Annotated in this window: 46 protein-coding genes and 1 riboswitch; of the genes, 10 read left to right on the top strand and 36 right to left on the bottom strand. The window is 45.3% G+C overall.

Translation table 11 applies throughout. The annotated features are described in order from the left end of the window. Positions 1 to 247: 247 nt before the first annotated feature. The 16 genes from tssH to tagH form a co-directional block, all read right to left on the bottom strand. Positions 248 to 2,860, bottom strand: coding sequence for a type VI secretion system ATPase TssH (tssH, locus tag ORJ00_RS11245; protein ID WP_306139885.1), 2,613 nt, complete (start codon positions 2,858 to 2,860; stop codon positions 248 to 250). Positions 2,861 to 2,880: 20 nt separating this feature from the next. Further along, on the bottom strand, positions 2,881 to 3,885 hold the full coding sequence (tssG, locus tag ORJ00_RS11240; protein WP_306139884.1) for a type VI secretion system baseplate subunit TssG: 1,005 nt from the start codon (positions 3,883 to 3,885) through the stop codon (positions 2,881 to 2,883). Further along, positions 3,882 to 5,714 carry a type VI secretion system baseplate subunit TssF gene (gene tssF / locus ORJ00_RS11235; RefSeq protein WP_306126646.1) on the bottom strand — a complete coding sequence of 611 codons (1,833 nt, stop codon included), beginning with the start codon at positions 5,712 to 5,714 and terminating at the stop codon, positions 3,882 to 3,884. Before tssF ends, tssG begins: the two co-directional genes overlap by 4 nt. After that, complete coding sequence (gene tssE, locus ORJ00_RS11230) at positions 5,711 to 6,202, bottom strand: type VI secretion system baseplate subunit TssE (protein ID WP_205310515.1); 492 nt, start codon at positions 6,200 to 6,202, stop codon at positions 5,711 to 5,713. The genes tssF and tssE overlap by 4 nt, the downstream gene beginning before the upstream one ends. A 20-nt stretch (positions 6,203 to 6,222) precedes the next feature. Next, complete coding sequence (locus ORJ00_RS11225; protein WP_305973549.1) at positions 6,223 to 7,023, bottom strand: type VI secretion system accessory protein TagJ; 801 nt, start codon at positions 7,021 to 7,023, stop codon at positions 6,223 to 6,225. A gap of 8 nt (positions 7,024 to 7,031) precedes the next feature. Then, positions 7,032 to 8,585 (bottom strand): type VI secretion system contractile sheath large subunit, encoded by a 1,554-nt coding sequence (tssC, locus tag ORJ00_RS11220; RefSeq protein ID WP_305973551.1) that lies wholly within the window; start codon positions 8,583 to 8,585, stop codon positions 7,032 to 7,034. Positions 8,586 to 8,668: 83 nt separating this feature from the next. Beyond that, on the bottom strand, positions 8,669 to 10,162 hold the full coding sequence (gene tssC, locus ORJ00_RS11215) for a type VI secretion system contractile sheath large subunit (protein WP_205310518.1): 1,494 nt from the start codon (positions 10,160 to 10,162) through the stop codon (positions 8,669 to 8,671). Position 10,163: 1 nt separating this feature from the next. Next, positions 10,164 to 10,664: a type VI secretion system contractile sheath small subunit gene (tssB, locus tag ORJ00_RS11210; protein WP_205310519.1), complete on the bottom strand. Its 501-nt coding sequence runs from the start codon at positions 10,662 to 10,664 to the stop codon at positions 10,164 to 10,166. Between the two features lie 60 nt (positions 10,665 to 10,724). After that, positions 10,725 to 11,819, bottom strand: a complete 1,095-nt coding sequence (tssA, locus tag ORJ00_RS11205; RefSeq protein WP_306126643.1) for a type VI secretion system protein TssA — start codon at positions 11,817 to 11,819, stop codon at positions 10,725 to 10,727. 83 nt (positions 11,820 to 11,902) lie between these two features. Next, entirely contained in the window at positions 11,903 to 12,670 is a 768-nt protein-coding gene (locus tag ORJ00_RS11200; RefSeq protein WP_305973555.1) for a PP2C family protein-serine/threonine phosphatase, read from the bottom strand. Continuing rightward, the gene (gene tagF / locus ORJ00_RS11195) at positions 12,667 to 13,368 is read right to left on the bottom strand and encodes a type VI secretion system-associated protein TagF (RefSeq protein ID WP_305973557.1); all 702 of its coding nucleotides are present in this window, start codon (positions 13,366 to 13,368) and stop codon (positions 12,667 to 12,669) included. The genes ORJ00_RS11200 and tagF overlap by 4 nt, the downstream gene beginning before the upstream one ends. Positions 13,369 to 13,379: 11 nt before the next feature. Beyond that, entirely contained in the window at positions 13,380 to 16,928 is a 3,549-nt protein-coding gene (tssM, locus tag ORJ00_RS11190; RefSeq protein ID WP_306139883.1) for a type VI secretion system membrane subunit TssM, read from the bottom strand. A gap of 15 nt (positions 16,929 to 16,943) precedes the next feature. Further along, positions 16,944 to 18,254 carry a type VI secretion system protein TssL, long form gene (gene tssL / locus ORJ00_RS11185; protein ID WP_306126640.1) on the bottom strand — a complete coding sequence of 437 codons (1,311 nt, stop codon included), beginning with the start codon at positions 18,252 to 18,254 and terminating at the stop codon, positions 16,944 to 16,946. 40 nt (positions 18,255 to 18,294) lie between these two features. Next, positions 18,295 to 19,623, bottom strand: a complete 1,329-nt coding sequence (gene tssK, locus ORJ00_RS11180) for a type VI secretion system baseplate subunit TssK (protein ID WP_306139882.1) — start codon at positions 19,621 to 19,623, stop codon at positions 18,295 to 18,297. A 29-nt stretch (positions 19,624 to 19,652) separates the two neighbouring features. Next, positions 19,653 to 20,135: a type VI secretion system lipoprotein TssJ gene (gene tssJ / locus ORJ00_RS11175; RefSeq protein ID WP_305973564.1), complete on the bottom strand. Its 483-nt coding sequence runs from the start codon at positions 20,133 to 20,135 to the stop codon at positions 19,653 to 19,655. A gap of 47 nt (positions 20,136 to 20,182) precedes the next feature. Next, positions 20,183 to 21,511, bottom strand: a complete 1,329-nt coding sequence (gene tagH, locus ORJ00_RS11170) for a type VI secretion system-associated FHA domain protein TagH (protein WP_306139881.1) — start codon at positions 21,509 to 21,511, stop codon at positions 20,183 to 20,185. A gap of 176 nt (positions 21,512 to 21,687) precedes the next feature. On the opposite strand from tagH, the gene ORJ00_RS11165 reads away from it, so the two are divergent. Further along, a complete protein-coding gene (locus ORJ00_RS11165; protein ID WP_306139880.1) occupies positions 21,688 to 23,700 on the top strand; it encodes a serine/threonine-protein kinase in 2,013 nt (670 codons plus the stop codon). 1 nt (position 23,701) lies between these two features. On the opposite strand, the gene ORJ00_RS11160 is transcribed toward ORJ00_RS11165, so the two are convergent. The 5 genes from ORJ00_RS11160 to ORJ00_RS11140 all read right to left on the bottom strand — a co-directional run bounded on the left by ORJ00_RS11160 (position 23,702) and on the right by ORJ00_RS11140 (position 27,613). After that, complete coding sequence (locus tag ORJ00_RS11160; RefSeq protein WP_305973570.1) at positions 23,702 to 24,517, bottom strand: cobalamin-binding protein; 816 nt, start codon at positions 24,515 to 24,517, stop codon at positions 23,702 to 23,704. Continuing rightward, entirely contained in the window at positions 24,514 to 25,119 is a 606-nt protein-coding gene (gene cobO, locus ORJ00_RS11155; RefSeq protein ID WP_027670620.1) for a cob(I)yrinic acid a,c-diamide adenosyltransferase, read from the bottom strand. The genes ORJ00_RS11160 and cobO overlap by 4 nt, the downstream gene beginning before the upstream one ends. Before the next feature lie 9 nt (positions 25,120 to 25,128). Next, positions 25,129 to 26,121 (bottom strand): FecCD family ABC transporter permease, encoded by a 993-nt coding sequence (locus ORJ00_RS11150; RefSeq protein WP_306139879.1) that lies wholly within the window; start codon positions 26,119 to 26,121, stop codon positions 25,129 to 25,131. Continuing rightward, entirely contained in the window at positions 26,121 to 26,894 is a 774-nt protein-coding gene (locus tag ORJ00_RS11145) for an ABC transporter ATP-binding protein (RefSeq protein ID WP_037054023.1), read from the bottom strand. Before ORJ00_RS11145 ends, ORJ00_RS11150 begins: the two co-directional genes overlap by 1 nt. A gap of 72 nt (positions 26,895 to 26,966) precedes the next feature. After that, a riboswitch (cobalamin riboswitch) is annotated at positions 26,967 to 27,147 on the bottom strand. A gap of 73 nt (positions 27,148 to 27,220) precedes the next feature. Continuing rightward, positions 27,221 to 27,613, bottom strand: coding sequence for a hypothetical protein (locus ORJ00_RS11140; protein WP_027670618.1), 393 nt, complete (start codon positions 27,611 to 27,613; stop codon positions 27,221 to 27,223). A gap of 194 nt (positions 27,614 to 27,807) precedes the next feature. Between ORJ00_RS11140 and ORJ00_RS11135 the strand changes: the two genes are divergently transcribed. After that, entirely contained in the window at positions 27,808 to 28,803 is a 996-nt protein-coding gene (locus tag ORJ00_RS11135) for an extracellular catalytic domain type 2 short-chain-length polyhydroxyalkanoate depolymerase (protein ID WP_306139878.1), read from the top strand. Here the strand turns inward: ORJ00_RS11135 and ORJ00_RS11130 are convergent. Then, positions 28,800 to 29,555: a MipA/OmpV family protein gene (locus tag ORJ00_RS11130; protein ID WP_306139877.1), complete on the bottom strand. Its 756-nt coding sequence runs from the start codon at positions 29,553 to 29,555 to the stop codon at positions 28,800 to 28,802. The two genes, ORJ00_RS11135 and ORJ00_RS11130, sit on opposite strands and share 4 nt — an antisense overlap. A gap of 165 nt (positions 29,556 to 29,720) precedes the next feature. Continuing rightward, a complete protein-coding gene (locus ORJ00_RS11125) occupies positions 29,721 to 30,998 on the bottom strand; it encodes an MgtC/SapB family protein (RefSeq protein ID WP_306126634.1) in 1,278 nt (425 codons plus the stop codon). Positions 30,999 to 31,149: 151 nt separating this feature from the next. On the opposite strand from ORJ00_RS11125, the gene ORJ00_RS11120 reads away from it, so the two are divergent. After that, entirely contained in the window at positions 31,150 to 31,701 is a 552-nt protein-coding gene (locus ORJ00_RS11120; RefSeq protein WP_306139876.1) for a YaeQ family protein, read from the top strand. 6 nt (positions 31,702 to 31,707) lie between these two features. Here ORJ00_RS11120 and ORJ00_RS11115 read toward each other — a convergent pair whose 3' ends face one another. The 4 genes from ORJ00_RS11115 to apbC all read right to left on the bottom strand — a co-directional run bounded on the left by ORJ00_RS11115 (position 31,708) and on the right by apbC (position 35,029). Next, a complete protein-coding gene (locus ORJ00_RS11115; protein ID WP_306139875.1) occupies positions 31,708 to 32,283 on the bottom strand; it encodes a glutathione S-transferase family protein in 576 nt (191 codons plus the stop codon). Continuing rightward, entirely contained in the window at positions 32,280 to 33,203 is a 924-nt protein-coding gene (locus tag ORJ00_RS11110) for a DMT family transporter (RefSeq protein ID WP_306139874.1), read from the bottom strand. The genes ORJ00_RS11115 and ORJ00_RS11110 overlap by 4 nt, the downstream gene beginning before the upstream one ends. A 169-nt stretch (positions 33,204 to 33,372) precedes the next feature. Further along, entirely contained in the window at positions 33,373 to 33,963 is a 591-nt protein-coding gene (dcd, locus tag ORJ00_RS11105) for a dCTP deaminase (protein ID WP_027672488.1), read from the bottom strand. A gap of 1 nt (position 33,964) precedes the next feature. After that, a complete protein-coding gene (gene apbC, locus ORJ00_RS11100) occupies positions 33,965 to 35,029 on the bottom strand; it encodes an iron-sulfur cluster carrier protein ApbC (RefSeq protein WP_306139873.1) in 1,065 nt (354 codons plus the stop codon). A gap of 131 nt (positions 35,030 to 35,160) precedes the next feature. Between apbC and metG the strand changes: the two genes are divergently transcribed. Both metG and ORJ00_RS11090 read left to right on the top strand, forming a co-directional pair. After that, a complete protein-coding gene (metG, locus tag ORJ00_RS11095; RefSeq protein WP_306139872.1) occupies positions 35,161 to 37,218 on the top strand; it encodes a methionine--tRNA ligase in 2,058 nt (685 codons plus the stop codon). A 45-nt stretch (positions 37,219 to 37,263) separates the two neighbouring features. After that, positions 37,264 to 38,670, top strand: coding sequence for an MFS transporter (locus ORJ00_RS11090; RefSeq protein WP_306139871.1), 1,407 nt, complete (start codon positions 37,264 to 37,266; stop codon positions 38,668 to 38,670). Positions 38,671 to 38,688: 18 nt separating this feature from the next. Here ORJ00_RS11090 and ORJ00_RS11085 read toward each other — a convergent pair whose 3' ends face one another. Both ORJ00_RS11085 and ORJ00_RS11080 read right to left on the bottom strand, forming a co-directional pair. Further along, positions 38,689 to 40,158 carry a hypothetical protein gene (locus tag ORJ00_RS11085; protein WP_306139870.1) on the bottom strand — a complete coding sequence of 490 codons (1,470 nt, stop codon included), beginning with the start codon at positions 40,156 to 40,158 and terminating at the stop codon, positions 38,689 to 38,691. An 80-nt stretch (positions 40,159 to 40,238) separates the two neighbouring features. Next, on the bottom strand, positions 40,239 to 41,234 hold the full coding sequence (locus ORJ00_RS11080; protein ID WP_306126630.1) for an NAD(P)H-quinone oxidoreductase: 996 nt from the start codon (positions 41,232 to 41,234) through the stop codon (positions 40,239 to 40,241). Between the two features lie 132 nt (positions 41,235 to 41,366). Here ORJ00_RS11080 and ORJ00_RS11075 point away from each other — a divergent pair, with 132 nt between their 5' ends. Together ORJ00_RS11075 and ORJ00_RS11070 are read left to right on the top strand one after the other, a co-directional pair. Beyond that, the gene (locus tag ORJ00_RS11075) at positions 41,367 to 42,581 is read left to right on the top strand and encodes a class I SAM-dependent rRNA methyltransferase (protein WP_051219982.1); all 1,215 of its coding nucleotides are present in this window, start codon (positions 41,367 to 41,369) and stop codon (positions 42,579 to 42,581) included. An 84-nt stretch (positions 42,582 to 42,665) separates the two neighbouring features. Beyond that, entirely contained in the window at positions 42,666 to 43,235 is a 570-nt protein-coding gene (locus tag ORJ00_RS11070) for a YceI family protein (RefSeq protein ID WP_306126629.1), read from the top strand. Positions 43,236 to 43,302: 67 nt separating this feature from the next. On the opposite strand, the gene ORJ00_RS11065 is transcribed toward ORJ00_RS11070, so the two are convergent. The 4 genes from ORJ00_RS11065 to ORJ00_RS11050 all read right to left on the bottom strand — a co-directional run bounded on the left by ORJ00_RS11065 (position 43,303) and on the right by ORJ00_RS11050 (position 49,158). Then, a complete protein-coding gene (locus tag ORJ00_RS11065; RefSeq protein WP_027672458.1) occupies positions 43,303 to 43,602 on the bottom strand; it encodes a PilZ domain-containing protein in 300 nt (99 codons plus the stop codon). A gap of 103 nt (positions 43,603 to 43,705) precedes the next feature. Then, entirely contained in the window at positions 43,706 to 47,623 is a 3,918-nt protein-coding gene (hrpA, locus tag ORJ00_RS11060) for an ATP-dependent RNA helicase HrpA (RefSeq protein WP_370304644.1), read from the bottom strand. A gap of 37 nt (positions 47,624 to 47,660) precedes the next feature. After that, complete coding sequence (locus ORJ00_RS11055; RefSeq protein ID WP_027672460.1) at positions 47,661 to 48,080, bottom strand: CBS domain-containing protein; 420 nt, start codon at positions 48,078 to 48,080, stop codon at positions 47,661 to 47,663. Between the two features lie 76 nt (positions 48,081 to 48,156). Then, on the bottom strand, positions 48,157 to 49,158 hold the full coding sequence (locus ORJ00_RS11050; RefSeq protein ID WP_027672461.1) for an isoaspartyl peptidase/L-asparaginase family protein: 1,002 nt from the start codon (positions 49,156 to 49,158) through the stop codon (positions 48,157 to 48,159). A gap of 156 nt (positions 49,159 to 49,314) precedes the next feature. On the opposite strand from ORJ00_RS11050, the gene ORJ00_RS11045 reads away from it, so the two are divergent. Continuing rightward, on the top strand, positions 49,315 to 50,490 hold the full coding sequence (locus ORJ00_RS11045) for a tetratricopeptide repeat protein (RefSeq protein ID WP_306139867.1): 1,176 nt from the start codon (positions 49,315 to 49,317) through the stop codon (positions 50,488 to 50,490). A gap of 3 nt (positions 50,491 to 50,493) precedes the next feature. On the opposite strand, the gene ORJ00_RS11040 is transcribed toward ORJ00_RS11045, so the two are convergent. The 3 genes from ORJ00_RS11040 to ORJ00_RS11030 are packed head-to-tail and all read right to left on the bottom strand — an operon-like array spanning position 50,494 to position 54,931. After that, positions 50,494 to 51,513, bottom strand: a complete 1,020-nt coding sequence (locus ORJ00_RS11040) for a malonyl CoA-ACP transacylase (RefSeq protein WP_306139866.1) — start codon at positions 51,511 to 51,513, stop codon at positions 50,494 to 50,496. Next, positions 51,510 to 53,720, bottom strand: a complete 2,211-nt coding sequence (locus ORJ00_RS11035) for a dehydrogenase E1 component subunit alpha/beta (RefSeq protein ID WP_306139865.1) — start codon at positions 53,718 to 53,720, stop codon at positions 51,510 to 51,512. Before ORJ00_RS11035 ends, ORJ00_RS11040 begins: the two co-directional genes overlap by 4 nt. Before the next feature lie 29 nt (positions 53,721 to 53,749). Further along, positions 53,750 to 54,931 (bottom strand): acyl-CoA dehydrogenase, encoded by a 1,182-nt coding sequence (locus tag ORJ00_RS11030; RefSeq protein WP_306139864.1) that lies wholly within the window; start codon positions 54,929 to 54,931, stop codon positions 53,750 to 53,752. 108 nt (positions 54,932 to 55,039) lie between these two features. On the opposite strand from ORJ00_RS11030, the gene ORJ00_RS11025 reads away from it, so the two are divergent. Together ORJ00_RS11025 and sbcB are read left to right on the top strand one after the other, a co-directional pair. After that, complete coding sequence (locus ORJ00_RS11025; RefSeq protein ID WP_306139863.1) at positions 55,040 to 55,885, top strand: LysR family transcriptional regulator; 846 nt, start codon at positions 55,040 to 55,042, stop codon at positions 55,883 to 55,885. 83 nt (positions 55,886 to 55,968) lie between these two features. Continuing rightward, entirely contained in the window at positions 55,969 to 57,405 is a 1,437-nt protein-coding gene (gene sbcB, locus ORJ00_RS11020; RefSeq protein ID WP_306139862.1) for an exodeoxyribonuclease I, read from the top strand. The last annotated feature ends 266 nt before the right edge of the window (positions 57,406 to 57,671 follow it).

Below are 57,671 nucleotides of genomic sequence, written 5' to 3'. Positions count from 1 at the left end.
ATAGATAGCCTGGGTCACTGTTACACCCGGACAAAACGTTAAAATTTACCAACTTACTTATATAATAATCGCAATGTATTAATTCCGTGTTACCAGATAAGCAAACTAAACTTGCCAGTAAGTTTTAAACTTTACAAATTATATCGACAATACAATTATTGGCAACGCCAAATTAACTTTTTTGAATGATATTTTTTACTTCATTATACTGCCAACGTCCTTTTGCTGGATTGTTGGCAGTAAACACTTAATTAACGCTGTAGATAAAAGCGCCGTTTTCTACTTGCAAATTAATGGCGCTAACGGCTTGTTGTTGCGCCACCCGCTGCAGAATGCGAATAGAAAGCTCTGGCAATAACTGGTTTTGCAAAATGTTGTGAATCGTTCTGGCGCCCGCACCCGCATCCTGACACTGGCTAACAATAAGATCAGTCACCTCAGCATTAAAACTAAACGTTGCCCGATAGTGCTGATTCAAGCGCTTTTCAATACGCTTTAACTGTAGTGCGGTGATTAACGCCAACTTGTCACTATCAAGTGGCAAGTAGGGGATTAAATTCAATCGGCCTAAAAATGCAGGTTTGAATACGGTGAGTAAATCGTCTTTCAACGCTTTAGCTAAACCCTCCGTTGTCGGCGCGGTATCAGGGTCCTCAAACAAACGCATGGTGGTATCCGTACCAACGTTAGAGGTCATAATGATGATGGTGTTTTTAAAATCTATATCCCGGCCTTCACCATCTTTAATCGTGCCTTTATCAAATACCTGATAGAAAATATCCTGCACGCCGGGATGCGCTTTTTCCATTTCGTCTAATAAAATGACACTGTAAGGTTTACGACGCACCGCTTCGGTTAACACACCTCCCTCGCCATAACCTACATAGCCTGGAGGAGAGCCCAACAGCAATGACACCTTATGCTCTTCTTTAAACTCTGACATATTGATGACAGTTAATTGCTCTTCGCTACCATACACCTGTTCCGCCAGTGCTAAAGCAGTCTCAGTTTTACCTACGCCGCTGGGCCCGGTAAGCAGAAAAATGCCATTAGGTTTATTTTCATCAGCCAACTGGGCACGCGATGTTTGTACCGTGCGGGCGATAAGCTCCAGCGCATGATCCTGCCCAACCACTCGCTGCTGCAAATAGGTATTCAGCGCCAGCATGGTATTAATTTCATCCGCTTGCATTTTACCCAGTGGAATACCCGTCCAATCAGATACCACCTCGGCAACCAGCTCTTCCGTTACCTGCCAGTGCACCATTGGCTCGCTAATCGCAGCAAATGACGCTTTAATTTCCAACAAGCGTTGTAGTAAAGGCGAGTCTTGCCCTTGCGGCTCTGCGGTAAGTTGCTGTGCTAATTCGCGTGCTTCAGCCACCAGAGCTTTTTGTTCCTGCCAAGCCTGGTTCGTCTGTAGCAATTGTTGTTCAGTTTGTTCGGCTTTTTCCTGCAACGCCGCTAAGGCTTCACTATGATCTGACCCTAAACACTGCTCACGTTGTAGTACCGTAATTTCTTGTTGTAATTGCGCGGCCTTGCGCTGCAAGTCTTCTAAAGGGCCAGGTATCGCATCCTGACTCATTGCCACACGTGCGCAAGCCGTATCTAATAAACCCACAGCTTTGTCTGGTAGTTGACGGCCATTAATATAACGGTGCGATAAATTCACCGCCGCCTGTAAGGCTAAATCGGTAATAGAAACACCATGGTGTTGCTCCATAACAGGCAGTAAGCCCCGCATCATGATGGCAGCAAGAGCCGGTGTAGGCTCCTCAACTTTTACTACCTGAAAACGTCTGGCCAGCGCGGCATCTTTTTCAAAGTATTTTTTGTATTCTGCCCAGGTGGTTGCAGCAATCGTTCGCAGCTCTCCGCGCGCCAGTGCGGGTTTTAACAAATTAGCCGCATCATTTTGCCCTGCCTGCCCACCGCTACCTATCATGGTATGAGCTTCGTCGATAAACAAAATGACTGGCGTTGCAGAACTATTAACTTCCTTAATGACATTTTTAAGCCGGTTTTCAAACTCACCTTTCATACCGGCACCCGCTTGCAGTAGAGCTAAGTCCAACACCCGCAAACTGATATTTTTAAGTTTTTCCGGTACCTCTCCAGCGGCAATTTTTAAGGCCAAACCTTCAACAACTGCCGTTTTACCTACTCCAGCTTCACCGGTGAGAATAGGGTTGTTTTGCCGACGACGGGTTAAGATGTCTATCATCTGCCGAATTTCATAATCCCGGCCTACTATGGGGTCTATTTTCCCCGCCCGGGCTTGCGCGGTCAGGTCGGTAGTAAATTGATCCAGTGACGGTGTTTTCGTAGACGATAATTTGCCCACGCTTGCGGCCGCACCTTGCTGATCAGGGCTTTGCTGTTCAGCACTTTGTTTTACCAATACCGGCCAGACGCGTAACAACTCAGCGGCATCTAACTTGTCCAAAGAAGGGATCCGGCGAAGTAACAACGCCGCCATGCTGTCATCTTTTAGTAATGTATACAGCACATAAGCAGAGCGAATTTGCTGATCTGAAAACTCAATAGTCGTACTTAGCCAACTCGTTCTTAACAAATTAATTAACTGAACAGATATTGTTGGTAAGGCATTATTACCGGTTTTCATCATCTCCAGCGCTTGCTGAAGTTGTTGTTTAACCGTGTCGATATTGATGTCAAAACTGCGTAATAACAACTGTATGTCACCATCGCCTTGCTCCAGCATCGCATCCAACCAGTGTTCAATTTCAACACTATAATGCGATCTAGACTGACACCGCGCTGTCGCACTTTCTAACGACTGCCGGCTGGCGGGATTAAGCTTTTCAACCAGATTTTTTAATGTGGTAGTAGACATAATTGCTTCCTGTGCATGAACTAAGACCGGCCTAGCTGATAGCTCAGCCGGGTCATCTGATGTTGTTTTGAGGTTCGAACCGCCAAGCTGCCACTGTGCCCCAGGCTTAGCTGTGAACTACTTAAACGGGCAACCGGGAAATCCTGATGTTGCCCAACCAAGGTGATCCGGACTTTTAATGCCGCGGGCAGGTACTCCGCCAACAAGGCGGTAATTTGACGATGTTGATAACTGCCAGGCAATAGTTGCTGTGCTTTCTCTGGCGGAGCGGTAATTTCCAGCTCGATAGCGGAACTGACATCCCACACCTTACTACCCAACATGGCTGACTGCCCCAGGCCGGCATTTTGGCCCTTAGGTAAAAATTTCATTGCAAGGCGGCTTTGCTCGTCAGACGCCAACGTTAGCCAGCGACCTTGCAAGGGATTAAGTGCTACCTTAGTGTTTAGTAATTCAGTCAATATTTGTATCAATTGCTGACTACTTCGGTTGTATTGACTAAAAGCGCCGGCATAATAAAGCCCTATAGAGCTGTTAGCGCCAGAAATTGTTTTTAACACGCTGCTAAAGCTATCTTGCTCAAACGCAGACATTTCGTACTGACAGGCAAAGCGATATTTTTCCCAAGCCCGGTAATACAATGAGATTAAGCGATGATTAAACAAATCAAAGAAGTCTCGCATGGTTTTATCGCGCTGCTTTAGCCGTTGCAACACCATTTCAGTGTAATGCTGTGGCATCACGCCGCTGGGACCTGTTAACCCCATAAAACTAACATGCATGGCAACCGCACAGGGCTCTGTTTCTGGCGCATCAGCCTGACGTTTTTCTACCTTTGATATAGGTTGACCAGGAAAACCCAGATGCTGGACACTCTTAAAACGAATAAGCTCTTTTTTTGGGAAACCATCACGACCAATGCCCTGCCAACGTTTTTGCTCTGCGCTGAATTGACGCTCAAGCGAATACACCGCATGATAAAAATCAAAGCCCGTTGCGTCCTCGGTTAACTGCTTTAGGTTCACAACAGTACCTTAGTACCTGAGCGCGCAGGCCAACGGTGATACACCTGTTCATGTTCTTTGAGCTTAATAGATAATCGGGTATAGCTGTTTACCGCAGCATACTGAGCAAAAAACATATCCAGAATATTGGCAAAAAAGTAAATACTACTGCCAGCATAGGATGACTGGGTGAACTCAAGTAAAATTTCACTACCACTGCAAACGGCTGTACGCCCTTGCTGGTTAACTCTGGCAGTACCGCTTTTAATGTCTAAGCCACAAATGCCATCTATTAATGCCTTAGATTCTGGTGTACAGCGAAAATCATATAATTGCAGGGTTTCTTTCAAACGAATAAGTGCATCCTGACCGGTGAAGTGATTTAACGTCAAATGATTCACTAGCTGCCAACGACTGGCTTCCTGCAACGCGGGTCGCACACTGGGTGTTGGTGCCATTAAACAACGCACTTCTTTGATAACATCAGCGTGCTTTCTAATTAAAAAACGTGGCTCACCGCCACCAAAAGGTAAATAGCCTGGCAAATTTCGGTTGCTGCAAAGCGCCCTAACCTGTACCACCCAATCTTTTGAAGTTTCAGAAGAATTAACACCCTGAAACTTACGATCGACAACAGACAAATACATTTCGGTGCCAGTTTCTGAATAGCCTCCAGCCCAGTCAGCGAACTCGCGACGACTATGCCAAAACATATCCTGTTGCTGCAGATAGTCTGGATGTCCCTGGCTATAGTAGGGATTTAACGTAACCTCATTCCCGAACGGGTCAAACGCCTGAACCTTTTCAATACGGATAACTTCACACACGTCCGCATCCATATAGCGTGGGACTAAGCGATATTCATACTGTGAGGCATCTAAATTTACCGGTTCAAGTTTTTGGCTAAACAGATTGATCACCGGGGTACAACCCAGCAGCATACTGTCGGCTGTTATATGGCGTTCAAGCTCATCAGCCCCCTCGGCCAAATAAAAATACAGGTCAAACTTATCTTCAACTCCTGGCCATGCCGGGTTAAGTTGCTGTAGCTCAACAAACAAAAACTTTTCCGGGAACAAAAACTGCTCAATAAGTAACCTGTAACCGGTAAAACTACGTTGGCTATAGGGCACAACTTGATGTTCATCGGCAAAACCAACGGCCTGTAACTGACTTACTGAAATAAACTGCATTGCCTCAGGTTGGCCTGTAGGGGCAATACCAACTGCCAGTAATTTACTCAGCAACAGCTCATACAGTTTATATACATGATGACGCTGGCCATTTAGATAGAACCGCAACGATGACAACTCCAGCTCGTGCATTGCCGTATTATCAAACTCACAGGCTATGCTGAGTTTTAACAGTGCTTTGGCGTTTGTCTGTACCGGGGGTTTAGGCGCATGAAATGGCGCGTTTTTAAACTCCGCCGTTACTACATCCAATGGCCAGATCTCAGTGTTGTAGCAAGCCTGAAAGGTACACGGTTTTAACCCGTCAGTGCGCGTTTCAAACTCGGTGCCACGCGCAACCGTTATGCCGGAATTCGATAAATTTTGGCTAGTCAGTTTTAATACCGACGTAGACGGTATAGGTGCTTGATAATCCGGATACAATTGGCCTAATAAGGCATCAGTTAATTCAGGAAAGCTGTCGTCCAGTTTTTGCCTTATCTGCGCTGTTAGCAACGCAACGCCTTCAATTAAACGCGATACATGTGGGTCTTCAACGTTTTCCTCACTCAGGCGTAAACGCCCTGCGATCTTGGGATATTGATCTGCAAACTCAGCGCCCATTCGCCGGATATAGGTCAGTTCACGATTGTAATACTTCAATAACTCATCATTCATGCCTGATAATCCCTAATAGTCAGTCCCAAATGCACCGGCTCAACTTCAGAATCAAACATAATGTGTTCTGGCTCCGGATCAGCATACAACAACGCCTGAATACGCAACCTTAGCAGCCGCTCCATGTCATGCTCTTGTTCTGGTACTGATACTTCTACGTCAACAAAACGTGGTTCAAACCGTCGAATAGTTTGCTCAACCGCACGGCATAGCTGCAAACGGCCTTCATCTGAATCAACTACCATGACGGAGAAGTCCGGAAGACCATAATTCAGCAAGCTTTGTGGTAACTCAGCGTAACTTTCTGGCCAGGTATGCCACTGCACCCGACTGTTTAATAAATTTTCCAGGTCTCGGCGTACACTTTGGCGTAATGCTTTTAAATCAAAGCCTCGCCTGCTCCTACCGCTGTCTTTCTGTCCCGGTGCGTCATCAATAAGACGATCGAGTAAAGACTGCTGCAATGGTTGTTTATGATGTACTTTCACCAGAGACTCCAGGCGCTAACTTAAGCGTCAACCACTTCATTTACGGCTGACAACTGCTGTATATCGGACAGAGCCAACGCTTGCTCTCCCGTTAACAACATCTTTTGTCCAATGCCGGTTACCAGCAGCTCATCATGTTGTTGCCAGTCGGTATCTTTACCTAAACGTTCAGATATCTTCACGCTATCGGCGTAGGTCATTGGCACAAACACCTCACCTTGCGGGCCATCTTTAATAACAATTTCAGCCCGACGCCATACGGTGTCTAACAGCGATTCAGGTCGTTTTAGCTGTAAACTGTCAATTTCCGTAAACTTCGCTAAATAGAAATGGCCATCAGTACCAAATAACTCCAAATAGCCGCCAAGACTGTCATCCAGGTCACGAATGTCAGAAACGTGCTGCGAGTTTATTTCAACCTCGGCTTTAACTCGCAAGCTTTCTAACGTAGTAGCTGCATTCACCGCGGCGTCTTTATCTTGTTCTTTCAATGCCAGTCGAAGGGATAACTGCGCTTCGAACATGGCATCAGGCTCAGCAAACAAGGTTGCGGTTAAGCCGCCTTGATAAAAATCCTGTCGGGCTGAAGCAGCGCGAATAAGCTGACGTAGATTTACTGCACCCACTAAAAAGTCAGGATGTTGTCGTACCATCATATCTAACTGCTGATCTGCCTTTTCTAATGCGCCCTGAATACACAGTAATTCTATGTAAAGTGCCCTAACATCAGCATTTGCAGGGTCGTCTCGTAACAACTGAATAGCCATTTCAGTGGCTTGGCTCAGTTCACCTTGTTTTATCAATGTTTGTAACTGTTTCACTGTTAACCTCACGCCGTTGCGACTTGTTTAGGTGATAACTCTGCAACCAGTTTTACTGTCGTAATCATTTGATCTAACTGAAAATGTGGTTGAAGTTGAATAATAGAATAATAGCGACCTGGCTCACCGCGCTTTTCTCTAACCTGGATGCGGGCTTCCCGAAGCGGATGCCGTGCCCGTACATCGTTAGACGCGTCCGTTGAGGCAGTGGTGTAGTTGTGTAACCAACGTTGTAACTCTTGTTCGCATTGTTCTGCCGAGTGGTAGCCACCCACTTTGTCGCGGCCAATAACTTTGATGTAATGCGCAAAACGGGCGACGCACAAAATATACTGCAGCATCGCAGACAAACGCGCGTTTACCGTCGACAGGCGATCGTCGTATTGCTTTGCTTGTTGCACCGAGGCATTGTTGTAAAAGGCAAAAAAATCGCTGTATGGCACCACCGACAGCGGGACGAAACCATTATCTGACAACTCGGCTTCAAACCGGTGCCCTACCAGTAAATTGACTGAAGGTTTATTGTTTGCCTGATACTTGTCAGTTTCATAACGACTGACTGGCAGGTTACTTACCAGGCCGAAGTTATGTTGCCCAGATTTCATACCTCTTATTTGAGCAAACCACCCCGACTCGCTGTATGCCCTAACCAAAACGGCAGCAAACGCGAATGCGGCGTTACCCCACAAATAGTCTTGTTCTGGGTGTGCAAGTTGTTCTTTGAAGACAAAACTCTCGGTGCGGGAACCATCGTCTTTATATGGACTGCGCATCAATACCTGCGGTAGTACCACACCTAAAAAGCGTGCATCTTCCATTGCACGCAATGCCCGCCATTTCACGTATTCTGGTTGTTTAAACTGGCTGGCAATATCAGACACTAGTCCCAGCTCAGAAAAATGATCAACACCAAAAAGTGATGGATGTGCTCCACATATAAAAGGCGCAAAAGCTGCCGCAGCAGTACGGGCAACTTCTTTTAACGTATCAAGGTCATGCGTAAGCTGACCCGGACGAATTTTATGGCTAATTTGATAATCACCAATTAACACACCAAAGGGTTCCCCGCCTGGCATATCAAATTCGTTGTCATAAATGAGTTTGAAAAAATCGCTTTGGTCGAAATCGATAGCTCGGTTGATATCTTTACTCAGTTCTGCCCAGCTAAGAGATAACAACTTAACTTTAACCTTCTGTTCGCGGTCATGCAGTTCTGTTTGCTCAGTCAAATACAGCACGCCGCGCCAACTGGCTTCTAGCTGTTGAAATTGTGCGTGATGAATAATGTCATTTAATTGCACTGAAATAAGTCGGTCGATATCCGCAATTGCCCGGCATAGCATGGCACTGACCAGTGTGCTACTGCGCGCTTTTGTGCAAGCAACATGCTCTAGCCAGTATAAGATAGCCGTTAATGGGTCAGACTCGCGTAAAAATCGAGCCAGTACGCCGTTACGTTCAACTCTGGTGTAGGCAGGTTGATCAAACTCACGCTGTGACGATCCTTCACTGGATGAATCTTTAAAAACATCCAGAGGAACAAACTTTACTGCGTCTGCCATGACATTCTCATTTGCTTACCTGCTATCGACAACACCGAAGTTGCTGGCTAAGCGGGGAACAGCTTAGCCAGCAATCAATGATGTTAACCACCAATTTCAGGAATTTTTGCGACCAAGCGTAGCGAGGTAGACAACTCTTCCAATTGCAGCCAAGGACGTAACCAAGCAACCGCATTGTAAGAACCCGGGCGTCCCGGTATTTCGCGAACCTGTACTTTGGCATCAGCTAGTGGATAACGTGCACGCACTTCTTGACCACTGCCTTCAGACGCGTTGACATAACTAAGGATCCAGCGATTTAACCAAACCTCTACGTCTTCTGCTTCCATAAAGCTACCAATCTTGTCACGCGCTAATACTTTTAAGTAATGAGCAAAACGAGATGTCGCCATTAAATATGGTAAACGTGCTGAAATTGCCGCATTTGCCGTTGCTTCAGGCGTGTCATATTTTTTCGGCTTCTGCGTGGTTTGAGCACCAAAAAATACCGCGTAATCCGTATTTTTGTAGTGACAAAGCGGCAAAAAGCCCATTTTGCCAAGCTCAGCTTCGCGGCGATCGGTAATACCAATCTCAGTAGGACATTTTAAGTCTGGATCACCATCATCACTCATAAAGATATGGCTTGGTAATCCTTCAACCTTACCACCACCTTCAGCACCCCGTATCGCAGTACAGAAACCATACTGGGCAAATGCATTAGTTAATTTAGTGCCCATAACGTAGGCTGCATTCATCCAGCAGTAGTCTTTATGATTTGGCGTTTTCGCCACACCTTTTTGATCGTCCAGCTCGAATTCTTCATAGCCAAATTCTTCAATTGGCGCCGTTGCAGCACCATAAGGTAAACGTGCCAATACACGTGGCATGGTCAGCGTCACAAAACGGGAGTCGTCGCTGTCGCGAAATGAGCGCCATTTTGTATACTCTAAAGATTCAAAGATTTTTTCTAAATCACGCGGTTTAGATAACTCTGTCCACTCATCAAAACCAAACAATGCCGGTGATGATGCAGATAAAAACGGACAGAAACCGGCCGCGGCAACATTCGACATATAGGTTAATGTCTCAATATCTTCCGGATGATTAGTGAATTCATAGTCACCGATAATCGCGCCATAAGGTTCACCACCCGGAGTACCAAATTCAGATTCATATACCTTTTTGAAGGTCTGGCTTTGGTCAAATTCAACCGCTTTGCTTAAATCCTTATACAGCTCTTTTTTACTCATGCTGATCATACGGATTTTAAGCGAGGCACTGGTTTCTGAGTTCATGACTAAATGGTTTAAACCGCGCCAGCTGCCTTCTAACTTCTGGAACTGCTGCGTGTGCATAATGGCCGCTAGCTGGTCAGAGATCAGTTTATCCAAACGATTAATCGCTTCGTTGAACGTCACTGTCAGGTTTTTATTCCAGCTCACCGTGCCGCTAAGTGCTTCTTCTGTTAGCGTGCGCAACAACTCTTCTGCGCGGCTCGCATCAGTTTGTTTAGTTGCACCAATAGCCATGTCCAGTAACGAGCTGGTCGCAGCCTCAGCACTGTCATGCTGTTCTAATAAAGCGTCCGTACTCATACTATTTATCCTCTATGCTCAGATCTTGTGCCATTTTCTGCAGATCTTCATTGTTGTTCAGCACCCGCTCAAGAATATTTTCTAGCTCTTCTGACCGGTCAATTTTTGTCATTAAATCGCGTAACTTATTACGCGTTGACATTAACTTATCCAGCGGTTCTACCTGTTTAACAATGGATGCTGGCTCAAAATCCTGCATCGACTTAAATTGCAGTTCTACACTGAATTCACTGCCATCACCTGATAACTTGTTATCAACTTTGAAATTCAGTTTTGGATTCATGCGCTTTAGCACTTCGTCAAAATTGTCACGATCAATTTGCACAAAACGACGATCTTTGAGTGGCTTCAGCGCTTCCGTATTTTGGCCGGCGAAGTCACCCATAACACCCACAACAAACGGCAGCTCTTTTTTTACCGCAGCTCCCTCTGTCTCAACGTCATAGGTAATGTGCACACGGGGCTTACGCACCCGGGACAACTTGCTATGTATACTTTCCATTGACTTTCTCCTGTTACTCAGCTGTTAGTTTTTTCATTTCATACCGGTTAACACCAGGTATTACTTTTGTTGCGGGATGCCCGCCAGCCGGAAGTAATGGTTACGGCTGTTATTATCGTCAATAAGCTCTTGCAGTAATTCAGGCAGGCTAAGCCCGCTCCAATGAACGACTTGCTCAAGCGCATAAGAAATCGGTGAATGAGGTTCTGTCTTGCGAAAAAATTCTGCGGCCTGCTTTAGGCTATTTAAAACTTGCTCTCGAGATTGCACTTGCTTACGCACTGGATCAGCGCCTTCGCCTTGTACTTCTTCCATCTCATCATTATGCAGTGCTTCTTCTTCAACCAGGGACGCCAGTTTTTCTGCACCAAGATAATTAACTGCATCAAGACATTTTTGCAGTGTCTTACTAATTGCACTGGTTGGTTGCGGCTCGCCATCCATGGCTGAATCCATGGCTTGTGACAGCAAATTAAACTCAGATATGGCAAGCTCTATTTGCTGTATAAGCTGTTTGTAAAAGCCAGCTGATGTTTCACTAACCGCATTTTTAATTTGTTCAAGACTTGCAATACCGGCATCAGCTTTTTGCTTCTGCCTTTTTTCGTCTTTACGGGAAATATCGGCTGCGCGTTCAAATTGCCAACAGGCATACTGGCCAAAGTTTGTAACATCTGTTAATGGAATACTGAGAATTGGCGTAATTAAAGCACCATCGCCTTCATAACCATTAAGCCCAATAAGCGGTGCAATCCGAGATTCCATGCCATCTTCATCGGGTAACGGATAAAGGTCTTGCCAAAAATGCTCTATTAGCAAACGAGTGGCTTTAAAACCTACAGCTAAACCAGAAAAACCGTGGGTACGGCACAGTGCTTCAATTAACCATGCTGAGTACTCAAGATCTTTTACTTCAGCACAAAGTATCTCAGGAATTTTTTCACTTAAAGGGCGCCAGTCGAGTGCTAAGGCTTGAAAATCTTCATCTTCGGCCAGTAAAGCACGCTCATTAGCTCTTGCCTGACCACGAATATCCTTAAGTTGGTAGTACTGTGATGTTGGTGAGATGTCTGAGCGCGGATCTATGCCTGCAGGTGCCGTTTCGCCAACCGCATTAATTAACTTTTCAAAATCAATTAATTCACTGTAATCCATCACAAAACCAATTTGAGATACCAATAAGTGAATTATGTTACTTTATTGTTTTATTGATGGCAACAGTGAAGTCACTATTTGCATCATTTAAGATATAAAGGAATTGTTTTATCTTTTTCGTTAATTAAATCGTCATTGAGATCAACTTTTATTACTATACAAGTTACATTATCCCGTGCACCAGCTACTAATGTAGAGTGCAACAGTGCTCTGTTGGCTTCAGCTATATTGCTGTGCGACAAATACTGACAAATCTCGGCATCCGATAATTCTTTATTTAGGCCATCACTGCACAACAGGAATATATCGCCCGGCTGCCAGACCCCGCTGACAATATCAATAGTTAAATACGGATCAACGCCAACGGCTCGTGTGATCACATTTGCCAACTCATGTTGTTCTGCTTCCTCGCTGTTAAGCAGTCCTTGTTCAACCATTTCATTAACCTGACTGTGATCTCGCGTGACCTGCTTAAGCACGTTATGTCGAAGTAAATAACCCCGACTATCACCGGCCCACATAAAGTGGTAATGCACTTTGTCGATAAACAGCGCAACAACAGTAGAGCCAGCCATATGTCCATCTAAGTGCTGTGCGCTATAAGCACACAGCTCTGTATTGGCTTGATGCAAGGCGTCGGTTATCAACTCTACAGATACCTGCTCTGAACGCTGCACAGCAACTTTAAGGGTATCAACTACTAACTGACTGGCAATATCACCAGCAGCGTGCCCTCCCATACCATCTGCAACTAACCAGACCCCACTGTCTGGCATATCCAGGCAAGCATCTTCATTGAGTTTACGCACTAAGCCCTTGTGAGTTTGCGCATGGGATACAAGTTTTCTCATTCTTTTGCTGCTCCACTGCAGTTAATATCCGCTGCCTGCCAATTCCAGCGATCCCAATTTCCATCAAGCATGGCGGCATACTGACTTACCTGAGGTAAACCACTACTTATTAACGTACAAGGGGTGACATGTTCTGAACCATCAGTCCACCACACACAGTACCGGCCAAATTGTTGACGATAGCTATGATGTAACAGCATTTCAGCATCAAGTTCGCTGTTGCTTTGTAACTTCCATGCTGGCCGTCCTTGCGCTGCGCTCATCTGGTTTGTGTTAACAGCCGGACTTTGCGGCCACGGCATATCAGTTTGTTGTAATGTGGCTAACCAGCTATCAAACTCAAATTCATCATCTAGTGTAAGCAAAATTTGCTGCTGTATTTCGGTAGTCCATTGTGACTGCATTCTTGCCTGTACCGGATTACATGACTGGGCACACGCCAGCGTAAATGGGAAATGGCGTCCAACCTGGTCTACGCTTGGCATCATGCTGCCTACTATGGACTCTTTGCCACATACTCCAGCAGACAAAGCAAAGTGCCAGATAGGGCTGGTCAGATAAATATCTAACCAATCCTGACCGAGCTGTTCACGACTCACCGCCATAACGGCTTGTAACCACTCGTTCCACGAGTCGATAAAACCTGCCGACAAGCCCTGAGCAAGAAAGTCACCTCTACTGGGGATCTTGCCGCACATTCCAATTTCATTTATAAACTTGCCGGACAACTGAACGTCTCCAATGCGTTATTCCAAAAAGGATTGTTTACAGTGTCAGGTACTAACTCTACCCGGGCTTTATTTCCTTGCACCGCCAGATGCAAAATGCGGTCAGTACGGGTTTGTGGCCGGCTCTGCGCCAATTGGTCTAGTAACCGAAACCAAGACCATTCACCTTTTTCAGTGATATTTGATGAAAGACCTGAATTGGCTGGTGTAAACACCAGCCTTGTTTCTAACTTATTTCTATCGCCAGGCCAGAAAAATTGCTTCGAACGTGTCGGGCCATGACGGTAAGAAAGCTCCTGTCCATCTAATTCCACCAGCAAATGTGTAATATGCCGATCCAAATAAACCGGCTTAAGGCTGAAACCAACTTTCAGTTTCTGACTGCCGTCTTCAAAAAACGCTGACCTGATTTGTGCTGCACGCTGAAAGGTTTGCAGTACGCTTTGATCAAGACCAATGTCTTTCTTAAAAGTCCAGTTAGATCGACTCGTATTTACAAACGACTGAAGATATTCTTTAAAAAAGCTGTCTAAAGTGCCGTCATAACCAAAAAATCTTTCGAAATCTCGCAGCTTAATGTCTTTATCACTGCGGCGGTTTAATGGATAGCGGCCAGAAAGTGCTTGTTTATACTCAGCTAAAACCGTGCCTTGCCATGCTTCATTGATAAATTGACGACTGCCTTTTGCAAACAGCTCGCTGGTATTAACCGATAGCTCACCCAGCCAGTCTGAAAATGGTGCAGGAATATCACTTTTCAGCCGGCGTAATGCGACGCTTAGCTCATTCCCCCCCTCACCGTTTAACTGGTTTACATATGCCTGCCTTGCCATACCACCAGGGATATACAAGCGCTCTAAATAGTCATGATACATACCACTGGTTTGAGCAATTTGTTCAAGCTTCGCTTCGCTGATGTTTAACAAATCAGTAAATGCCCGCTCGACATATTTACCCGGTAATTGCTCACTTAATGCCGACATATCATCAGGCAATAAGCGCGTTATACGTGTGGTTTGGCTGGAAAACTGTGTTTGAGCCACCTTACCGGCAACATCTTTTGCCATATTTGCTTGAGCAGACTCAGGTAAGCTAGTCAGGCGGACATTTTGTTGTACAGCCCGGATGATATTCTGTACCGGTTGTTCCGGCCCGGACAGCACCTTAGTAACAAAAACACCCTGTTCAACATTCGTGACCTTACTAATAGTGATATCGTCCAACAACTCCTGCCATAAGTACGCATAATCGCGTAAATATTTTTCGGTTACTTTGTCAGATAACGTACTGTCGGTTGAAACAACACCATCGTCATTTTGTTCACCGTAAACCCAGCCTTCCTCCATCAAGCTTTTGATGATCCGACGCTTTTCTACATTAAACAGGCCATGAAACCCTTTGTAGGTGTACAGACCCGGTATGCCTTGCTGCAATGGCAAACCACTTTTTCGCTGTACCACTTTTACGCCGTCAGTGCCTAAGACATCAATAAGACGAAAATCTGGGATATGGCTTTTAACCAATTCAGTACGTATACGCTGATAAGCCCGTTCTGCCAGTGGCACGGTTAATAATAACTCTCTTGCTGCAATAACTGCCGACTCATCGTATTGCGCGCCTTTTACACCACTCTCAAGTAACGCTTGCAGGTGATTTTGTAATGATAAGCGCAGCGGCAAATTCACCTCTGATGGAAACTGCCTCTCTACATACAGCGCAAACCAAGAGCTAACTTGCTCTATATCAAACTGCTCTGGTTGAAATAACATTAAATAGGTTTTAAGCGTTTCGTACAGATAATCCCGGTGCTGAGCATTTAGTTGCATTTCTGCGGTAAGGCTTTGTAGCAAATAAGGTACAAAACTATGGTATAAGCCATACTCATAGGCTGTTTTAGCTGCCTGACCAAGCTTGTCACCTTGGTATAGACCCAGATTTTTCGGACCATCGGTCGGTAATACGCCAGAATAGCCTGCCGGTAAATCTCTTAGCAGATTCAGCTGTTCATTAAGCACAACAATATCGTCGTTCTGTCGCCCGGATGCAGTCATCTTTTCATAAGCATTGATTGACCCTGCTACCTCATCAACAAGTTCTGTATTCCAGTTGTAGCTACCAGCCCAAGCGACAAGTAACCAAGTTGCTGCAATAGCGGTACCGGCCAGGGCACCACGACGGATCCAGCGATGACGAGTTTTATGCTGCATGTTTACGGACGCAAGCTCGCGCTCAGGAATGACAATTTCCTCGAAGAAGCGCTTAATAAAGTAACCTTTACCTTCGCCGGTTTGACGACGTAACGGCGGTTCAGCTAAACCAAAGTTGGCTCCCAGTTGCGACATAATGCGATCAATTGGCACACCTTCCTGTGTGGCGCTGGCGATATAAACGCCTCGTAACATGGTCGCTTTTTCAAATGGATTAGGGGCAAAAATTTCTTTTAAAAAATCATCTGCAGCGCTTTGCAACAGGCGTAACTGACGCGGAAATTCGAAAATTGCCGCACGGTTCTCTAAATCATGTTCAAACTGCAGCCGGCTATAAAGCCGCTGCGTCAGTCGGTTAATAATGGCATGAAACTCTTTGTTAAATTGTGCAACGACGCCTTTATCATTGTCATCCTGACTGGCATCAAACGTCATGCCCCAAACTTGCTCGCGCTCTTCTTCGCTCAGATTGTCAAAATACTCGGTAAAACCAGCAATTAAGTCTGCTTTGGTAAACATCACATAAACCGGAAAGGTCATCCCTAACTGGTTCTGTAATTCCTGTACCCGTTGTTTTATCGCCCGTGCGTGTAAGTTACGTTCAGTGCGGGTTTGATTTAACAAATCAGCCAAACTAACAAATACAATAACGCCATTGATGGGTCGTCTTGGTCTGTTTTTACGCAACAAGCCAAGAAAGCCCTGCCATGCCGTAGAGTCCTGACCAGCATGACTATCTTGTGTGGTATAGCGCCCGGCGGTGTCAATAAGTACCGCCTGGTTGGTAAACCACCAGTCACACTGGCGGGTTCCACCGATACCTTCGATGGCATCAGCCCCCATATGCTCTTTTAATGGGAATTCCAGGCCTGAATTAAAAAGTGTTGTTGTTTTACCCGACCCCGGAGGGCCAATTAACATATACCAAGGTAGTTGATAGATATCTCTGGCTTTGCTGAATCTGGCATGCTTGAGGATATCCAACGCTTTTTGCATCCGCTCGCGAAGCACTTCGATATCGCGTCTGGCGAGTTCGTCATGCTGTTGGTGCTCTTCGCCGTTTAGCAAGGTATCCACAGCTTGTTTGTGAGAGCGACTCTCGCGTAAACCTTTAATATAGTGACTACCGCCCCAGATCAGCGCGATGACCAGTAGCGTAACCAAACGCGCGGTTGCACTGGCCAGGGGTTCATAACCCGCAATAGCCAGTAAAGGGCCACCAAACCAAATCAGTAATGCCAGTGCCAGCAGGCCTACGACAGTAATAAAAATACCGGATTTCATTGCTCTGAACACGGATTTCAGCGCTGTTTTAACACGCATAACAAGTCCCTTGAATTACTGTAACAAGTCTATTTCGACCCGACGGTTTAGTGTACGATTTGCCGCACTGTCATTAGGTGCAATTGGGTTGGCATCTCCATGCCCTTCCGGCCACAAACGACCTCGTAAATCTGCGCCAGCCGCTAATGCATCAGCCATAGCATTCGCTCTGGCGAGTGACAAATGCCAATTAGATGGATATTTACTAGTAAAAATAGGCAAGTCGTCGGTATACCCACTAACTAAGATTTTACCTTCAGTGCCTTCAAGCGCACGGGCAATTTTAGCCGCAACAGGTTGAAAACCTTCGTTAATACCGGTACTGCCAGAGTTAAACAGTTGGTCTAAGCCAACACGGATCCGAACTCGGTCTGGTAGCTCGATAACTTGCAGTAAATCCCGCCGAATTTCGGTTTGCAGTAGCTGCTGAAGCCGAATGGCATCTTGATGCGCTTTTGCTGTTGCAGGTTGTGGTACATCTTGCTGCCATACGACTAAACTATTCAACTTACGATGTACGTCGTTGGAATAGCTGTTTATTTGATAATTCAGATACATGTAACAACCCAGTAGTGCCGCAGCCACGACTGAACAGATAACCCAGAGTGGAAACTCCGCCTCTAATTGATTTGCTGCAACAACCTGACTACGCCAACCTGGAGATAATTCTCTGGCGGGCTCACCACGTTGACTTCGTATTGCTTTAAAAGCACGCTCTCTAAAGCCTTCAAGCTTTTCAAAACCGCGCTCTTCAATACGCATTTTTCCTACAAAACCAAAAGACAAACACAAGTACTGCAGTTCAAGTAGCAACAAGTGTTCTTGCGGTGAGGCGATAGCATTATCCAGCAGGGTAAAAAAGTACTCACCGCCGAAAGTTTCATTGTGAAAAGTGGACAACAAACTCTCTGTCGCCCAGTCACTGTTACCACCCCAAAGTGTATTCAGCACCATTTCATCGATAAAAGAGCACATACAGTATCGCGCTTTTTCAATTAATTCACTGCTGATATTTTTATAACGGAGCTGCTGTTCATATTGATTAATTAACTGAACGCATTGCGTTTTAAGCCCTGGTACATCCGCATGCTGCGTTGTGCTGCGAATGGGTGAAACCAGTGAAAACAGTGCACCAGCTTCATCTATTAGTAAATTGTCACTAATTGACAACACCTGCAGTTTTTGTGAACTTTCAGCACTACGCACATTTGCCGACATACGCGTTTTGTCATTGTCTCCGGTGTGCTCTGGCGCTTGCGCAGGCGCGCTTTGTTTTCCAACCAGCCGACCACCAGGGCGCGGTTTCATTACAGTTTTATCTGACATCCGTTGCTATCCATATTAATCATCAGAGGCGGCAAAACTGCTACACCTTTATCGCCCAAAGTTCTATCTTCAAACCGGGGTAATTTCCGGATAAATGAAGCGCTATACCACCGCTACTTGCTAACCGCTCCCAATAAATACTGCCTTTATCTAGCTGAAAGTAGTGATAGCCTGCATGGTACGGTACTTGTCTTGGTGCCACAGGCAAGCCCGTTACGGCTATGCCCGGTAGTTGGTTATTAACTAGTTCACGTATGTGTTCTACCGGACCAATTTTTAATCTGGCTGGTAGGTGTTTGCGAATATCATCTGCAGGAAGATCTGCAGATATCGCCAAGACAAACTGCGCATATTCAAGCAACGATTTGTCCGTTAACGGCGACACTAAAATACCAAACTTGGCTTGTTCTAATGGCAATGCTTGAGCGGTTTGCTCCAGCACGACACTCAGTGTCTGATTCATGATTACGCCAAGATTACCAAACACGGTTGTCAGATCATCGTGCTTGTATGCGGGAAACTCGGGCGGACGTTTCTGACGTGACGTAAACGTTGATAACTCACCTAACATTGACACCATCAAGCGATAAATGTGAAGTGGATGTTCGAGTACCCCGCTTTTCAAATGGAGTAGCATAGGCTCATAGCGATTCAACACTTGCAGCATAAGAAAATCTGATATCGAATTTGCAGTTCCCTGACTTTTGCCTAAACGATCTGCCAGTGCCTCAGCTCGCTGACATAACATGCCCAGAGCCTCACTGACAAAAGCCAGAAGTTGACCGTCTTGCTGAATATCTAACAGTGGCGGGATGAAGGTCTTTACTAACTTCACCTCTCCTTGTTCAGTGACTTCATGAATTCGGGCAACGGGAAGGCTGATAAATCCCCCCCGATCTTCTGATTCCAGCTTAAACAACAAACGTAGTTTAGCTAACTGTAATAATTCGGTCGCGTCTTCTGACAAACTGTTATCGGCAACACTGTGCTCACTAAAACCATATCGGCTAATGTGATTACCATCCAGGCTACTAATATTCTGAGATGACGTTTTATCCAGTGCCAAACATAAATACACTTGTTGGTCCCGGCTACTTTTCGGGATCTGCAGTGCCGTGGGTAATGCCTCAACCTGAGGTAACTGCAAAACGGTGCCATCGGGTAACAAGGCTTCTAACTCAGCCAATGCAAACTGGCCAAACTTCAGGCTTTGATGGTCAATACTAATACGCCGCACGCCCCAACCATATGGCAATTGCATTGCTAGTTGTTGTTGGCGGGTATAGTCGAAAAAACGCTCTTGCTGCTGAAAATGCTGCGGCCGAAGAAACAAACCTTCTGACCATGCGATCCGGCTGTAATCACTCATAATGCTCTTCCTTTGATCTACCGGTCTTTTTAGCGTTTGTGCTCTAAGTCATGCTCACGGATGTATACCGCTAGTTTGTCGACATAAACGTAAAAATCATCATATCCAGTCGGTTTTACATCAACCACCGCGCGCCACCTCGCACCTTCGATGTCACGATAGGCAGCAATAACGGCAACCGCTTTTGTCGCAGGTTGCAGCATCATGCGATATTCGTTACGCTGTCCGGGTTCAAACACCAACTCGTCTTTTTTTAGCAAGTCAGTGCGCAATGTTGCTTCCGGATTGTCATACAGGGCAAAAAAATCCTGACTTTCAAACACGGTTTTAGACGCTAATTCGTATACTTTTATAATCACTGGTGATGGGCGGTTATCTAAATCCGGATTAATATCAGACGCTACTCTAAAGTGTAGTGTTGTTGACGGCGGGAAAGTGGAATAAACCGCCTGACAGCCGGCTAACACAGCCAAACTAAGCAAAACCAAAATTGTCATTTTAATTGCATTCATATAAACCACTCCTGAAGGTTTCATTATGTATTGCCTTTGTCTGCCCATTATTTCTGACGTAAGAACGCCTCATAAGCACGGATAAAATCGTCATTAACACCTTGCTTATTTTTGTTATTAAGTTCGGCCGCTAAATCAATATGAAGCGCTTTATATCGTTGCCAAAATCTGGCCTGGCGCTGCGCTGGATTAACTCTGTCGACGAAACTGCCACCAAAATCTGTTGCTTCTATATTTTGTGGCGCTAGTTGTTGCAACAAGCCTTCCATCGCGCCACCGGCGCCAGCGACGATTGCAGATTCATGCCGGCTAATGTCAGCAAAAGCTTCGGCAATGGCCTGTTTCGCAGGCATAAAACTACTGCCTGGGCGGTTAAAAAGATTATGAAAAGCATCATCAATATTGGCGGAGAATTTCAGCGGGTTATTTTCACGCTGTTGGAATGTCGTTTGATTCACTCTAAATGTACTTTTAACATTCGAACGCTCACGCATCACCTCAATGACACCATGCAAGGATTGCTGAAACGCTTGGCCCAATTGTTCCCACCATTGCACAGAATTCATTAACTGTTGATTGGCTTCAGAAACGCCAAGCCCTCGAAGAAACGCAAGAAGGCAAGCTGGAGCATCATTGATGTTTTGCTGTGGTTCTATCGTATTAACGCGAGTCGCTACCGGCTTTGCCTGTGGAATTTCTGGCAAACCTTCGCTTTCTGTATTCAACCAGTCTGAGCCCCAGTCATCAGGGATAAGTGCTGTTGGTGCTGAAAAGTGGTCATCAAGTGTCATTTCACGTTGACGATTCTGAGCATGGTTACCCTCTGCACTATTAGCAGATTTAGGAGAGGCAACAGAATTAGAAGCGTTAATGGAATTAGTGGAAAATGTACTCACTGCGACATCCGCAATCGGAATGCCTGATAACGAAGACTGTCGCACGGCTGATGGTGTTGTTACATCTAAATTAACATGCGCGGTATTGTTAACCTTTGAATCATTGTCAACCAGTGCAACCTGGATCTCATAATCTCCCATACACAATACGTCGCCGTGTTGCAATACATGACGATTTCCTTGCCCCAACGCATCAACAGAGCGGTTAACAAAAAGTCCGTTGGTCGACTTATCTTCAACGCTAAATTCGCCATTTACATGGCATATAAGAGCATGTACGCCAGAGACAACGCGTTCTGGGTCTGGTAAAAACCAATCTGCCTGCTCGGAACGACCTAATGTTCCCCCTGCTGCATCAAAGCGTTTAACCGCTACTTGCCTAGGTGATAAACGGTGATAACTCACTACTGACAACTCTAGTAACATATCCCTTTGCCCCACATAACACCCCTGCTCGTCAGCATTTAAAACACAATTCATTTACTCTTAATGGGTGGCAAAGATTAAGTTAAATTTATTGTTGCGTCAACATTGCATCAATTAACATTTACGCAAATACAAAAGTGACTATCGTCTTTTTTTGTGAAATAATTGCTCGATAAAATTTAACGCATTGATTTAAACTTGCGAATATCTGGCAGAACAAGGAGTTAATTATGACGGAGCAGGACACAACCAGCGTTGACGGCTTGACGACAGATATTGCTGCAGACAACGATAAAACACGCTACGCAGTTAAACCAACGTCGCGTGCTAAACCAGCCGATACCGCGCTGGCCACAATAGAAGAAGGCATGCTAATTAAAGAGCGTTATTTACTGGAAAGTAAAATTGGCTCTGGCGGTATGAGTGACATTTATCGTGCTACCGATCTGTTTTTACAAAAAGCAGGCGTTGCCAATAGCACAGTGGCAATAAAAGTATTACAACAGCAATTTGTTGACCAGCCAGAAGCTCTGCAACTGCTATTACAGGAAGCCCATAAAACACAGCAACTGTCACACCCTAATATAGTGCGAGTGTTTGATGTCGATTGCGACCAACAACACTACTTCATTGTTATGGAATGCCTGGATGGTGAAAGTCTTGAACAAGTGATTAAACGCTATAAACCGAAAGGTTTACCGTTGAAATCTGCACTTAAATTATTGCAGCAAATAGCAGATGCACTGAATTTCGCTCACCAAACAGGCATTGTGCATGCAGATCTTAAACCTGCCAATATTATGGTTAATCGTGCCGGAGAGGTAAAAGTACTTGATTTTGGTGTGTCACAAAAACTGCAATTAAATCATGATATTTATGCAGCTGAACAACAAAGCCAAACTGCACCACTAAGCGGCTACACACCAGCTTATGCCAGCCCACAGTTATTGTCGGGCAACACACCTTGCGTTGCCGACGATTTATTCTCTTTTGCCTGTTTAAGTTATGAGTTGTTAACCAGTAAACATCCTTTTGAACGACTCCCTGCCGACAAAGCATTTGAACAAAAGAAACAAGCGAGTAAGCCTGCGCATTTAAATATTCTGCAATGGCAGGCATTAAAACAGGCATTACAGTTTGATGCATTGCAACGAAAAAGCAGTATCAGCAAGTTAATGCGTCAGTTTAATGCCCAGTTGTGGCAACACACTGCTGTCGCCGCTGCGGTTTTAGTAACATGCTGGGGTGGCTGGTATTATTATCAACAAAACCAAACCATATTAACTAGCTACGAGCAACGATTGGCTGATACAACAGCAGAGCAGCAACAATATCAAAAGCTAGCCGAGGGCGACGTTAGCCAATTGCTTAATGTAATAGCGTTAGCTGAGACAAACCCGCTGCAACGCGATGCGCTATTAAGACAGCAACAAAATAAAGTATTAATGCATTTTGAACAGCAAATTGATCAACTGATCAGTGATCGTAGCTTTGCATATCCGAATTATCCTGAAATTGAGAAAATACTGGCGCAAGCCAGTGCGCTTTATCCTGATTCACATTATTTAGCCGGATTAAGTGCAAGTATGCTGCGCAGCAAACAAACAGCCATTGATGTATTGCGATCCCAATTAAATCAATTGTTACTCAATCAACAATATCAAAAACAGAATGATGCGCCAGATCTGTATAACATTAAGGCCGCACTAAAACGCGTCGATTTAAATTACGTTATAGAACCCGACACTGAAGAAACTGCAAGCTATATCGCCGCTTTTGAACAAGCAGTCTCGAGCAATGATGCCATCGCACTGCAGCAGCTTATTATGGCTGGAGAGCTAATTTTTGCGCAGCATCAAGACACGGCTGAATTAGTAACAAAAGGCCAGCAGCTAGCCAGTGCCGTTGATGCTATGGCATCTTATCGCAGAGCCGTTGAATTAGGTAATGCGGAAAGTTTCCCCTATCAGGCAGCAGAGTTATTTTACCAGCATAGTTTTTCTACCATGACTAACGAACTTGCTGTCAGCGAAAAAGCGGCTGAAATAGATGCAGTCTATGAAAAGCTTCAGCAATTTAGTTCGCTAGTTCCAAACGACTTTTCATTACATGTTGCCCTGCGTCGCAAGCTGGCTGATAAGTACCTTAGTTTGTCCGGACAACTATTACAGTCTAACCAGGTGCGAACAGCAGAACGTTTAATGCGTCGTGCAAATGAACTGATGAGTAGTGTAAATAGTTAAGTTAGCGAAAAGCATCAACACCCTCGCATAATTGCTGTATGCCCAGCAAAGTGCGGGGGGTCGTGCGATACAAATAATCTGCATTTACCGATAAAAACTGATGTTTTTGTACTGCAGGTAGTGTTACAAACCGCTGCCAAAAGCTGAAATCCGCAGCAAAATTAGGCCGCACCGGTTGAATGATAACCTCAGGCCTTGCTGCAACAACCTGCTCTATTCCCACCTGTGGATAGTCGCCTTTAACGTTTCTAAAAGTATTGTCCGCTGCACATAACGTTAGCATTTGCTGCGGCCAGGCATTGTTCGCGACGGTGCTAACTGGAGCGGTTCCCATAGCAAAGAATACGGGTACAGGAGCTTTATGCTGATACTTACTGCGCAGCGCTGATAATTGGCGAGTAAAACGATTTGCTTCTTCATTCGCGATGTCTTGCATGCCTACTCGCTTTCCTATCATGCGAAGTTCTTTAGCAATATCTTCCAATGTAATGGGATCTGAAAAGGCGACGTTAACGCCAAATTGTTGTAAGCGCTTTATATCTGACTGCGGATTCCCTGTACGCCATGCAATGACTAAATCGGGCTTTAGTGCCAGTACCGCTTCTATATTAACGCTGGCATAACTCGCTACACGAGGTAACGTTTGTGCTTCGGATGGAAAATCACTGTAATCACTTACTGCAACGAGTCTGTCTCCTGCGCCGATGGCGTATAGCATTTCGGTGATATGAGGCGCCAGCGCGACAATGCGTTGCGGGTTGGGTTCTGCCTGTGCAGCAACATTAAACAAAACACAGAGCAATAATAGTTGCCTCACCAATCCACTCCACGCTGCGCCTTAATGCCATGGTCAAACGCATGTTTAACGTTTTGCACCTCGCTAACCGTATCTGCAAGTTCAATTAGACGGCGATGACACGCCCGTCCCGTAATAACAACATGCTGTTTTACCGGTCGGTTTAGCAAGGCCTTTTCTATGCGCTCTAGAGATAAATAGTGGTAACTCAGCATGTACGTCAGTTCATCTAACAACACCATGTCAATTGACGGGTCAGCTAAGAATCGCTCTGCCTGCAACCAAACGCGCTCTGCTGCATCGATGTCAGCAGCTTTGTCCTGAGTGTCCCAGGTAAAACCCGTTGCCATTACGGCAAATTGAACACCATGCTCCTCAAGTAAGTTACGTTCGCCGCACTCCCAGCTGCCTTTAATAAACTGCACCACCGCTGCAGTAAACCCATGTCCAACCGCGCGCGCAACCGTACCAAAACCTGAAGTAGACTTTCCTTTACCATTACCGGTAATCACCAGTAACAATCCTTTGTCATCTGTGGCCGCAGCAATAGCGCTATCAACCTGAGTTTTTAGTCGCTGCTGACGTTCACGGTGGCGTTGTTGTTTTAGCTGTTCTGTTGTCATATCACTTCGCTATAGCCGTTGCCGGCGCATGATTAAAAGAAAAAATATACTGCCCACTAACGACGTAATAACACCCAGTGGAATCTCCTGCTGTGGCAGCACTGTACGTGCTACATTATCCACCCAGATCATAAACAATGCGCCAATAATGGCTGAGCCAAATAACAATCGTACTGATGTAACACCAAAAAAATGTCTAACGATATGCGGCACCATTAACCCGACAAAGGCGATACCACCACATTGTGAAACTATACAAGCGGTTAACAGTGCTGTTGCTAATAACAAAACCAAACGCAAACGTAAGGTATTCACTCCAAGTGTACGGGCGCTTTCATCACTGAGTAATAAGGCGTCAAGCTGACGGCGCAGTGCCAGCGCCAGTAAAAGTACTAGTAATACTATAGGAGCTAGCAGCAACACACTTAACCAGTCGGTTCGGCTTAAACTCCCCATTAACCAAAACATAATGCGATTTGCGGCAAAGGGTTCAGCAAAGTAGAGTACAAAGCTGCTAATCGCACTTAGCATAAAAGATACTGCCACGCCGGCCAGTAAAGTAATTTCTACTTTGCGCCAGTGTTGTCCGGCACACACTACAAAAACCAGTAACACCGCAAACAATGCCCCAACAAATGCACCCAGCGCCATACTAATAAGGTGTGGCGGCAAGACAACGCTCACCAAGGTAGCACCTAAGCCTGCTCCGGCCATCAAACCAAACAGATAGGGATCCGCTAATGGATTACGACTGGCGTTTTGCAAAATAGCGCCGGAAATGGCTAAACCGGCGCCGACTAACACCGCACAGAGCAATCGGGGTAAGCGGATTTGAAAAATTATTGTTTCGGTTAAGTCTGACTGCGTAGCATGACCAACCAACACGTTAAATACATCGGTCAAAGAGATATTCACACTACCTAATGTCAGACTTATTAGCATACTGGCAAGTAATAACAGTATAGATAACCCCATGGCCAACCGATAATGCCGTTTTAACATCAGTGGGCTCCTTGGTTAGGCATAAACGTGACCTGGAGCTTGTTAAGCAACGGGTGCATTGTTACCTCGCAGGCTAAGCCAAACACTTGTTGCAGTAACTCACTTCGCAACACCTGCTCCGGTGTGCCAAAAGCACACTGCTGACCTTGGTTTAATAGCAGTATTTTGTCGCAATATAACGCTGCAAGGTTAAGATCATGCAGGCAAGCTAACGCGGGAATACCCAAGCCGCTAACAAGCTGAAGTACCTGATGCTGATACAATACATCTAAATGATTTGTCGGTTCATCCAATAACAACAATGCAGGTCGTTGCACTAGTGCACGGGCAATATAAAGCCGCTGGAGTTCACCACCAGATAAGCTATCAATCAGTTGATTAGCTTTACCGTTTAAACCTACCTTTTGCAAAGCTTGCGCAACGATGTGTCTATCGTGACTATGATTTAACTCAAACCAGTTTTTATGAGGTAACAGCCCCATAGTCGCAACTTGCTCAACCGTGAGCGCAAACAAAGGTGCGGGGTTTTGACTAACAACGGCGACAGTTTTAGCCAGCTCAGCCGTTTTATAGTGCAGTAAGGGGCGTTGTTGTAGCAGAATTTGTCCGTTGTCTGCGGCTAATGCCCCCTGTACAACGCGCAATAAGCTGCTTTTTCCTGCGCCATTGGGGCCTATAACACCAATAAACTCGCCTGGAGCCAAAACAAAATTAACATTTTGTAGCACCGCTTGGTTTCCAAGCGTAAGCGAAACAGCTGACAGCTTTAGCAAAACCCACTCCTGACAATAGCAGCAGAGAGCCTTACACAAAGGCACTGGTGCTGCTGTGAACTCCCGCACAGAGGCGTAACTAGGGCTTAGGCAGGTCTCCTGACTTAAAGTGATAACCCACAATCGCCTTCCCAGCCCTTAGGGCCAGTGGCATTTGATTGCAGCACTTATTACAGTTGCGGGGACAGTGCAGGCATTTCACCTGTTTCCCTTTTAAGCAGGCATAGCCTACACCAAAGCAAGACGTAGTGTACCAGAAAACATTTTATCTGGACAAAGTGAAACCGCCAGCAATAAGCTGGCGGTTTTGGATGTGCGAAGTAATGTTACTCTAACGCGCTAAGCAAGGTTTTATCTAAGCCATCTTCGGTCAGTATCTTAACAACAGCCTGACAATGCTCAACGGTAAAATCGCCTTCAGCAATTTGCGTATTTAACATGTTACGGCGTTTCATCACTATATCAGCAACCATTTTTTGGTTTGCCCCGTCAACGCCGCCCATTTTGCTGTAAAGCTTATCCAAATAGGGATATAAACTTTTCTCTGCATCATAAGCCGCAGAACGCACAGCAGGATGGAAATCTTCACACGCGTTTAAATTCAGCAAGTAAAAATTCAGATAACCGGCAACGGTCACCAGTTTGTAATCTTGAGTATTTGCTACAGCGGCCGAGGAAAACGCTACGGCAGCAATCATTGCACTGGCCCATTTTTTCATTATGACGTCCTGTTTTTCATCTAGCACTGCTGTTCAATCTAACCAGAAAGTGCTGTTTTTGCAATGTTAAGTTGCTAAAAAGCGTGTATGCCATTTTACTGTAGTATAACTTTGTTGCTGTACTAAAGCCTTATTGTCTATTCATACGGTATGTGCGAAATATAGTTTATAACACTGCAATTTCAGGATCCCTCATGCAAGCACGTAATTTATCAATATTTACGCTGTTATCGGCGATAAGCTATGGCGCATTAGCAACATCACCAATACCAGAACTACAGTTAACGAAACAAATTACGCTATCGGGTTTGTCAAGCGGCGCCTACATGGCTGGACAATATCACCAAGCTTTCGCTGAACAAGTAGAAGGTGTTGCTATGCTGGCTGGAGGGCCGGTGTATTGTGCTCAAAATAGTCTTGGTCTCGCCTTAGAGCATTGCTTTAACAAAGCCACCAGCGCGCCAGATCTTGAAGCTATTGAAAACTACTTAACTGAAAAGCGCCAAACGCAAAAGCTGGCACCATTGTCTGCTCTTGCTGATGACAATGTATGGATATTTAGTGGTACGAAGGACACTACCGTACATCCCAAGCTAGCTCAGGCGCTGTATAAACAGTATACGCAGTGGGTGAAACCCGAGCATATTGTGCTGATTAATGACATGGCTTTTGGTCATACCTTTCCAACAGACAGAACTGATCTTGGGGCCTGTGACATATCAGAACCACCTTATCTGGCCAGTTGTCATTACGATGCGGCAGGCGCGTTACTACAACATTTACTGGGCACTATCAAAGGCAAAAGTGAAACATCAACTGGTAACCTATTAAAAATTAACCAGTTTCAGATGTCCGAAGCGGCAAAAAGCACCCTGGCTGAAACAGGCTACTTATACGTGCCACAAACTTGTGCTGCAGGTGCATCGTGCCGGCTACATGTTAGTTTTCATGGTTGCAAGCAAGATGCGGCCAGTGTTGGTGAGGCCTATGTTGCTGGCACCGGTCTGAATAACTATGCTGACACCAATAATATTGTAGTGCTTTATCCACAAACCACGGCAAGTAGTATTAACCCGTTTAATCCAAACGCGTGTTGGGATTGGTGGGGTTACACTGGCTCTGAGTATACCACCCGCGACGGTAGTCAGTTGCAGGCTGTATATCAGTTGGTGCAAGCGTTACAGCATTAGAAAAATGTCGACCAGGACAAAAACGCTGACAGCCCGGTATCACGATCAGTTAACGGGCTGTTGCTAATGCTGCTGTCATACCAATGATGCTCGATACCGAGTCGGGTCATTCCACCGAAAAATAATGGCGTACTAAAAGACACTCCTGCATTGTAATTAAAAGCGCCTCCGGCGTTATAAGCCAGACGATCAGCGGTAGCTTCTTCTACCGGAACACCGTAATAGTAGTTAATCAACTTGTTATCAGAATAACTAACACCCACTTTAGGCTCAATCACAACAGGACCTGCCCGATAGCTATAGCTCAATGCTAGTTTTGACTCCTGTCCATTGGAGTTGCCCAACAAATCAAATACTGTATCGGCTTCGAGCAACCAGGCTTGTTGGCGCAGTTGCACACCAAACCCGCCATCAAGTGAATTTTTTCTTTTTGCCATGCCCACAAACACACTGCTGTCAGACTGGTCAAACCCGGCAAATCTCGGTGCAAGCTTTGCGCTAAAACTAATATTGCCAAAATCTACCAGGGTGTAACTGGCAAAAGGTCCGTAAACTGACAATTTTTCACCGCGATATCCTAATATAGGTAACGGTATTGTACGGTTACTATACCCACGATAAATCTCCTGATTTACGCCAATACCAATGCCATACAAAAATCCCTGAGGGGCAGCATTTTGCGCCAACGCAGAAGTAGTGCATAGCATGGCAACACCTAAAACTGCTGCTGAAAAATAACGACTCACGCTCATTTGATAACCTTATATTAAATAATATTCTGCACATAACAGCACAGGTTGCTGACAATTTGATTACGCAATTCAATGCCAAACCGATCTATCAATGATGCTATCCCCTGCACGGCGCAAACACCCTCTAAAATGATTCATTGATAGCAAATGAGTTTGTTAAATAGCTTAACCAATTAGCAATACGAGTAGTCCCAGCGCCAATATTATTACTGTCGCAACAGCCAGTTTATTCGCTAACGCCCTCCCACCAAGCACAAACACGAGTGCCCATTTAACCACCGTGTTACTCAACGCCGCTATCGTAACGGCACCTGCGGCTAATGCTAAACCGTCAGGTGTGCGTTTGGCATATTCTGCCATCGACAAGCTAATTGCATCAACATCTGTCAATCCAGCGATGGCAGCAAGTAAGTACAGCCCTTCATCAACTGCATATTGTTCCGTAAGTTTGACCAATAACAAAATGCCCGCGAAGGCCGCGCCAAATTTTATCGCTGCAAGCAAGCTAAAAGGGTTAGCCATTTTAACTGCACTTTGCTGAGGTGCTTGAAAACGCTCTCTGCCTCGCCAATAGTGAAATGCAGCTAATATTGCTACCGCCGCAGCCATCGTACTAAAAGGCACTAGCAAGTACGTCAATAACGGGTCAAAAACGATACTCACCATCACCAACACACGAATAAACATCACTAACCATGCCAATAATACGCCACAGGCTTGTGTGTTGGCTGCCAGAGGATCGCCCTCTAACTTCGAGCTGCGAGCAAAACTTAGGGTAACTGCCGTTGATGATGCCAAACCACCACTGATTCCCATTAATACACTGCCACGCGCACTGCCTAACCATCGCACCGCGACATAGCCAAGCAAGGAAATTGACGAAATAAGAATAACTAAAAGCCAAAGCTTGTAAGGATTGAGAGCTTGCCAGGGATCAATAGGGTGATTAGGTAGCAACGGCAATACAATAAAACTGGCGATGAGCAGTTTCACGCCAGCGTATAAATCATCAGTGCCTATTTTACTTACCATTCCATGCAAAGGCTGTTTAAACGTTAATACAGCCGAAGTTAAAATTGCCAGCATCACGGCAAGTTCAGCGTAACCATACATTACAGCGCCGCCCAACAAAGATACCGTAATGGCACTAACCTCTGTGGTTATCCCCGCTGCTGCGGTATTTTTGTTTTCCAACACATAAGCAGTCATCACCGCAACCGCGACAACAAAAATGGTAATAATAAATACCCAGTGTGACTGCAAATTTAATGACAGCCAGGCAGAGACGGCACCCGCCTGAGCAAGCAAAATAAAGGTTCTTAACCCGGCAAAGCTGGTTGGCTGCTCGTCACGACGATGCTTTTCACGCTCGATACCGACTAAAGCCCCTAACATCAGTGCAATTAAAAAATTTTGGACTATTGCAAAATCGAACTCTGACATTTTGTTTAAACTCAGTTATTTAGCTTGTTTCAATCCCAGCATAGCCTAGTTTGCACGGTGTGGGCAGTACAAGGAAAACAAAGAGTTAAATTGAGCAATTCCAGCTAGCACGTTACACTCGCAGCCTGAAATTTTGTTAGTGAGTTTAGTTATGGCATTAAAAGCCACGGTATTTAAAGTGCAGTTGCAAATTGCGGACATGGATAGACATTACTATCAGGATCATAGCCTGACATTGGCACAGCACCCATCTGAAAACGACGAGCGAATGATGGTTCGCCTGCTAGCATTTATATTAAACGCCAGTGAAACCTTAAGCTTTACCAAAGGGCTGAGTACGGAAGATGATGAGCCAGAACTTTGGGATAAGGCCTTAAGCGGTGAAATTAACCTATGGGTAGAATTTGGTCAAAGTGACGAAAAATGGCTACGTAAAGCCGCAGGTCGGGCTAAACAGGTGCAGTTATTCTGCTACGGTGGCCGCAGTGTGCCCGTTTGGTGGAAAAACAACGAACAAGCACTAGCCCGTTATCAAAACTTAACCGTGATTGAAATCCCCGAAGACGCGGTAAAAGCCATAGCAAAGCTGGTCGATCGAAACATGAGTTTGCAATGCAATATCAGTGAAAATCAGATTTGGCTATCAAATGCGGATCAAAGTGTTCTTATCGAGCCTGTGCCGCTAAAAGCGGCACAGATTTAGTACTTACTAACTTAAACGCGGATCAGTTTGCGTTATCCCGTTTTGCTTAGCGTTATCTGCAACAAACTGCAGCAAAGCGGGATAGTCGTCCAGTTCAACCAATTCACGAAACAGTGTCCAATCAATTAAACTGTATAATGCCATCGCGACATAATCCCACTTGGCAAACTCTGCATTTGCAGCCTGCTGCTCCAGCACATACAACGAGGTCGCTACCCGCTCGCGTTGTAAATTGAAAAACAATTTATCTTCAGCGGTATCCATACCACTGCGGTTGCACTGAAGTAACATAACCAAAGAGTCACTCACAGCATTGATGACGATAAGCTGGTTTTCCTGATACCAGTTAAGCGCGGTGAGGGCCAGCTTTGCAGATAAATAGCGAAAAATAACACCTGAATCAAATATCACCTGTGCGTCGTCTTCCAACATTGGAATGCGCAATGTCGGGTTTATCGATGCTAATATCTCGCGATCAGGCCCGGCAAAAATATTCAAGTTAATAAACTCATAAGGACGACTAGCCAACAGTAAGCGAATACGCCGGACATAGGGTGACGTTTGTGAGCCATATAATTTCATCTTAATTCCTTATTCGGTAACTTATTCGGTTCATTAGTCGCAATGTTATACCTTAGCGTGTTAAGGCTAAATCCACTAACCAAGGCAGTGCCACAGATCACCGTAGCCGCGCCCACTAGAGTATGCCAGCCTATAATCTCGTCTAAAAAAACGTGGCCCCAAAGTACGCCAAATACAGGGATAAGAAACGTCACTGTTAGTGTGGGTGTCGCACCTAAATCCTGTACCAGTCTAAAATACAACAAATAAGCCACGCCTGTGCAAACAACACCCAATGCCAGCACTGCAAGTAAACTCTGTTGTGCCGGTTCAGTAACGGGTAGCGGTATAAACCAAAGAAGTGGTAGCAGCCACAAACTTGCGCCCCACATACTGCCATGTGCATTAATAAAGGTAGGTACCGGTTTAGCCAAACGCGTATACCAGGTAGCAATGCCGTAACAACATGCCGCTCCAGCTGCAGCAGCAATAGCGGTTAACGCGGCAGGATCAGTAACAATGGCGTCAAAGCCGACTAAAATAGCAACACCACAAATACCTAAGAATAAACCCAGTACCATTCTTATTGACATTTTTTGGCGAAAAAACAACCAACCGATTAATGCCCCCCAAAGCGGAGCTGTAGCATTAAGCACCGCCAGTAATGAGGCAGTTAACGTTTGCGCTGCGTAAGCAAAAAGCAAAAAAGGTAAGGCGGTATTAAACAAGCTTAACAACACAAAATGCATGGCGAATTGCCTTAGCGGAAGTGCGCGTTTAAAGGCAATAGCCACTAACGCTAGAAACACTGCTGCTGACAACACCCTACCAAACATCAACCATGCGGGGCCTAGCTCTGGCACCGCCATCCGCATAAATAAAAAAGACGCGCCCCAGATAGCCGCCAACAAAAATAATCGCGCCAGGCTGGCCAAATCCATCGCACTCTCCCATGTTAAAATTATGCTGTAAAAGGCGTAAATAATTTGCCCGTCGATATTGCCAAGCTATGCAACTTTATTGCATAATCATTACGCTTCATTTTTGCTTTATAGCTTTTGGCCCACGCGATTGCGTGGGCTTTTTATTTGCGGTAAGAGAACTTAACTATTAGCCTTTGTCGTCGTGGCCTATTCTACTGGCAACAGCGCCTGTTTGCTGTTGGTACTTAGCATCAAGTCTTTTGTTGTATGGTCTGTCGGCAGGTCCCGTCATCAATTCAAAGTTAAGCGCACCAATTTTCATCTTTGGCCGAAGCGCCAAAGGCAATTTTCCGCTGTTATAAAATTCCAGCACAATATTTCCAGACCAACCCGGATCAATACGATGTGCTGTGACATGCACCATTAAGCCTAACCTTGCCAGAGACGAACGACCGTCAAGCCAACCGACAATGTCATCCGGAAGTGTTACCGATTCCTGTGTCATTGCCAATGCCAACTCACCCGGATGCAAAATAAACTTGTCACCATCTGCAATATGTATTTCATCACTCATTACGCTGTTTAACGCTTTATCTACTTCTGCCCGTGGGCCACTTAAATCGATGTAAGGTGCGGCATGAGCCTGAAATACACGGAATTTATTACCCAGCCGAATATCAACACTTACGCCACTAATCATATCGACGTCGGGCTTAGGCTCGATAATAATTTTGCCTTCAGCTAAATAGCGCTCTATATCTCTGTCACACAGTCTCATGTTAATCGTCCGTTATAATAATTTCAGGTTGGCTTGCTGCTGTTGAAGTTGCTTGCCAATGCAGAGCCAACAACATTTGTCGGCAGATGGTACGGTAAATTTCAGCCACTGGCTGCTGCTTTAATACAGCAGGCACGCCAAGATCAGCTTGCTCACGAATATGCTTTTGCAACGGCAGCTGCCCCAGCACGGGCACCTGATAGCGTTCTGCCAGTACAAAACCGCCTTGGGTGCCAAAGATGTCATCATAAGCACCACACTGACTGCATTGATAAAAACTCATGTTTTCAATCAATCCCAACAGTGGAATATTAACCTGCCTAAACATACTGATAGCTTTTTCTGCATCACTTAATGCAACATCTTGCGGTGTTGTCACGACAACAGCAGCGGTAACCGGCAGCTTTTGAGACATTGTCAGTTGAATATCGCCGGTACCGGGTGGCATATCGACAATTAAATAATCCAGGTCTGGCCAAAGGGTTTCGTTTAGCAGCTGTAACAACGCCTGACTCGCCATAGGGCCCCGCCAGACAGAGGCTTGTTGTGGGTCGACTAAAAATCCAATGGATTGCAAATAAACACCATGAGCAAATTTGGGTTGCATCAGTTTATTATCTGATGAACTGATTTTCTCACCGCTAAGCCCCAACATGGTGGGAATTGAGGGACCATAAATATCTGCATCTAGCAGGCCAACCTTAGCGCCTTCCAGCGCCAGTGCCGCAGCCAAATTAACCGCCGTGGTCGATTTACCCACCCCTCCTTTGCCAGACGCGACAAGAATTATCTGTTTAATGTTTTTGTAAGTCGGTGGTAGTGCCAGTTGATAATCCAGCGCCAGCTGGTAATGAAATCCTGCGGCATCTAAAGCCTGCTGCAATGGCTCAGCGATAGACGTTAAAGGTAAATCCAGTGTGATCTGCAGTGTATTTTTTATCAGTCGGACGCGTGCAAGAATTAATGACAGCGGTGCGCCTGTATCGGGCAACGGCCAATGATGCAATAACTGCATTACAGCTTCAGGTAGAGGCTCAGTTTTGGCAGATTTAAACCAGTTAAACATCAGCAAGTTCCAAATTCAGGCTTTAACACGTTTTTTTAACGGATCCGGCCGTTGGCGGGTGCGGATCGACAGCAGCTAGTGTATCATTTAACGAAATTTTTTCAGTTATTTATGTAAAAGAGCAACGCTTAATGTCGACACGGAAAATTCTTGTTACCAGCGCTTTACCCTACGCCAATGGTCCAATTCACTTGGGTCACTTATTAGAATACATTCAAACAGATATCTGGGCGCGGTTTCAAAAAGCCCGTGGTCACGAATGCTATTACGTGTGCGCTGACGATGCACATGGCACACCTATTATGCTAAAAGCGCAGGAACGGGGTATTACGCCGGAGCAAATGATTGCCCAAACTAATATTGAACATCAGGCTGACTTTGCCGGTTTTGCTGTCAGCTTTGATAATTATCACTCAACGCACAGTGACGAGAACCGTGAATTCGCAAACTTAATTTATACAAAACTAAATGACGCAGGCTACATTAAGCGTAAAACCATCAGTCAGCTGTTCGACCCGGAAAAGCAGATGTTTCTGCCTGACCGCTTTGTTAAAGGCGATTGCCCAAAATGCGGCGCACTGGATCAAAACGGTGACAGCTGCGATGTCTGTGGCGCGACTTATAGCCCGACCGAAGTTAAGAATGCCCGCTCTGTGGTATCCGGCGCTACGCCGGTATTAAAAGACTCCGAGCACTATTTTTTCGATTTACCCGCTTTTAGCCAGATGTTGCAAGACTGGACCCGCAGCGGCAGCTTGCAGGAAGAAATGGCCAATAAGCTGCAGGAATGGTTTAAAGACGGTCTGCAAATGTGGGATATCAGCCGTGATGCGCCCTACTTCGGCTTTGAAATCCCTGGCGCACCGGGCAAATTCTTTTATGTATGGTTAGACGCGCCTATCGGCTATCTGGCCAGCTTTAAAAACCTGTGCGATAAAACCGGTATCGACTTTGACAGCTTCTGGAAGCTGGACTCCGATGCCGAGGTGTATCACTTTATCGGCAAGGATATTATTTATTTTCACAGCCTGTTCTGGCCTGCCATGCTGCATGGCGCTGGTATGCGCAAGCCTAACGCTATCTTTGCCCACGGCTTTGTTACGGTAAACGGCGCTAAGATGTCAAAATCGCGCGGTACCTTTATTAAAGCACGCACCTATTTGGATCATTTAAACCCAGAGTATCTGCGCTATTACTTTGCCTCTAAGCTAAGCAGTAGCATTATCGATTTGGATTTAAATCTGGATGACTTTAGTCAAAAGGTCAACGCCGATTTAGTGGGTAAAGTCGTCAATATCGCCAGCCGCTGTGCGAGTTTTATCACCAAACGTTTTGACGGAAGCTTATCTGCCACCGTTGCTGAACCAGCGCTGATGACTGAGTTTGTCAACGCAGGAGAAAGTATTGCCGAGAGTTTTGAAAATCGTGAGTTTGCCCGTGCTATCCGTGACATTATGACACTGGCAGACAAAGCGAATCAGTATATTGATGCTAAAGCGCCCTGGGTGCTGGTGAAAGATGACAGCAAACAGCAAGAAGCACACGACGTTTGCTCAATGGGCATTAACCTGTTCCGTGTTTTAATGCATTACTTAAAGCCAGTATTACCATTGATGGCAGCAGAGACTGAAGCCTTTTTAAATAGCGAGCTTAACTGGAGTAATTATAAACAGCCGTTAACCAACCACGCTATCAACCCGTTTAAAGCGTTAATGCAACGCGTCGATCCGGTTAAGATTAATGCCATGCTGGAAGCATCCAAAGAAAACCTACAACAACAGACAGTTACTACTGACACCACCGTGGGTAAAACTGCTAAGGTTCAAAAGGCTTCGAATACTGAGCGTGAGCCTATCAGCGATACTATCAGCATTGACGATTTTGCAAAAATTGATTTGCGTGTTGCGAAAATTATCAAAGCCAGCGCCGTTGAAGGTGCAGATAAACTGGTACAGCTGCAGTTGGATATTGGTGGTGGTGAAACAAGACAAGTATTTGCAGGTATTAAAGCCGCATATAGTCCCGAGCAGTTAGAGGGTCGCTTAACAGTAATGGTTGCCAATCTGGCACCACGTAAAATGCGTTTCGGCCTATCTGAAGGCATGGTGTTAGCCGCTGGCCCTGGTGGCAGTGATTTGTTTATTTTGTCACCAGACGAGGGTGCACAACCCGGTATGCGAGTAAAATAACGCTTCAGGCAGCGTTAGCTGCCTGTCTTTTATCGAAGGCAAAGGATGAGCACAAAAAGCCCCTATCGCAGTTTTAGCGCGCTATTTCTAACAACCCTGTTAATGCTGGTGGCACAAGGCTCGCTATCCACTTATTTGGGTCTATCCCTAGCCCAACAAAACGTCGATTCTATTTGGATTGGCGCACTGATGTCCTGTTACTACCTCGGACTAGTGCTGGGTTCTAAACTTGGCCATAAAGTCATTGCTCAGGTAGGTCATATCCGCGCTTTTGTTGCCAGTGCGGCAATAGTCAGCGCCTGCGCCATGACACATGTGCTGACTAACCAACTGGAAATATGGCTATTAATGCGTATCATCGTTGGTATGGGCATGATGTGCCAATACATGGTGCTAGAAAGCTGGCTAAACGAGCAAACTGAAAGCTCACAGCGCGGTACCGTATTTGCCTTTTACATGATAACGTCTTATTTGGGTATGATTGGCGGCCAGTTAATGTTAAGCCAATTCCCAGAGCTGGGCATCTCGCCGTTACTGATAATTAGTATGTGTTATTCGTTGTGTATTGTGCCTATCGCTTTGACTAAACGGATACATCCCGCGCCACTTCAACCTGCACCGCTAAAAATTTTGGCGTTTTGGAGGCAAGTACCCCAATCACTGACTGCCGTTACCGTAGCAGGCATGATGGCGGGTTCGTTTTACGGTTTGGCGCCAGCGTATGCTGCCAGCAAAGGCATGGAAACTGAACAGGTAACCCTGTTTATGTCGATGACCATTCTGGCTGGACTATTAGCACAGTGGCCAATGGGTAAAATTTCAGATCGGATCCCACGTAGTCGTATACTGCGATTTAATGCTGCGGCGCTTACCATTTTGACATTACTAATTGCACTGCTACCACTAACGGGTATCGCATTACTGTTAGCAACATTTTGCTATGGCATACTGGCATTTACGCTTTATCCCATCGCGTCGGCGTTTGCCAATCAAAATGTAGAGCAAAACGATCGCGTAGCATTATCTGCGACGATTTTACTAACATTCGGCTTAGGGGCTTGTTTTGGCCCCTTACTGGCATCTACATTAATGCAATTTATCGGCCCAGCCATGCTGTATGCGTTTATAAGCTGTTGCGCATTCACCCTGTTTTTAAGGTTGCTAAGAGTTAACTATACCCAGAAGCAGGTAAAACGCATGCTGGACCAGCAGCAAAATGCTCAATTCAAAATGGGCTCAGGTGATTTAGTATCATCTCCGTTGGCAGCCGCACTGGATCCCCGCGTTGATGAAGATACCGTTATGACCCAAATGCATGATGAAGACTTTATCGCTGCTCGCCGACAAGTACCGGCAGGCTATGACGAAGATATTGAACAAGAAGTAGCTGATGATAGTTTTGACGCCTTAGTAATATCAGAGTCAGAGTCAGCCAACCAGAGCAATAATTAACGCCGCCATACTTGGGCGTTAATTATTGTTCATAATAACTTTATTCCATAGGTTTTGATTTTTGACAAAGGAAAAGTATTCGTCTGGATGCCAGCATTTGGGTACCAAAGGCATTTTTTTACGTTCTTCGAAATTAGAGACTAGCTGGCTAAGTATCTCCAATAATCGGTCTTCACTGATTCTTTCTAACTTTTTTCTCGCCTGCGGGTAATACAAGTTATTCTCTACACCAATTATGCAACCTTGAGCTGACACGTTATACGTTAAATTACGGGTAACCATTCGGCAAATTGGCTGGCGAATATCTGCCGGATAAAGACCGGTTACAATCGCATATTCATAGCGGTCTAAATCTTGTCTATCTGAGTCTTTTGGTATGTAGGTTATGCCAAAACCTTGCGGAAACACGCCGGTAATGGCAACTAATGCATCTACGGCGACCTTGCTGTATACCCCTTTTTCTACCCCTTTCTCTAAAACAAGCACGACTTTGGGTAAGGTTTCGTATGCAAAACTCGCCTTGGTAGATAGCACTACCGAGGTATAGATCTGCGGAATTTTAAGCAAATTGCCAATTCCGTGATCGGGTTTAACGGCATTTTTAAGTAGCGACAAGACAAATTGTTGTCGATCATTTTCAAGCTTTACAAACTGATCTCGTTCTTCTCTGGAATTACCGCCGTACTTATCAAGTCCAAGTCCATAAGTAACGTATTTTAAACACTCACGATACGATATCTGCAGTAGTGCCATTCGTTCATCATTTTCCAGCACCCTAAACTCATCGGCACTACCATCAGGACCATGCAGTATAGCGAGCGCGTCAGGATGACAACTACCAATATCCTGCAAGAGCGCTGCCATCAAAAGAGGGATCTGCACATCATCCCGAAACGGATGATACTCACCTACCAATAGTTTTTTTCCGTTACTATCAGCTATTCGCTGCAAGATATAGGCGTTGTTCAGTTCACCATCAGCAATAAGTTTATCTAATAACCGTAAAGACAAAATGGCTTTGTACAAATGTTTACTTTTTTGATTACTTAGCGCTATCTGTTTACCTTCAGTGGGCGAGAGTAACTGAATAGAGCCAAGCAATTTTGCGCTGAGAATATTTGTTTCTTCAACAGACTCGCCTTGGCACAACTTCAGAATATCGTGGCATAGCACCTTTAATGCCGCTATACGGCAATACGCTTCTTCAGTACGAGCCTGCTGAAAAGACTGCATCTCAGCCTGTGCTTGTTGCAGGTTACGTTCAACTAAGGCTAAATCACGTTTTCCAACTTGTTGTTGACGGTTCTCAAACAAGAACACCTGCTGTTCTAACTCAAGTTTATCAGCTTGCTGATCAACAACCTGCTGAAAATACAGCGTGGCCCGCTCATAAATTGAATCAGCAACAACGGTATTGTCTTTAATACGGCTAATAAGCGAAGATACTAATTTGCTGTATGTCGATTTCCCAATGGCGCCTAAAGTCATTCAGCTAAGGTATCCCAATAAAGTTTTAATTACTCTGAAGCTAAAATCGCCGCTATCTGAGATTGTTTTACAACTAGAAATCAAAATGTTAGCACAAGCTTACCTGCAGTAGCATTTGCTGTCATCAATTGATGAGCTTGTTCTACCTGCTGCCAGTTAAAATCTTGCTGCAGTAAAGGTTGAATTGTACGCTGAGCCAATTGCTGCGCAAATGTATGATTAAATGCCTGTACTAAATTCGCTTTATACCTGTTACTGCGGTTACGCAGCGTTGAGCATATAAGTTGGCCACGACGTTTAAAAAGTGGCGTTAAATCCAGCGCGGGCAGCTCCCTTCCACCCATCATTGCGTAGATAATAATTTTACCGTCCATCGCCAACAATGGCATTTCACGGTTTATATACTCTCCAGCGACGGGATCTAAAATAATATTTAGACCATTAGCCCACTTAGAAGCTAATACTTGTTCAAACGCTGTGGTTTTATAATTTATCAATACCTCAGCACCTAAGGCTTTGCACACGACCAACTTATCATCATTGCTAGCCGTTGCCGCAACGTGCGCGCCAAGAGCAGTTGCCAACTGAATAGCTGCAGTGCCTACCCCACTAGCACCGGCATGAATAAGTACCCGGTGGCCAGCTTTAACATTACCAATACTGCACAGTAATTGAAATGCGGTTAAAAACACTTCGGCAGTTGCTGCGGCCTCAGACATGCTATAACCCACTGGCACCGTCATAGCATGGTTTGCCTGAATAACAGCATACTCAGCATAGCCACCGCCTGGAACCAAACCAAACACCGCTTTGCCCAGCCAGCTTTTATGTTGCGGTCCAGTTGCAACAACAATACCAGCTACCTCTAAGCCTAAAACGTCACTTTCACCTTCAGGCGGCGGATAAAGCCCGCGCCGCTGCATTAAATCAGCCCGATTAACGCCTGCGGCGGCAACCTTAACCAACAACTGTTCTGCACTAGGTTGCGGAACCGGGCGCTGTTCAAAAGCTAAGCTGCTGTCTTTACCTGGATTAACAACAGTGATTGCTTGCATTGTGGATGGAATAGTAGCCAAAAGTGACTCCTTTTGTATTTCTATTGACCAGCATGATATAAGTTAGCGTCGCTTTACTAAAAATTCTGCTTTAGCTTTACCCTGCGCTTCTCTACAATGCGCCATTTAGTCTAGCACAGCGTATGAACTGCCATGAAAAAGCCTGCGAACACGTCATCATTGCCTCGTTTAACATTACAGGAAACCCGAGAAAAGTCATTAAAACGGCTTCATCCATGGGTTTTTTCCAAAGCAGTGAAAGCTGTTACAAATGAACCGGGCTGCGGTGCCACTGTTGAGATTGTTAGCAGTAAAGGTGAATGGTTAGCCTACGCCTCCTATTCAGCATCGTCGCAAATTCGTGCTCGAGTATGGAGCTTTAACCAAGATGAACAGATTGATGCGGCATTCTTTGAGCGGCGAATTGCGCGTGCTTGGCAGTTACGCACCGAACTGTTTAACTTGGAGCAAACCACAGGCTTACGGGTTGTAGCCGCCGAATCAGACGGCCTGCCCGGTATTACCATTGATAAGTATGATACGGTATTAGTGTGTCAATTGTTGTCTGCAGGCGCAGACTTTTGGCGTGATAGTATTGTAAAAGCGCTTATCGAATTATTTCCTGGCCACAGTATTTATGAGCGGTCTGACGTTGATGTTCGCAAAAAAGAAGGCCTAAAACCAGTAACTGGTTGGTTACACCTGCCTAGAGACTCCGGCGAAGTTATTATCAAAGAACACGGTATGGCGTTAATGGTAGATATTGTACAGGGCCATAAAACGGGTTTTTATCTGGACCAGCGTGCTAGCCGCGCAGCTGCAAAGCGCTATGCTCAAGGCAAAACCGTATTAAACTGTTTTAGCTATACTGGCACCTTTGGGGTAGCAGCGTTGCAAGGAGGGGCGGTCTCCGTTACCAATGCTGATTTATCAGAGCTTGCATTAAATACCGCATTAAAAAACGCAGAGTTAAATAAACTCGATCTGACTAAATTAAACAATGTGAAATTTGATGTCTTTAAGCTGCTACGCCAATATCGCGAGCAAGGCACGCAATTTGATATTGTTATTCTTGACCCACCTAAATTTGCAGAAAGTAAAGCACAGCTGATGGGGGCATGTCGCGGTTACAAGGATATTAATATGGTTGCCATGCAAATTGTTAAACCTGGCGGCTTATTACTAACCTTCTCGTGTTCTGGTTTAATGGAAGATGGACTGTTTCAAAAAATTGTTGCTGATGCCGCAATTGACGCCAAACGTGATTGCCTGTTTATCGAAAAGTTGAGTCAAGATAGCGATCACCCAATCGCCAGCTTCTATCCGGAAGGTAGCTACCTTAAAGGATTGGTCTGTAAAATTTACTAAGACGACAATGTTAAGCCGTTTTACATAGAGCTTGCCCACGTTTTACGTTAAGCTAAACTGGTCTGACAATTAAAGGAGAAAGTAATGAAATTAGCAGCATTCGTTTTGGCATTGAGTACATTCTCTGTATCAGCGGCCAATTGGCAACTTGATAGTAGTCAATCTAGCTTGCATTTTATCTCTGTTAAAAACGAATTAGTGGCTGAGTCTCATCAATTCAGTCAATTAAGCGGTAAATGGGACGGTGAAAACGCATCAGTTAGTATCCCAGTAAGCAGTATGCAAACTAATATTCCGATCCGCAACGAACGTATTTGGCAATATGTACTGCAGGCTGAAAAGTACAATAGTATTGATGTAAAGGCACCACTAAAAAGCGACAGCATCGCCATGTTGACAGTGAATAACTCTGTATTGGTGGATTTACCGCTGACAGTCACTATTGCCGGTGAAAGCGCCACGTTGTCTGCAAAACTGCGTATTACCAAGCTGAGTGATAGCGTATTACAGGCCAGCACAGAAACACCGCTAATGATGAACATAAACAGCTTTAAGTTAGGTGCTGGTGTGGCTAAGTTGCAGGAACTGGCTGGATTGAAACGAATTGAACCACTGGTTCCGGTTAGCTTTAATGTGCGCTTTGCGCAACAATGAAAAACCAATGACGATGTAAGTGTCATAAATAAAAAAGCAGCTTAAGGCTGCTTTTTTATTGTCTGAATCAGTTTAGTGCCATAAACGCCAGGCCGAGCTGATACACTTCTTCACTTTCCTGACTACAGCGTATCACTTTGGCACTAGCATCCAGCGGAGGAATACTGGCATTGGCTGAATCAAGTCGTACCCGAAGCAAGGTGCCCATTTCTAATGGTTCATCTACATCCACAGACATGCCTGACGCACTCAAGTCACGGCATATTCCATCAACGGTACGCCCCGTTTCAGGATCATTAATCAACAATTGCACTTCGGCATTAACCATCATCCTGAAATAATGCCGGTTATCTCCTTTTGTCAGCATAACGTCTCCCCTTGCTACATCAGCGTTAAGTTATAGAACTTTACATTAGTACTTTAAAACGCAAATAGATATCGCTCCACACTAGAACAAAGTTCACCGATACTCAACCTTTAATCTCGTTTACCGCATTTAGAATGCGTTTTACTGAAATAGGGTACGGCGTTCCCAACTGCTGTGCATGCAGCGACACCTTCAACTCCTCTAGCATCCAATAAATGGCCTTTACCTGTTCAGGAAGCACTGTTGCGCCAGCAAACTTACCCAACAATTTATGGTAAGCGTCGGACGCTTTTTGATATTCGTGCATCAATAACCGGTCACGCTGAGGGTCAACGGGTAATTTCTCTAGTCGCTTATACATGGCTTGCAGATATCGCAATACATCATCGAGGCGGTTTGCCCCATGTGTGCTGACAAACCCTTTAAAAATAAGCTCACTAAGTTGTTGCTTTATATCGCCCTGTGATTGGATATGCGCAAGATCTACTTTGCCCTTCAAACGTTTTTGAATGTCATGGCACAAGGTTAAAATCTGTTCTACCTTTAACGCCGTCGTAACCACGACATCGCCAAGCTCAGCACGAACCGTTTCACGCAGCGCAGCAAACTCAATACTATTTTGTGGCATCGCCGTTTTAGCAACCAACGCATCAACACCTGCTGCAATGCAATCATCTATAAGCTCTAGCACACGGCCAAATGGATTAAAGTACAGCCCCAGTTTGGCTTTATTCGGTAAGGACTCTTGCAGGTATTTCACTGGAGATGGAATATTCAACAATAGTAAGCGACGCATGCCCAACTTACTGCTATCAAGTGCTTGTTGCGGATTGTCTAACAACTTTATTGCTACAGAATCGCGTTCATCCACCAAGGCAGGAAAAGCTTTTATTTCATAACCTGCCTGCATTTTAACGTACTCTCGCGGTAACTGACCGAAACTCCATTCAGTAAGTTTATCCTGCTCTATGCCCTGCTCTGCAACCTGGCTTAAACTTTGTTGAACTTCCCCTTGTAAGCCTTGTTTTAACACACTAAGTGAACGACTTTGCTGTATGGTTTTACCACTATCATCAACCACTTTAAAATTCATTTTTAAGTGCGTTGCAATACTGGTTAAATCCCAGGCATCCTCAGGAATTACAATGCCTGACATTCGCTTAAGCCGATTTGCGAGGGCGTCTAACAGCTTGCCATCCTCTGGGGATATACTCTGCATTAGTGCATCGGCATAATTGGGTGCAGGCACAAAGTTACGGCGGTATTGCTTTGGTAACGACTTGATAAGTGCAACCAATAACTCATGCCGCAGTGCAGGTATTAACCAGTCAAATCCGTAGTCTTCAATTTGGTTTAGCAAAGCCAATGGCACGACAACACTGACACCATCATCCACTTCGCCAGGGGCAAAATGGTACTCAAGTGGTAAGGTTAAATTACCCTGGCGCCAGGTTTCCGGAAATTTGTCAGCCGTAATATCACTGGCATCACGATTTAACAGGCTGTTGGGATCGAAATTAAGATATTGCGCATCTTCAGCACGTTTTTTCTTCCACCATTTCGCAAAGTCGATGCGGTTATTCGCCCATTGCGGTACACGTTCAGCATAGAATGCAGCTAAACTGGCTTCATCAACCAGAATGTCACGCCGACGAGATTTGTCTTCCAGCGCAGTAACGTTATCAATTAATTGCTGATTGTGTTGTAAAAAAGTCTCGTTGCTACCCAGTTCCTGATTCACAAGCGCGTCACGAATAAACAGATTATGACTCACTGCGGGATCTAGCTTGCTAAATAACACGGCGCGTTTGGGCACGATAACCAAACCGTATAAACTGACTTGCTCGTAAGCAATAACAGCCCCCCGTTTTTTCTCCCAATGTGGCTCACTATAATTTCGGTTTACTAAATGCTGAGCTAGTGGCTCTATCCATTCTGGCTCTATTTTAGCCAACGTTCGGGCATATAGTTTGCTGGTTTCTACCCACTCTGCAGCGGCAACCCACTTAGGTTTGCGTTTAAATAAATGGCTGCCAGGAAACACAAAAAACCGTGTCTGGCGAGGGCCAAGGTAATCAGATTCTGTGTCTTTAAAGCCAATTTGGCCAAGCAAACCGCTTAAAATAGCTTGATGCACCGGCATATAACTGGCGGGCTGAGTGTTTAACTTGTAGCCCTGTTCCTGCATGAGTTGGGTTAATTGGCCAGTTAGATCCTGCCACTCTCGCACCCGCAAATAATTTAAAAACTCTTGCCGGCAAAGACGTCTAAATTGATTATTACTCAGGGCCTCTTGCTGTTCCTGCAAGTAGTACCAAAGCTTTAACCAGCTGGCGAAATCGGAATCAGGATCAGCAAAACGTGCATGACTTAGATCGGCTTTTTGCTGCTTATCTAATGGTCGCTCCCGGGGATCTTGAATAGACAGTGCCGCACCTAATACCAGTAACTCATTCAGGGCGCCGTTATCGGCACCCGCAAGCACCATACGGGCTAATCGCGGATCTATTGGTAACCGTGCAAGCTTTTTACCAAGTTCTGTTAGCCTTAAGCCTTTATTACTGCCTTGTAACTCTATAGCGCCAAGTTCTTCCAGTAATTTAATACCATCATTAATAAAACGACTATCTGGCTTTTGTAAAAAAGGAAAAGCGGCTATATCGCCAAGCCCCAGCGCCAGCATTTGCATAATAACTGAGGCAAGATTAGTGCGCAGTATCTCCGGATCGGTAAACTCGGCACGCCCGTTAAAGTCTTCCTCGCTGTATAAGCGAATACAGATCCCCGCGGCTACGCGTCCACATCGCCCCTTGCGCTGATTCGCACTGGCCTGGCTTATCGCTTCAATTGGCAACTGTTGTACCTTTGAACGATAACTATAACGCGATAAACGTGCCGTCCCGGGGTCTATTACGTAACGAATGCCGGGCACGGTTAATGAGGTTTCGGCTACATTTGTGGCTAATACAATGCGTCTACCACTATGACTTTGAAATATTCGATTTTGCTCCGCTGAGCTCAATCTGGCGTACAGTGGCAATACTTCTGTGTGCGGTAACTTTAATTTATCCAGAGCATCGGCGGTATCACGAATTTCGCGCTCACCGTTAAGAAAAATTAAGATGTCGCCCCGCGGCTCGCGGTAAAGCTCGTCTACCGCATCAAAAATACCCTGTAGTTGGTCTGCATCTTTGTCGTCTTGCTCACTGACTGGCCGGTAACGGGTCTCTACCGGGAAAGTACGGCCTGACACTTCAATAACAGGTGCATTGAAAAAATGTTTGGAGAAGCGCTGCGGGTCAATAGTTGCTGAGGTAATGATCAGCTTTAAATCTGGCCGTTTTGGCAGCAATTGCTTTAAATAGCCTAACAGAAAGTCAATATTCAGACTTCGCTCGTGCGCTTCATCAATAATTAGCGTGTCGTATTGGTTTAAAAACCGGTCTTGCTGAATTTCTGCCAGCAAGATGCCGTCGGTCATCAACTTTACAAAGGTGTTGTCGCTGGTGTGATCGCCAAAGCGGATTTTATAGCCCACCTTGTTACCCACCTGACATTTTAACTCTTCAGCTATACGATCACAGACGCTGCGCGCTGCCAGTCGACGTGGTTGGGTGTGACCTATCATGCCAGCCACGCCACGACCAAGTTCCAGGCAAATTTTCGGAATTTGCGTGGTTTTACCCGAACCGGTTTCACCCGCGATGATCACCACCTGATTAGCAGCAATAGCGGCTTTAATATCGTCCTTTTTCTCAGAAACCGGCAGCTGAGGTGGGTATGTTACAGTGGGCAAAGCTTTAGCACGAGCGGACCGCAATGCTTCTGATCGCGCAGTGTCAGCTGCAATACGTTGCAATTGCAACGTCTTTTTTTCTTCAGACAGCGTCTTACAGTTTTGCAAACGCCGGCGCAGACGAAACTGGTCTTTTAACAGACAAAGGGAAAGACGAGAGTACAGATCAGATATAGAGATAACAGCTTCAGACAAAACAACGCCCTCATTAACAGAGGGCGACATGCTACCAAGAGCAGCAGGTAAAAATCCAGCGCTAACGCTATCCTACCTTACCATAATGCGAATGTAGCTCTTTATCGATGGCTGCCAACACATCAGACCGTGTAATAATACCAAGTAGATAACCATCATCATCAACTACCGGATATAATTTAGGCTTAGCTTTAAGCATTATTTGCGCCAAATCGATAATCCCATCGTAATCTTTAACGGTTAGCACTGCAGTATTCATCACGTCGGCTACCTTTGCCGATTGCTGATCGTGATACGTTGACATCAGCATCCGTTGCAAGCAATCTTGTTCAGAAATAAAGCCAATGATTTTCTTATGGTTATCGACAACAGGCCCACCGGTTTGACGGCCTTTAATCAGACGATCAACGGCCATTTCTACCGGCATATCTGCGGTAAACGTAACCGGATAACGGTGCATATAATCTGCCACTTTGAGTAAATCCATGCTTCCCCCTGCACAATTATTCCGAGCATCAGGCTCTGATTAAGGTTAGCCGAATTTACTGAGTTTGCTGGTTAAATTACTCCTTAGCGGCAAAAATTTCACTATGCATTTCACCGCCTTCAGTTTTCATTGCCCGGTACATACCTTGGGTATTAAACGCCCAGCTGAGCTCACCTTTTTTATCTACAACAATGACACCGCCATCACCACCAACACTTTTTAATTCTGCCAGTACTTCTTGCGCCGCTTTTGCCGCAGACTTGTTCTGATATTTCGCTCTGGCGCATATCTCACTGGCCACTTGATAGCGAATGAAAAACTCACCGTGACCGGTTGCTGATACGGCACAGCTATGATTATCAGCAAAATTACCGGCACCAATTACCGGTGCATCGCCAATACGGCCATATCGTTTTGCCGTCATACCACCGGTGGATGTTGCAGCAGCAAGGTTGCCATTGCGGTCAATCGCTACTGCCCCTACGGTACCCATTTTCCAGGCTGGGTCAAAAGTGGCATTCGCCTGATGAGGCAATGATACTAACGCTTGCTTCGCACGTTTAAGTGATTCATAGCGAAATTCAGTATCAAAATAGCTATTTTCAACTAACTCAAGCTTTTGCTCTTGTGCAAATTGCTCAGCTCCCATACCAGACAGCATAACGTGCACTGACTTTTCCATCACTGCTCGGGCTAACAATATGGGGTTTTTTACATTAGTTACACCTGCAACAGCCCCTGCACTTCGATCCAGGCCATACATAATGGATGCATCCAATTCGTGCTTTTCATCAAACGTGTATACCGCGCCTTTTCCAGCGTTAAATAATGGCGAGTCTTCAAGTATCGTCACAGCTGCGGTTACCGCATCCAAACTCGATCCACCGCGAGCTAACACGTCATAGCCCTGATTAACGGCATGTCCCAACATAGCGTGATAAGCTTGCTCTTGTTCAGCCGTCATCATGTCGCGACTAATGGTGCCCGCACCACCATGTATAACAATACCAATGGGAGTTTTTGCATTTGCAACAAGAGAAAATGTAACGAGTAGAGCCAAAAGTAATAACGTTTTCATAGTGGATTCCTGTGCCTGTGTACGGTTATTTTTACTTTATCCATCACTAAATAACAACCAGTCATCCTTTAGTCGCACTGATACTTGCGAAAAACGTCTAAACTCTTTTGATGGTACTGCAATCTGCAAGTATGTTTTAGGAATAAGAATATAGCTATGTATAAAGTGACCATAATTATGTTGTTCCTTGGCTGTTTTGGCTGCCAAAGTACACGGTTGCCACATCTGCAATCGTCAACGTCTGATTTATGGCTATCTGAAGAGCATTTTAGTGGCGACGTTTTCGCAATAACGTCACCAGATGACATCTTTGCCCTATCTGAACAGACTAAACAGCAGCTTCGATATATTACGGGAAGCAAAAGTCTAATGCCTGAACGTACTAAGGCGGTTATGCACTATATTTTAAAGCTTGCCGACAGTGAACTAGTTTATCAACACTCAGCAACTACTACAGCACAACAAACAATTCAAAACGGCAACGCAAATTGTTTGAGTCTAGCTATTCTCACATACAGTATTGCGCGGGAACTCGGCCTACAGGCTGTGTTTCAGGATGTAAATATTCCGGAGTATTGGACGAGTCAGAATGACACAACGTGGCTAAATGGTCATGTTAACCTTCGAATTAAGCAAAGCTTGATTGCGGATACAGCGTCGTCAGCAATATCCTTTGGCTCGGATATCATTGTAGATTTTGACCCTTATGTGTTGAAAAAACAGTTCCCGAGCAAAACTGTCAGCAAGCAGCGTATTATTGCCATGTTTTACAATAACAAAGCCGCCGAGGCTTTTGCGGATAATAATATTGCCCAAGCCTATCGCTACTATCAGGCGTCAGCCGACGCCGATGCAGAATTTGCGGTAACTTGGTCAAATTTGGCAGTTTTGTATCGACAAACAGGACATTATGCCAAGGCAGAGCTTGCCTATAACTATAGTTTGCAGCTTGATCCTGAGTCTCTCAATACCCTTGCTAATATAGCTTTTCTCTATCAACACATCGGTGACACTAAAAAAGCGAAATTGCTACAGCATCAAGTAGCAATGAAAAGACAAAATAACCCTTATTACTATGTAATGTTGGGAAATGAAACGCTACAAGCCAAATTATACGACAACGCAAAAACGTACTACCGGCATGCCATCAAGCTCAACAATAAAACACATGAAGCGTATTTTGGGCTGGCTGTTGTGTATCTTGAGCTTAATCAAAAAGAAGAAGCAGCTTATTATTTAGGGCGGGCAAAACGAAATACGTTATCTGAAAACGAACAAAAACGTTATCAGTCTAAACTGGATGTCTTGAACCAAGTCGCCAGACATTATTAGTGGTTAGGTAACGACGCCCCGTTGTTCTGATATTCCTAAACTAAGCACCAAAGGTTCTGGACTTTGTTGAACAGCCACGAAATCTTGTTTTGTTTTCAACCCCTGCCAATTAATCTGAATAAGACTTTGCGCCACCGCCCCCCCCAAACTGCCACCAGGACCCAGCAAAATAATATGCTCAGGTGCAAATTCCTTAACCGCCACTTGCAGTGCTTTACTGAAGTCATAGGTCTGGCACACTTGCTGCTTTAACGTATAGCGCTGCAGCAAAGTTAAATCGCTGCCATAAGGTGTCCAGACGTGACCACAACCATCGATCAAGGGTACTTGAGGTTGGTTAAATCGTGCTGCGGGCCACAGTGACAAAGCTCTATCTGACGCCATTTGCATTAACTCGGTATGAAAAGCGGCATGTCCTTGCAGCAAAAGCGGAAAACGCTCATCACAAGGCGGCAATGCCAACATGGCATCTTTTACCGCACGTTCGCTACCCGCGATAACGGCATAGCCACCGTAGACAATTGACATAAACAACTCGCCATTATGTTTAAGCAATTGCTGCTGAACCAAAGCCGCTCGCTCAGCATCTGGCTGCCAATGATCATTAATCACCGGATAAATAAACTGCGCGCCTGCTTCACCTGCCGTTAGCTGTGCCATATCGGAAACTAACTGCATACCACTTTGTGGCGTTATTACCCCTGCGCAGCTAAGTGCGGTATACCAACCCATTGAGTTCCCTGTTACCGCAACCACATCAAAACGTTCTTGGTTAATACTTTGAAAGTCGGCAAAACCAGCTGCAAAAATTAACCCCGCAGCATTTTCTGCATTTAAATGCGATGTTCGGCTGAATATGGCTTGGCTATCTAAATAAGATATTGTTGCTAAACCTGAAGCTTCTCTAACCGCATCAAATTGCGCTATCAACGCTTTGTCGTTAAAGTTTTTAGCAATGTAACCCAGCTCAGCCTTATTATATGTTCCGCGCCCCGGACAGACCACCAATGCTGTTTTCTTCATAACATCACCTGCTCAGACTGAATCGAAAGCATTGCAAGTGCCTTTTGAACAATTTGCAGTTTAGACGGCAACACCGCATAGGCAGCTGCGCCTAAAGGAATAAAACTATCCTCTGCACATAAACGCTGTACCATAAAATGTCCTGGCTTAGCTTCATGCAAAGCCGTAAACAATTCTTCGCTAAGTGAACCACGACGACGGCACTCATCGACAATAAGTACGTTTTTGCAACCGTGTAAGGCATTCACAATCTTATCAATATGCAGCGGCACCAAGGTCCTTAAATCCAGCACTCGAAGACGATAGCCTGTAAGCGTTAACTCCTGCTCAGCCTGACGACTTAAAAAATAGCCGTTGCCATAGCTAATAATGGCCAGATCTTCACCATCACCGTAAACTGCAGGTTCACCAAAATCTGGTAAAGGTGTATCAGGAGATGGATAATCGCACAACCACATGCCATCACCAGCAGTGACTAAATCACGGGTCATATACAGTGCAATCGGTTCAAGAAAAATAACCAGCCGCTTTTGCTGATGTGCAAGTTGCACGGCTTGACGTAACAATAACGCGGCATCATACCCGTTAGATGGACACAGTAAAATTAGACCAGGAATATCACGAAACACAGCAAAAGAGTTATCATTGTGAAAATGCCCACCAAAGCCACGCTGATAAGCTAATCCTGCAATACGAATCACCATCGCATTATGATATTGACCGTTAGAGAAAAACGGTAAGGTTGCAGCTTCGCCACGAATTTGATCTTCCGCATTATGGACATAAGCCAGAAACTGAATTTCCGGTATCGAAACAAAACCCTGCTGCGAAAGACCAATCGCCATGCCAAGAATACTTTGTTCATCAAGCAAGGTGTTGATCACACGGTTGCTACCAAAAGCATGGACTAAGTGCTGCGTCACACCGTAAACACCGCCTTTCTTACCGACATCTTCGCCGAAAACCACGGTATTGCAATATTGCGACAAGACATCATGCAGCGCCCAGTTTAACAATTTCGCCAGGTGTTGTTTTTTACCCATGTTGTGCTGATCAAAAGCAAATAATTGCTTGCGCGATTCGACATCGGGTAGTTCAGGCAATGGTTGCATTGGTCGCTGCGGTGCTATTGATGCCATGACTTGAGCCGCAGTATTAAGCTTAGGCTGGTTACTGGCAACCTCTGAAACACGGGCAATTTGGGCTACAACAGCATTAAGCTGTGCTAACAACTGTTCGGCAGTTACATCCCCAGTCGCTAATAATGCGGCGGTGCTGCTAAGTAACGGGTCAAGCTCTAACTCAGCCTCAATTTGTGCTTTAGTGCGATAAGCAGCTTCTGCATCAGCACCGGCATGGCCGAATAGTCGTACCGTTGATAAATGCAGTACAGCCGGTTTACGCTTACTTCGAACGTAATCAGCGGCACGGCGCGCAACATGATAACTTTGTGCCAAATCCCGGCTATCAGCGGCAAAGTACTTTAAAGCAGGCCTGTCTGCCAGGTCTTGCTCTATCCAACCGCTTGGCGTAGGAGTAGAAATACCAAGCCCATTGTCTTCGCAAACAAACAGTATTGGCACCGGTACCTGTTGATAGGCAGCCCAGCAAGCTGAATTAATTGCACCCTGCGCCGTAGAGTGGTTGGCAGAGGCATCACCAAAGCTACACATCACTATGGCATCATGTGGCCATTGGCCGTTTAGCCCTAAACGCTTACTTAAATCTATCGCAAACGCCGCGCCAACGGCTTTGGGTAGCTGCGAGGCAATAGTACTTGTTTGCGGTGGAATATTTAACGCGAGACTGCCCAGCACCTTATGACGACCGCCGGAAATTGGGTCATCGCTGCTGGCACAGAATGACAGCATCATGTCATACAATGGCGTACTGCCCGGCAATTGTTTACTGCGTTCGATAAAGAAAGCGCCACTACGATAGTGTAAAAAAGCAGGGTCAGTAACACGCAATGCCGCGGCTACAGCGGCATTGCCTTCGTGGCCAGCACTACCAATGGTATAGAAACTCTGACCTTTAGCTTGTAATAAACGCGATTGCAAATCGAGTAACCTGCTACAGAGTTGGCTATGCCACAGCTGATGCAACGTAGCAAAGTCGATATTATGGCTGCTGCTGTGCGACGGCAACTTTCCACTTTTCAAGCGTTCACGGTATTCAATTACCCAGGGATGCACGATGTCTGACATTAGGCTTACTCCGTTGAAAACAAACTCGCTTAAACGCCGCTAAAAGCCTGCAAACCAGTTTGTGCCCGACCTAATATTAGTGCATGCACATCGTGAGTACCTTCGTAAGTGTTTACCGCCTCAAGGTTCATTACATGACGAATGACATGGTATTCATCAGCAATACCGTTGCCACCGTGCATATCACGTGCTACCCGGGCAATATCTAATGCCTTGCCACATGAGTTTCGTTTTATTAAAGAAATGGTTTCAGGGGCCAACACGTTTTGGTCCATCAGCCTGCCAGCTTGTAAACACGCCAATAAGCCGATGCTAATTTCGGTTTGCATATCAGCCAGTTTTTTCTGAATGAGTTGGTTGGCAGCCAAAGGGCGGCCGAACTGATGCCTATCTAGCGTATATTGCCGAGCGGCATGCCAACAAAACTCAGCCGCGCCTAGTGCGCCCCACGCGATGCCATATCGGGCTTTGTTTAAACAACCAAAGGGGCCTTTTAAGCCACTTACGTTAGGCAGCAGCGCATCATCGGAGACCTCAACGTTATCCATGACTATTTCACCGGTAATAGAGGCTCGCAGAGAAAATTTGCCTTCAATTTTGGGTGCCGATAACCCTTTCATACCCTTTTCTAGCACAAAACCGCGAATATCACCGTCTAATTTAGCCCACACCACAAACACATTGGCAATCGGTGAATTAGTGATCCACATCTTACTGCCATTTAGCACATAACCGCCGTCGACCTTTTTCGCCGTTGTGCGCATGCCCGCAGGATCAGAGCCTGCATCCGGTTCAGTTAAACCGAAACAGCCTACCCACTCACCACTGGCTAATTTCGGCAAATACTTCATGCGCTGCGCCTCAGTGCCATATTCATATATGGGATGCATAACTAATGAAGATTGCACGCTCATTGCACTGCGATAACCACTGTCTACCCGCTCAACTTCTCGCGCAACCAAGCCATAGCATACGTAGTTCACATCAGAGCAACCGTACTTTTCAGGCAAAGTTGCGCCAAGCAATCCCAACTCACCAAGTTCAGTCATAATTTCGCGGTGAAAATGCTCTTCACGGTTTGCCATAAGTACACGTGGCATCAATTTATCCTGACAATACTGATGAGCACTGTCGCGTATCATCCGCTCTTCTTCTGTAAGCATGCTGCTGAAAGCAAACGGGTCCTGCCAATCAAAATGTGCACGTGACATAGCTAATTCCTCAATAAAACCAGCGAAATATAATTATTATGGCCAGATTAGCCTGCTTTAATGTAGAGTTAAAATATAATAATTCTGTATCAGGTATAGTTTTAACCTATGGACATTCGTCAGTTAACATACTTTGTTGCCGTGTATGAACATGGCAGCATTAGTTCAGCTGCCAGACAGTGTTGCGTAGCGCAACCGTCTCTGTCTTCTGCACTACGACAGTTAGAACAAGAGCTTGAGGTCACGCTATTTATCCGACTACCAAAAGGTGTTACGCCCACTGAGGATGGTGAAAAGTTATACGGCCACGCTGGCCGTATACTGAATCAGTTACAATCATTAAAAGCATCATTCAACGAACCTGTCGCCAGAATACGATTCCGCCTGGGTTTGATAAAAGCACTAGGTGTAGAACGCATGAGTCATTTATTAAGAGAATTCAGCACCAGTGTACCTGGGCTGGAGCTGCATTTGGTTGAGCCGGATGAGATATGTGAGGCGCGAATTATTACAAGACAGTTATTAAAAGCAGGGGAGGCTTTTCAGCCTATCTGGCAGGACAACTACTTGCTTGCCCTGCCCCCGGGTTCTGCGTTGATATTGCAGGACAATATCGCTTTAACTGATTTTGAAAATTTGCCACTTATACAACGCTCGCCATGTGATGCCTGGAACACGTTATACCCTGAGCTAGTACGGCGCGGCATCAAACCTGATTTGCGCGCAAACATACAAACCATTGAATATGCTTTAGGACTTGTATCAGCTGGCGTTGGTTGTGCAGTGGTACCCGATTTTGACAACATGAGACAGCGAAATGACATTCTGATTAGACCCATTAATGAACTAAAACTAGAGCGTACTATTGGACTCGCTTACCCGAAAAATACCCATTCAGAACCACTGACAATGCTGAGGCAGTACTGCCAATATGCCAGTAGCAGGCAACACTAGTTTGGTAAAATTCATGTATCAGTATCACGCTAAATGCTAGACTTAGAATATATTTTCAATTAATTAAGACTGGATAAGCTATTGTGACAACAACACAAAGCAGTTTTTATTTCCACGACTATGAAACCTGGGGCGCAGATCCCAAACGCGACCGCCCAGCGCAATTTGCCGGTATTCGTACCGACTTTGACCTTAATATTATCGGCGAGCCGGATGTCTGGTATTGCCAGTTAGCCAATGATTATCTGCCGCACCCGCAAGCAGCACTGATCACCGGTTTAACACCACAGCTGTGCAACAAAAAAGGCCTGAGCGAAACTGACTTTATGCAGCGAATTTTGCAGCAATTCAGCACGCCCAACAGCTGTGTGCTGGGCTACAACAACCTGCGCTTTGACGATGAAGTTACCCGCTATAGCTTGTACCGCAATTTTTATGAACCTTATGGCCGCGAATGGCAAAACGGTAACAGCCGCTGGGACTTAATTGACATGGTGCGCGCCTGCTATGCCTTGCGTCCTGAAGGCATCAACTGGCCACTGCGTGAAGATGGCAGCCCGATATTTAAACTGGAAGAACTTACCAAGGCTAATGGCCTGGCGCATGAAAACGCCCACGATGCCTTATCTGATGTCTACGCCACCATTGCCATGGCAAAACTAATTAAAGAAAAGCAACCTAAGCTGTTTAGTTACTTGTTTGAACTGCGTAAAAAAGCCAAAGTGGCTGAGCTGATTGACGTTGCTGGTATGACACCGCTGGTGCATGTGTCGTCAAAGTTTCCTGCTACGCAGGGCTGCGTTAGCTGGATAGTGCCGCTGGCATTTCACCCTACCAATAAAAATTCGATAATTTGCTATAACTTACAAGCTGATCCGACGCCACTGCTGCAAAACGATATCGGCACGTTACAGCAAAAGCTGTACACCAAAACCGCCGATTTAGCCGATGGAGAACAGCGCTTGGGTTTAAAGCTGATCCATTTAAATAAATGCCCGGTGCTGGCACCGGCAAAAACATTGAGCGAAGAGCGGGCGGCAGAATTTGGTATAGACCGTACACAATGCCTTAAGCACCTTGAGTTTTTGCGGCATCACCGTGATACGCAAGCTAAAGCCATAGACCTTTATCAGCAGTTGAATGAATTTCCGGCCGAGACAAACCCGGATTATCAGCTGTATAATGGCTTTATCAATGACGGTGATAAACAAAGAATGCAACAACTGCATCTGCTCACGCCGGAGCTGCTGGCCGTAAATGCCCCGGTATTTAGTGACGAGCGCTTAAACAGCCTGCTGTTTTTGTACCGTGCCCGTAACTACCCGCACAGCCTCAACGACAACGAGCAGCAAAAGTGGCAACGCTACCGCACTGATAAGCTGATGCATGGACTGGATAAACCCAACCTAACGATGGAAGAATTTAGTCTTGCGCTGGAAAACTTAGCGCACGATCATGCAAACGACGAGCAAAAAATGAATATTCTAAAATCACTATATCTTTATGTTCAAAGTCTATAATAAGTTTGACTATAGCGGGATTTGATATTGAAGCCTTATACACGGCAACTTGCATCGTAATTAATAACTTAACATTAAAGAATAAGCCCGCAATGCGGGCTTTTTTGTATTCAAGGACTCATCCTAAGGTGCTTTATAAAGGTTTTTAAGCGATATAAGAACCCCGTTGAACATATAATCACCAAATTGTAGGCATAAAAAAACCCCGCTCGATGAGCGGGGCTTAGTATTAGGAGCCTGGCGGTGAACTACTCTCGCATAGCGAA

It is taken from the genome of Rheinheimera baltica, assembly GCF_030731985.1.
In the GTDB taxonomy this organism is placed as follows: domain Bacteria; phylum Pseudomonadota; class Gammaproteobacteria; order Enterobacterales; family Alteromonadaceae; genus Alishewanella; species Alishewanella baltica.
This window is presented reverse-complemented; position numbering and strand designations above follow the sequence as displayed.

Bases quoted from the DNA above. Each gene is read 5' to 3' on its own strand.
- ORJ00_RS11050 (WP_027672461.1), bottom strand. From the start codon at position 49,158: ATGAAAACGTTATTACTTTTGGCTCTACTCGTTACATTTTCTCTTGTT.
- ORJ00_RS11040 (WP_306139866.1), bottom strand. From the start codon at position 51,513: ATGAAGAAAACAGCATTGGTGGTCTGTCCGGGGCGCGGAACATATAAT.
- ORJ00_RS11025 (WP_306139863.1), top strand. From the start codon at position 55,040: ATGGACATTCGTCAGTTAACATACTTTGTTGCCGTGTATGAACATGGC.
- ORJ00_RS11075 (WP_051219982.1), top strand. From the start codon at position 41,367: ATGAAAAAGCCTGCGAACACGTCATCATTGCCTCGTTTAACATTACAG.
- ORJ00_RS11135 (WP_306139878.1), top strand. From the start codon at position 27,808: ATGCAAGCACGTAATTTATCAATATTTACGCTGTTATCGGCGATAAGC.
- ORJ00_RS11110 (WP_306139874.1), bottom strand. From the start codon at position 33,203: ATGGATTTGGCCAGCCTGGCGCGATTATTTTTGTTGGCGGCTATCTGG.
- ORJ00_RS11055 (WP_027672460.1), bottom strand. From the start codon at position 48,080: ATGGATTTACTCAAAGTGGCAGATTATATGCACCGTTATCCGGTTACG.
- ORJ00_RS11045 (WP_306139867.1), top strand. From the start codon at position 49,315: ATGTATAAAGTGACCATAATTATGTTGTTCCTTGGCTGTTTTGGCTGC.
- ORJ00_RS11065 (WP_027672458.1), bottom strand. From the start codon at position 43,602: ATGCTGACAAAAGGAGATAACCGGCATTATTTCAGGATGATGGTTAAT.
- ORJ00_RS11150 (WP_306139879.1), bottom strand. From the start codon at position 26,121: ATGTTAAAACGGCATTATCGGTTGGCCATGGGGTTATCTATACTGTTA.
- tssB (WP_205310519.1), bottom strand. From the start codon at position 10,664: ATGGAAAGTATACATAGCAAGTTGTCCCGGGTGCGTAAGCCCCGTGTG.
- tssJ (WP_305973564.1), bottom strand. From the start codon at position 20,135: ATGAATGCAATTAAAATGACAATTTTGGTTTTGCTTAGTTTGGCTGTG.
- ORJ00_RS11115 (WP_306139875.1), bottom strand. From the start codon at position 32,283: ATGAAATTATATGGCTCACAAACGTCACCCTATGTCCGGCGTATTCGC.
- ORJ00_RS11070 (WP_306126629.1), top strand. From the start codon at position 42,666: ATGAAATTAGCAGCATTCGTTTTGGCATTGAGTACATTCTCTGTATCA.
- ORJ00_RS11140 (WP_027670618.1), bottom strand. From the start codon at position 27,613: ATGAAAAAATGGGCCAGTGCAATGATTGCTGCCGTAGCGTTTTCCTCG.
- hrpA (WP_370304644.1), bottom strand. From the start codon at position 47,623: ATGTCGCCCTCTGTTAATGAGGGCGTTGTTTTGTCTGAAGCTGTTATC.
- ORJ00_RS11090 (WP_306139871.1), top strand. From the start codon at position 37,264: ATGAGCACAAAAAGCCCCTATCGCAGTTTTAGCGCGCTATTTCTAACA.
- ORJ00_RS11165 (WP_306139880.1), top strand. From the start codon at position 21,688: ATGACGGAGCAGGACACAACCAGCGTTGACGGCTTGACGACAGATATT.
- tssK (WP_306139882.1), bottom strand. From the start codon at position 19,623: ATGAGTGATTACAGCCGGATCGCATGGTCAGAAGGTTTGTTTCTTCGG.
- ORJ00_RS11035 (WP_306139865.1), bottom strand. From the start codon at position 53,720: ATGTCAGACATCGTGCATCCCTGGGTAATTGAATACCGTGAACGCTTG.
- tssC (WP_305973551.1), bottom strand. From the start codon at position 8,585: ATGGCAGACGCAGTAAAGTTTGTTCCTCTGGATGTTTTTAAAGATTCA.
- tssH (WP_306139885.1), bottom strand. From the start codon at position 2,860: ATGTCTACTACCACATTAAAAAATCTGGTTGAAAAGCTTAATCCCGCC.
- tssC (WP_205310518.1), bottom strand. From the start codon at position 10,162: ATGAGTACGGACGCTTTATTAGAACAGCATGACAGTGCTGAGGCTGCG.
- dcd (WP_027672488.1), bottom strand. From the start codon at position 33,963: ATGAGACTGTGTGACAGAGATATAGAGCGCTATTTAGCTGAAGGCAAA.
- tagH (WP_306139881.1), bottom strand. From the start codon at position 21,511: ATGAATTGTGTTTTAAATGCTGACGAGCAGGGGTGTTATGTGGGGCAA.
- apbC (WP_306139873.1), bottom strand. From the start codon at position 35,029: ATGTTTAACTGGTTTAAATCTGCCAAAACTGAGCCTCTACCTGAAGCT.
- ORJ00_RS11030 (WP_306139864.1), bottom strand. From the start codon at position 54,931: ATGTCACGTGCACATTTTGATTGGCAGGACCCGTTTGCTTTCAGCAGC.
- tagF (WP_305973557.1), bottom strand. From the start codon at position 13,368: ATGTGCGGCAAGATCCCCAGTAGAGGTGACTTTCTTGCTCAGGGCTTG.
- ORJ00_RS11085 (WP_306139870.1), bottom strand. From the start codon at position 40,158: ATGACTTTAGGCGCCATTGGGAAATCGACATACAGCAAATTAGTATCT.
- ORJ00_RS11200 (WP_305973555.1), bottom strand. From the start codon at position 12,670: ATGAGAAAACTTGTATCCCATGCGCAAACTCACAAGGGCTTAGTGCGT.
- ORJ00_RS11125 (WP_306126634.1), bottom strand. From the start codon at position 30,998: ATGTCAGAGTTCGATTTTGCAATAGTCCAAAATTTTTTAATTGCACTG.
- ORJ00_RS11130 (WP_306139877.1), bottom strand. From the start codon at position 29,555: ATGAGCGTGAGTCGTTATTTTTCAGCAGCAGTTTTAGGTGTTGCCATG.
- tssF (WP_306126646.1), bottom strand. From the start codon at position 5,714: ATGAATGATGAGTTATTGAAGTATTACAATCGTGAACTGACCTATATC.
- cobO (WP_027670620.1), bottom strand. From the start codon at position 25,119: ATGACAACAGAACAGCTAAAACAACAACGCCACCGTGAACGTCAGCAG.
- tssM (WP_306139883.1), bottom strand. From the start codon at position 16,928: ATGCGTGTTAAAACAGCGCTGAAATCCGTGTTCAGAGCAATGAAATCC.
- metG (WP_306139872.1), top strand. From the start codon at position 35,161: ATGTCGACACGGAAAATTCTTGTTACCAGCGCTTTACCCTACGCCAAT.
- ORJ00_RS11120 (WP_306139876.1), top strand. From the start codon at position 31,150: ATGGCATTAAAAGCCACGGTATTTAAAGTGCAGTTGCAAATTGCGGAC.
- tssA (WP_306126643.1), bottom strand. From the start codon at position 11,819: ATGGATTACAGTGAATTAATTGATTTTGAAAAGTTAATTAATGCGGTT.
- tssL (WP_306126640.1), bottom strand. From the start codon at position 18,254: ATGTCAGATAAAACTGTAATGAAACCGCGCCCTGGTGGTCGGCTGGTT.